Annotated in this window: 55 protein-coding genes and 1 pseudogene (1 of these 56 cut by a window edge); 27 read left to right on the top strand and 29 right to left on the bottom strand. The window is 72.8% G+C overall.

Going from position 1 to position 55228, the window contains the following annotated elements:
- The 3 genes in view from H488_RS30730 to H488_RS30720 are tightly spaced (at most 26 nt apart) and all read right to left on the bottom strand, a layout consistent with a single transcriptional unit that may run on beyond the window.
- Nucleotides 1-246 carry the 5' portion of a cytochrome P450 gene (locus H488_RS30730; protein WP_017834046.1) on the bottom strand. It extends 972 nt beyond the left edge of the window, so 246 of the gene's 1218 nt are visible here — the first part of the coding sequence; it begins with the start codon at nucleotides 244-246; its stop codon lies off the left edge, out of view.
- A 26-nt stretch (nucleotides 247-272) separates the two neighbouring features.
- Complete coding sequence (locus H488_RS30725) at nucleotides 273-1283, bottom strand: PDR/VanB family oxidoreductase (RefSeq protein WP_017834045.1); 1011 nt, start codon at nucleotides 1281-1283, stop codon at nucleotides 273-275.
- A gap of 11 nt (nucleotides 1284-1294) precedes the next feature.
- Entirely contained in the window at nucleotides 1295-2083 is a 789-nt protein-coding gene (locus tag H488_RS30720) for a coniferyl-alcohol dehydrogenase (protein ID WP_017834044.1), read from the bottom strand.
- Between the two features lie 231 nt (nucleotides 2084-2314).
- Here H488_RS30720 and H488_RS30715 point away from each other — a divergent pair, with 231 nt between their 5' ends.
- Entirely contained in the window at nucleotides 2315-3691 is a 1377-nt protein-coding gene (locus H488_RS30715) for an aldehyde dehydrogenase family protein (protein WP_017834043.1), read from the top strand.
- Nucleotides 3692-3766: 75 nt separating this feature from the next.
- Here H488_RS30715 and H488_RS30710 read toward each other — a convergent pair whose 3' ends face one another.
- On the bottom strand, nucleotides 3767-5146 hold the full coding sequence (locus H488_RS30710) for an MFS transporter (RefSeq protein ID WP_043739201.1): 1380 nt from the start codon (nucleotides 5144-5146) through the stop codon (nucleotides 3767-3769).
- Between the two features lie 205 nt (nucleotides 5147-5351).
- On the opposite strand from H488_RS30710, the gene H488_RS30705 reads away from it, so the two are divergent.
- Nucleotides 5352-6338, top strand: coding sequence for an MBL fold metallo-hydrolase (locus H488_RS30705; protein ID WP_017834041.1), 987 nt, complete (start codon nucleotides 5352-5354; stop codon nucleotides 6336-6338).
- 17 nt (nucleotides 6339-6355) lie between these two features.
- Here H488_RS30705 and H488_RS30700 read toward each other — a convergent pair whose 3' ends face one another.
- Complete coding sequence (locus tag H488_RS30700; protein ID WP_031283289.1) at nucleotides 6356-7114, bottom strand: IclR family transcriptional regulator; 759 nt, start codon at nucleotides 7112-7114, stop codon at nucleotides 6356-6358.
- A 67-nt stretch (nucleotides 7115-7181) separates the two neighbouring features.
- On the opposite strand from H488_RS30700, the gene H488_RS30695 reads away from it, so the two are divergent.
- The gene (locus tag H488_RS30695) at nucleotides 7182-8057 is read left to right on the top strand and encodes a bile acid:sodium symporter family protein (RefSeq protein ID WP_017834039.1); all 876 of its coding nucleotides are present in this window, start codon (nucleotides 7182-7184) and stop codon (nucleotides 8055-8057) included.
- 60 nt (nucleotides 8058-8117) lie between these two features.
- Here H488_RS30695 and H488_RS30690 read toward each other — a convergent pair whose 3' ends face one another.
- Together H488_RS30690 and H488_RS30685 are read right to left on the bottom strand one after the other, a co-directional pair.
- Nucleotides 8118-8750, bottom strand: coding sequence for a dihydrofolate reductase family protein (locus H488_RS30690; RefSeq protein ID WP_017834038.1), 633 nt, complete (start codon nucleotides 8748-8750; stop codon nucleotides 8118-8120).
- A gap of 146 nt (nucleotides 8751-8896) precedes the next feature.
- Nucleotides 8897-10156: an MFS transporter gene (locus H488_RS30685; protein WP_017834037.1), complete on the bottom strand. Its 1260-nt coding sequence runs from the start codon at nucleotides 10154-10156 to the stop codon at nucleotides 8897-8899.
- 101 nt (nucleotides 10157-10257) lie between these two features.
- On the opposite strand from H488_RS30685, the pseudogene H488_RS38420 reads away from it, so the two are divergent.
- The 3 genes and pseudogenes from H488_RS38420 to H488_RS30680 all read left to right on the top strand — a co-directional run.
- A pseudogene (locus tag H488_RS38420) lies at nucleotides 10258-10410 on the top strand (hypothetical protein); the annotation flags it as partial.
- A 173-nt stretch (nucleotides 10411-10583) separates the two neighbouring features.
- Nucleotides 10584-10949 carry an Lrp/AsnC family transcriptional regulator gene (locus H488_RS0118630; protein ID WP_017834036.1) on the top strand — a complete coding sequence of 122 codons (366 nt, stop codon included), beginning with the start codon at nucleotides 10584-10586 and terminating at the stop codon, nucleotides 10947-10949.
- A 339-nt stretch (nucleotides 10950-11288) separates the two neighbouring features.
- On the top strand, nucleotides 11289-11591 hold the full coding sequence (locus H488_RS30680) for a hypothetical protein (protein WP_017834035.1): 303 nt from the start codon (nucleotides 11289-11291) through the stop codon (nucleotides 11589-11591).
- 33 nt (nucleotides 11592-11624) lie between these two features.
- On the opposite strand, the gene H488_RS30675 is transcribed toward H488_RS30680, so the two are convergent.
- Entirely contained in the window at nucleotides 11625-12800 is a 1176-nt protein-coding gene (locus tag H488_RS30675; protein WP_017834034.1) for a PP2C family protein-serine/threonine phosphatase, read from the bottom strand.
- Nucleotides 12801-12878: 78 nt separating this feature from the next.
- Here H488_RS30675 and H488_RS30670 point away from each other — a divergent pair, with 78 nt between their 5' ends.
- The 4 genes from H488_RS30670 to H488_RS30655 all read left to right on the top strand — a co-directional run bounded on the left by H488_RS30670 (nucleotide 12879) and on the right by H488_RS30655 (nucleotide 15398).
- On the top strand, nucleotides 12879-13898 hold the full coding sequence (locus H488_RS30670; protein WP_017834033.1) for a hypothetical protein: 1020 nt from the start codon (nucleotides 12879-12881) through the stop codon (nucleotides 13896-13898).
- A complete protein-coding gene (locus H488_RS30665; RefSeq protein WP_017834032.1) occupies nucleotides 13895-14485 on the top strand; it encodes a hypothetical protein in 591 nt (196 codons plus the stop codon). Before H488_RS30670 ends, H488_RS30665 begins: the two co-directional genes overlap by 4 nt.
- A 161-nt stretch (nucleotides 14486-14646) precedes the next feature.
- Nucleotides 14647-15132: a pyridoxamine 5'-phosphate oxidase family protein gene (locus tag H488_RS30660; RefSeq protein ID WP_017834031.1), complete on the top strand. Its 486-nt coding sequence runs from the start codon at nucleotides 14647-14649 to the stop codon at nucleotides 15130-15132.
- Nucleotides 15133-15215: 83 nt separating this feature from the next.
- Nucleotides 15216-15398 (top strand): PspC domain-containing protein, encoded by a 183-nt coding sequence (locus H488_RS30655; protein WP_017834030.1) that lies wholly within the window; start codon nucleotides 15216-15218, stop codon nucleotides 15396-15398.
- Nucleotides 15399-15401: 3 nt separating this feature from the next.
- Here H488_RS30655 and H488_RS30650 read toward each other — a convergent pair whose 3' ends face one another.
- Nucleotides 15402-15854: a MarR family winged helix-turn-helix transcriptional regulator gene (locus H488_RS30650; protein WP_031283282.1), complete on the bottom strand. Its 453-nt coding sequence runs from the start codon at nucleotides 15852-15854 to the stop codon at nucleotides 15402-15404.
- A 102-nt stretch (nucleotides 15855-15956) separates the two neighbouring features.
- On the opposite strand from H488_RS30650, the gene H488_RS30645 reads away from it, so the two are divergent.
- The gene (locus H488_RS30645; RefSeq protein ID WP_017834028.1) at nucleotides 15957-16640 is read left to right on the top strand and encodes a maleylpyruvate isomerase family mycothiol-dependent enzyme; all 684 of its coding nucleotides are present in this window, start codon (nucleotides 15957-15959) and stop codon (nucleotides 16638-16640) included.
- Nucleotides 16641-16689: 49 nt separating this feature from the next.
- On the opposite strand, the gene H488_RS30640 is transcribed toward H488_RS30645, so the two are convergent.
- From H488_RS30640 to H488_RS30630, 3 genes are all read right to left on the bottom strand, one after another.
- Nucleotides 16690-17715, bottom strand: a complete 1026-nt coding sequence (locus tag H488_RS30640) for a LacI family DNA-binding transcriptional regulator (protein WP_043739198.1) — start codon at nucleotides 17713-17715, stop codon at nucleotides 16690-16692.
- Between the two features lie 177 nt (nucleotides 17716-17892).
- Nucleotides 17893-19191, bottom strand: a complete 1299-nt coding sequence (locus H488_RS30635) for an MFS transporter (RefSeq protein ID WP_017834026.1) — start codon at nucleotides 19189-19191, stop codon at nucleotides 17893-17895.
- Nucleotides 19192-19274: 83 nt separating this feature from the next.
- On the bottom strand, nucleotides 19275-19643 hold the full coding sequence (locus H488_RS30630; protein WP_017834025.1) for an L-rhamnose mutarotase: 369 nt from the start codon (nucleotides 19641-19643) through the stop codon (nucleotides 19275-19277).
- Between the two features lie 422 nt (nucleotides 19644-20065).
- On the opposite strand from H488_RS30630, the gene rhaI reads away from it, so the two are divergent.
- From rhaI to H488_RS38355, 4 genes are read left to right on the top strand one after another with little or no spacing between them, the layout of a single operon-like run.
- Nucleotides 20066-21232: an L-rhamnose isomerase gene (gene rhaI, locus H488_RS30625; RefSeq protein WP_017834024.1), complete on the top strand. Its 1167-nt coding sequence runs from the start codon at nucleotides 20066-20068 to the stop codon at nucleotides 21230-21232.
- A 41-nt stretch (nucleotides 21233-21273) separates the two neighbouring features.
- Nucleotides 21274-23319, top strand: a complete 2046-nt coding sequence (locus tag H488_RS30620; RefSeq protein ID WP_017834023.1) for a bifunctional rhamnulose-1-phosphate aldolase/short-chain dehydrogenase — start codon at nucleotides 21274-21276, stop codon at nucleotides 23317-23319.
- A 5-nt stretch (nucleotides 23320-23324) separates the two neighbouring features.
- A complete protein-coding gene (locus H488_RS30615; protein WP_017834022.1) occupies nucleotides 23325-24797 on the top strand; it encodes a rhamnulokinase in 1473 nt (490 codons plus the stop codon).
- 50 nt (nucleotides 24798-24847) lie between these two features.
- Nucleotides 24848-27373, top strand: a complete 2526-nt coding sequence (locus H488_RS38355) for a glycoside hydrolase family 3 protein (protein WP_017834021.1) — start codon at nucleotides 24848-24850, stop codon at nucleotides 27371-27373.
- Between the two features lie 84 nt (nucleotides 27374-27457).
- Here H488_RS38355 and H488_RS30605 read toward each other — a convergent pair whose 3' ends face one another.
- Nucleotides 27458-27667, bottom strand: a complete 210-nt coding sequence (locus H488_RS30605; RefSeq protein ID WP_017834020.1) for a hypothetical protein — start codon at nucleotides 27665-27667, stop codon at nucleotides 27458-27460.
- A 65-nt stretch (nucleotides 27668-27732) separates the two neighbouring features.
- Here H488_RS30605 and H488_RS30600 point away from each other — a divergent pair, with 65 nt between their 5' ends.
- Together H488_RS30600 and H488_RS30595 are read left to right on the top strand one after the other, a co-directional pair.
- Nucleotides 27733-28527 carry a hypothetical protein gene (locus H488_RS30600; RefSeq protein ID WP_017834019.1) on the top strand — a complete coding sequence of 265 codons (795 nt, stop codon included), beginning with the start codon at nucleotides 27733-27735 and terminating at the stop codon, nucleotides 28525-28527.
- Nucleotides 28524-29357, top strand: a complete 834-nt coding sequence (locus H488_RS30595; RefSeq protein ID WP_017834018.1) for a hypothetical protein — start codon at nucleotides 28524-28526, stop codon at nucleotides 29355-29357. Before H488_RS30600 ends, H488_RS30595 begins: the two co-directional genes overlap by 4 nt.
- Nucleotides 29358-29375: 18 nt before the next feature.
- Here the strand turns inward: H488_RS30595 and H488_RS30590 are convergent, their stop codons facing one another.
- The 8 genes from H488_RS30590 to H488_RS30555 form a co-directional block, all read right to left on the bottom strand.
- A complete protein-coding gene (locus H488_RS30590) occupies nucleotides 29376-30161 on the bottom strand; it encodes a VOC family protein (protein WP_017834017.1) in 786 nt (261 codons plus the stop codon).
- A gap of 137 nt (nucleotides 30162-30298) precedes the next feature.
- Nucleotides 30299-31438, bottom strand: coding sequence for an NAD(P)/FAD-dependent oxidoreductase (locus H488_RS30585; RefSeq protein WP_017834016.1), 1140 nt, complete (start codon nucleotides 31436-31438; stop codon nucleotides 30299-30301).
- A 55-nt stretch (nucleotides 31439-31493) separates the two neighbouring features.
- A complete protein-coding gene (locus tag H488_RS30580) occupies nucleotides 31494-31700 on the bottom strand; it encodes a hypothetical protein (RefSeq protein WP_017834015.1) in 207 nt (68 codons plus the stop codon).
- A 45-nt stretch (nucleotides 31701-31745) separates the two neighbouring features.
- Entirely contained in the window at nucleotides 31746-32660 is a 915-nt protein-coding gene (locus H488_RS30575) for an EamA family transporter (protein WP_017834014.1), read from the bottom strand.
- A gap of 34 nt (nucleotides 32661-32694) precedes the next feature.
- A complete protein-coding gene (locus tag H488_RS30570) occupies nucleotides 32695-33567 on the bottom strand; it encodes an N-acetylglucosamine kinase (protein WP_017834013.1) in 873 nt (290 codons plus the stop codon).
- 103 nt (nucleotides 33568-33670) lie between these two features.
- Complete coding sequence (locus H488_RS30565) at nucleotides 33671-33892, bottom strand: hypothetical protein (protein WP_017834012.1); 222 nt, start codon at nucleotides 33890-33892, stop codon at nucleotides 33671-33673.
- Nucleotides 33893-34164: 272 nt separating this feature from the next.
- Nucleotides 34165-34923, bottom strand: a complete 759-nt coding sequence (locus tag H488_RS30560; RefSeq protein ID WP_017834011.1) for a dienelactone hydrolase family protein — start codon at nucleotides 34921-34923, stop codon at nucleotides 34165-34167.
- Between the two features lie 6 nt (nucleotides 34924-34929).
- Entirely contained in the window at nucleotides 34930-36372 is a 1443-nt protein-coding gene (locus H488_RS30555; RefSeq protein ID WP_017834010.1) for a sodium/glutamate symporter, read from the bottom strand.
- 108 nt (nucleotides 36373-36480) lie between these two features.
- Here H488_RS30555 and H488_RS30550 point away from each other — a divergent pair, with 108 nt between their 5' ends.
- Entirely contained in the window at nucleotides 36481-37527 is a 1047-nt protein-coding gene (locus H488_RS30550) for a DUF368 domain-containing protein (RefSeq protein WP_017834009.1), read from the top strand.
- 22 nt (nucleotides 37528-37549) lie between these two features.
- Here H488_RS30550 and H488_RS30545 read toward each other — a convergent pair whose 3' ends face one another.
- The 6 genes from H488_RS30545 to H488_RS30520 form a co-directional block, all read right to left on the bottom strand.
- The gene (locus tag H488_RS30545) at nucleotides 37550-39217 is read right to left on the bottom strand and encodes an NERD domain-containing protein (RefSeq protein ID WP_017834008.1); all 1668 of its coding nucleotides are present in this window, start codon (nucleotides 39215-39217) and stop codon (nucleotides 37550-37552) included.
- A 295-nt stretch (nucleotides 39218-39512) separates the two neighbouring features.
- A complete protein-coding gene (locus H488_RS30540) occupies nucleotides 39513-39701 on the bottom strand; it encodes a CsbD family protein (protein WP_017834007.1) in 189 nt (62 codons plus the stop codon).
- A 115-nt stretch (nucleotides 39702-39816) separates the two neighbouring features.
- Nucleotides 39817-40320 (bottom strand): hypothetical protein, encoded by a 504-nt coding sequence (locus H488_RS30535; RefSeq protein WP_126350465.1) that lies wholly within the window; start codon nucleotides 40318-40320, stop codon nucleotides 39817-39819.
- A 32-nt stretch (nucleotides 40321-40352) separates the two neighbouring features.
- Nucleotides 40353-41405 (bottom strand): zinc-dependent alcohol dehydrogenase family protein, encoded by a 1053-nt coding sequence (locus H488_RS30530; RefSeq protein WP_017834005.1) that lies wholly within the window; start codon nucleotides 41403-41405, stop codon nucleotides 40353-40355.
- 83 nt (nucleotides 41406-41488) lie between these two features.
- A complete protein-coding gene (locus H488_RS30525; protein ID WP_017834004.1) occupies nucleotides 41489-42448 on the bottom strand; it encodes a hypothetical protein in 960 nt (319 codons plus the stop codon).
- Nucleotides 42449-42625: 177 nt separating this feature from the next.
- Nucleotides 42626-43240, bottom strand: coding sequence for a PadR family transcriptional regulator (locus H488_RS30520; RefSeq protein WP_017834003.1), 615 nt, complete (start codon nucleotides 43238-43240; stop codon nucleotides 42626-42628).
- Nucleotides 43241-43414: 174 nt separating this feature from the next.
- On the opposite strand from H488_RS30520, the gene H488_RS30515 reads away from it, so the two are divergent.
- The 3 genes from H488_RS30515 to H488_RS30505 are packed head-to-tail and all read left to right on the top strand — an operon-like array spanning nucleotide 43415 to nucleotide 46949.
- A complete protein-coding gene (locus tag H488_RS30515) occupies nucleotides 43415-44530 on the top strand; it encodes an aromatic ring-hydroxylating dioxygenase subunit alpha (protein ID WP_017834002.1) in 1116 nt (371 codons plus the stop codon).
- A gap of 9 nt (nucleotides 44531-44539) precedes the next feature.
- Nucleotides 44540-45544 carry a PDR/VanB family oxidoreductase gene (locus H488_RS30510; protein WP_017834001.1) on the top strand — a complete coding sequence of 335 codons (1005 nt, stop codon included), beginning with the start codon at nucleotides 44540-44542 and terminating at the stop codon, nucleotides 45542-45544.
- 10 nt (nucleotides 45545-45554) lie between these two features.
- Nucleotides 45555-46949, top strand: coding sequence for an MFS transporter (locus H488_RS30505; RefSeq protein ID WP_051063796.1), 1395 nt, complete (start codon nucleotides 45555-45557; stop codon nucleotides 46947-46949).
- On the opposite strand, the gene H488_RS30500 is transcribed toward H488_RS30505, so the two are convergent.
- Entirely contained in the window at nucleotides 46918-47415 is a 498-nt protein-coding gene (locus H488_RS30500; protein WP_017833999.1) for a DUF427 domain-containing protein, read from the bottom strand. The two genes, H488_RS30505 and H488_RS30500, sit on opposite strands and share 32 nt — an antisense overlap.
- 141 nt (nucleotides 47416-47556) lie before the next feature.
- On the opposite strand from H488_RS30500, the gene H488_RS30495 reads away from it, so the two are divergent.
- The 3 genes from H488_RS30495 (at nucleotide 47557) to H488_RS30485 (ending at nucleotide 50470) form a co-directional block, all read left to right on the top strand.
- Entirely contained in the window at nucleotides 47557-48612 is a 1056-nt protein-coding gene (locus H488_RS30495) for a YeeE/YedE family protein (protein ID WP_017833998.1), read from the top strand.
- Between the two features lie 33 nt (nucleotides 48613-48645).
- Nucleotides 48646-48873: a sulfurtransferase TusA family protein gene (locus H488_RS37990; RefSeq protein ID WP_017833997.1), complete on the top strand. Its 228-nt coding sequence runs from the start codon at nucleotides 48646-48648 to the stop codon at nucleotides 48871-48873.
- 163 nt (nucleotides 48874-49036) lie between these two features.
- On the top strand, nucleotides 49037-50470 hold the full coding sequence (locus H488_RS30485; protein ID WP_017833996.1) for an aminobutyraldehyde dehydrogenase: 1434 nt from the start codon (nucleotides 49037-49039) through the stop codon (nucleotides 50468-50470).
- A 17-nt stretch (nucleotides 50471-50487) separates the two neighbouring features.
- Here the strand turns inward: H488_RS30485 and H488_RS30480 are convergent, their stop codons facing one another.
- The gene (locus H488_RS30480) at nucleotides 50488-51252 is read right to left on the bottom strand and encodes a TetR/AcrR family transcriptional regulator (protein ID WP_237740453.1); all 765 of its coding nucleotides are present in this window, start codon (nucleotides 51250-51252) and stop codon (nucleotides 50488-50490) included.
- Nucleotides 51253-51362: 110 nt separating this feature from the next.
- On the opposite strand from H488_RS30480, the gene H488_RS30475 reads away from it, so the two are divergent.
- Genes H488_RS30475 through H488_RS30465 form a run of 3 tightly spaced genes read left to right on the top strand, consistent with a single transcriptional unit; the run spans nucleotide 51363 to nucleotide 55188 of the window.
- Nucleotides 51363-52799, top strand: a complete 1437-nt coding sequence (locus H488_RS30475) for a flavin monoamine oxidase family protein (RefSeq protein ID WP_017833994.1) — start codon at nucleotides 51363-51365, stop codon at nucleotides 52797-52799.
- The gene (locus H488_RS30470; protein WP_017833993.1) at nucleotides 52796-53665 is read left to right on the top strand and encodes a universal stress protein; all 870 of its coding nucleotides are present in this window, start codon (nucleotides 52796-52798) and stop codon (nucleotides 53663-53665) included. The genes H488_RS30475 and H488_RS30470 overlap by 4 nt, the downstream gene beginning before the upstream one ends.
- A 2-nt stretch (nucleotides 53666-53667) precedes the next feature.
- Complete coding sequence (locus H488_RS30465) at nucleotides 53668-55188, top strand: APC family permease (RefSeq protein ID WP_017833992.1); 1521 nt, start codon at nucleotides 53668-53670, stop codon at nucleotides 55186-55188.
- Nucleotides 55189-55228: the final 40 nt, after the last annotated feature.

Genomic DNA, 55228 nt, shown 5'->3' with positions numbered 1-55228 from the left:
CTCGGGTTCCTTGCGGATGTCCTTGGGGCCGAGGCCACCGCTGGAGCAGTAGGACTCGAAGTCGGTGAGGATCTCGTAGACCCACTCGTAGCGGGTCACGGCGTAGCAGCCGTGCTTCTCCAGCCACACCACGGGTCCGGCTTCCCGGAGCTTCTCGTGCAGCGGGTAGGGATTCGAGATGTTCTCGACGGAGAAGGGATCGTCGGGCAAGGACACGGCCTCAGGCCTCGTGGCGGTGACAGTCATGGTGACTCCTGTGCTGGGTCGGTGGTTCAGAGTTCCAGGGTGAGCTTGCGGCACCCGGCGGCGGCGCGGGAGACGCAGATCATCATGGCGTCGCCCGAGTGCTTCTCCTCCTCGTTGAGGATGGCGTCCCGGTGCTCGACCTCCCCTGCCACCACGCGGGTCTCGCACGTGCCGCACACTCCCGCGCGGCAGGAGGAGAGCACACGCACTCCGTGCTCCTCCACCACGTCCAGGATGGTGCGGTCCGGGGGAACGGTGACGGTGGTGCCCGTATCGGTCAGCTCCACCTCGAAGGGCTCGGCGCTGGCCCCGGCGTCGAGGTTGGCCGCGACGAAGCGCTCCAGGTGCAGCGCACCGGGGGGCCAGCCCATGCAGTAGTCCTCGATCACGCGCAGCAGCGGTTCGGGTCCGCACGCGTAGACCAGCATCTTCGCTCGCGGCAGGGCCAGTAGACCCTCGAGATCGATGCGCCCCACCTCGTCCTCCGGGTAGAGGAGGACGCGGTCCCCGTAGGCGGCCACGAGCTCGTCCGCGAAGGCCATCGAGGCCCGGCTGCGTCCGCCGTAGGCCAGGCGCCACTCGCGGCCGGCGGCTTCCGCGGCCTCGATCATCGGCAGGATCGGAGTGATGCCGATGCCGCCGGCCACGAACAGGTACTTCCGGGAGTCGACGTAGGGGAAGTTGTTGCGGGGCCCGTTGATGTGGACCGTGTCGCCCTCGGCCAGGCTCTCGTGCACGTAGGCGGAACCACCACGGGAATCGCGGGTGCGCAGCACCGACACCTGGATCCGGCTGCGGTCGGCCAGGGGCGAGCACAGGGAGTACTGGCGCATGTGGTGGGGCAGGATCAGATCGATGTGCGAGCCCGGCTCCCACTGCGGGAAGTCGGAACCGTCGGGCATGCGCAGGGTCACCCGGCGAACGCCCTCGGCCACGGTCTCGAGCCGGTCGACGAGGACTTCCTCGACCTCGTGCCGGTAGCCGTTCGTGGTCTGGTTCCCGACGGCGGGGGTGGGAACGGTGTTCACGGTGGTCATGGTTCCTCCACTCAGGCGGTCACGGACAAGGATGCGGCCACAGCGCGGTGAGCGCTCAGGCCGCCGTCGACGCACACGTCGGTGCCGTTGATCCAGGCGGCCTCCGGGCTGACGAGGAAGCCGATGGCCTGTGCGATGTCGTCCGGCTGCCCTGCGCGGCCCAGCAGGGCGACGGCGCCCTCGACCTTGTCGCGGCCGTGGTCCATCTTGAAGTCCTCCAGGATGGGGGTCTGGACGGGGCCGGGGCTGACCGAGACGACGCGCGCCCTCCCCAGGGAGGAGGCGGCGGCCTCCAGGCTCAACCAGCGGACACACTCCTTCGAGAACCGGTAGGAGTTCCCCGTGACCTCAGGGTCCGCACCGGCCAGGTCCAGGGCCGTCTCCCGGTGCTCGACGGACGTGAACGCGACGATCTGCTCGCGGCGCTCGGTCCAGCCACTGGCCACGTTGGAGGCCAGGTTGACGACCACGCCGCCCTGGACGAGCTTGGGCAGCAGAGCCCGGGTCAGATCCCGGACGCCGAAGACGTTGACGGACAGCACCAGACGCCAGGGGGCTGTGCCGGGAACGCCGGCGATGTTGAGCAGCCCGTTGATACCCTCCGGGATCCGTCCGGCGGCCGCGGCCACCCCCTCGGCCGTGGAGAGGTCCGCCTGGACGAAGGCCCCCGGGAACTCCGCGGGCGTGTTGCGGTCCACGCCGATCACCTCCGCGCCGGCATCGCGCAGGAGAGCTGCGGTGGCAGCACCGATGCCGGAGGCGGCGCCGGTGACGACGAATGTCTGTCCGTCGAGGGTCATGGACGTGGTCCTTCCAGAAGAGTGGCCCCTGCACGCTCGAATGGATCCTCCGCGTGCGGTTCGGCTGGTTCGACTCCACTATGTGGCCTGGCGTACTCCCGGTTCATCTCTCCTTTTCACTGGGTGGAAGATGGCGTGTGTCCGGTCACAGGCGAGCTCGAAGCTGGGAACAGGGGAAGTCCGCCCACCGGTCGGTGGGCGCTTCCGGAGCATGAGCGACAAGGAGATCCGGTGCCTGCCACCTACGAAGTCATCGACCCGGCCACGCTGGACACGGTCGGAGAAGTTCCGCTGCACCAGCCTGAGGACGTCGAGCGGGCGATTGCCGCCGCGGCCGCGGTCGCCCGCCACTGGGCCGCGGACCGTGAAGTCCGCCGGACGGCGCTGCGCCGGGCCTCCGAGGCGGTGCTGGCCGAGGCCGAGGGCCTCGGCCGGATCCTCTCGCTGGAGCAGGGCAAGGTCTGGGCCGAGGCCACCCAGGAGTTCAAGGTCGCGGCCGGGCTGCTGCGCCACTACGCCGACCTCGACTGGGACCTGGTCGAGACGCTGCCCGTCCGCGGCGACCGCTCCGTCCAGGTCCAGTACGCCCCCGTGGGACTGGTGGGCGCCATCACGCCCTGGAACTTCCCGATCTCCCTGCTGGCGGTGAAGCTGGCCCCGGCGCTGGTGGCCGGGTGCACCGTGATCGCCAAGCCGTCCCCGTCCACCCCGATGTCCACCCGCGCGCTGGCCGAGGTGCTCAACCGGTTCCTGCCCGAGAACGTGCTGCAGGTCGTCACCGGCCGCGGTGTCCTCTCCAGGGCGCTGTCCGAGATGCCGGGCGTGCGGAAGATCTCGTTCACCGGGTCCACGGAGATCGGGGCCGCCATCATGGCCCAGGCCGCACCGACCGTGAAGAAGGTGACGCTGGAGCTGGGCGGCAACGATCCGGCGATCGTGCTGCCGGATGCGGACCTCGAGTTCACGGCCGCCCGGATCGCCGGCTCCGCCTTCCGCAACGCCGGCCAGGTGTGCATGGCGGTCAAGCGGGTCTACGTCCCGCGGGACCGGTCGGCGGCGCTGACGGAGGCCCTGGTGGAAGCCGTCTCCGCGCTGCGGATCGGCCACGGCGTGGCCGAGGGCACCACCATGGGGCCGATGCACACCAGCGGACAGCAGCAGCTGGTGAAGGACTACGTGGCGCGGGCCGTGGCCGAGGGCGGGCGCATCGCCCACGGCGGGGAGCACGGCACGGACCTGCCGGGGCACTTCCTGGAGCCGACCGTCGTCGCCGACGCCCCGCACCACACGGATCTGGTGGCGTGCGAGCAGTTCGGTGCGGCGCTGCCGGTCGTGGCCTATGACGACCTGGACGCCACCGTGGAGGAGCTCAACGCCCAGGAGTTCGGCCTGGGCGCCTCGGTCTGGTCCCCGGACCTGGAGCGGGCCCACGAGGTGGCTGCCCGGCTGGAGGTCGGCACGGCGTGGATCAACCAGCACACCGTCGTGGAGCTGGACGCCCCGTTCGGAGGGTGGAAGGGCTCCGGGCTGGGGCGTGAGCGCGGCCGGTGGGGGCTGGGGGAGTACCTGGAGCCCCGCACCGTCAACGCCCGTCCGCACACCGGCTGACGCCGGCGGCACGGACGGCGAAGGGGCCCCGCACCGGGAACGGTGCGGGGCCCCTTCGCCGTCCGGACGAGCCGCTCAGGCCTCGATGCCCAGGCGGAGTCGCTGCTTCTGCTGGTTGACGGACGCCAGGGCGAGCACGCCGAAGGCCACCAGCAGGATGGCGGTGACCTGGAAGGCCAGCCGGTACCCGTCGGCCGGTGTGGCGGCTCCGCCGATCAGGAAGCCGCCGACGGCCGGGGCGAACACGCCGCCGGTGGTGAGCACGGCGTTGGCCACGTTGAGGTGCCCACCGCGCTGGGAGATCGTGGTCAGCTCGCCCACGATGAGGTAGGTGATGGCGAACATGGCCGGGGCGGTGCCGAACCCGATGCTCATCAGGGCCACCCCGAGGACCGGCGATGAGACGAACGTGGAGGCCAGCAGGGCGGTGCCGGCACCGGCCCCGGCCAGGCCCAGGGTCCACCCGCGCGAACGCCGGCTGGGCACGCCCCGCTGATCCATCCGCTGGATCAGGATGCTCAGACCGATCGTGGCGATGACGCCCCACGCCGCAGGCAGGGCGATGAGGGAGCCGGCCTGCTGCCCGCTGAAGCCCATGACGTTCTGGAAGTACGCCGGGCCCCAGGACATGGCCAGCGTGAAGGTCCAGTAGGCGAAGAACGATGCCATGACGGCGAAGATCCAGGTCGGGTTCATGATGCTGCGGAAGAAGGGGACCTTCTCCTCGTTGACCCGAGAGGCCCCGGGGGCGGAGACGGCGATCTCGGTGCCCTCGATCTCGCGCTCGGCCGCCAGAGAGGTGTAAGGCCCTTCCTTGCCGAGGACCATCCAGGCCGCGCACCACAGCACCCCGACCACGGCCAGGACGACGAACGCCGTGCGCCATCCGTGCTGGGCGATGACCCAGGCGAGCACCGGGGCGAAGGCCACGATGCCCAGCGTCACTCCGGAGGAAGCCACCGCGGCCGGGGTCGCCCCCTTCTTCGAGGGGAACCACTTGTAGACCGCGTGCATGAGCACCGGGGCGAGCGGGCCCTCACCGGCGCCCAGCGCCAGCCGGGACACCCACAGTGCCGGCAGGGTGGCGAAGACCACGACCGGCATCACCGACAGCGACCAGATCAGGCACAGCACCAGCAGGATGGTCTTCGCCCGGAACTTGTTGGCCAGCGGGGCCGCCACCAGCTGTGCCAGCCCGAAGGTGAGGAACATGGCACTGGCGACCAGCCCGAACTGTTCCGGGGTGATGTCCAGCTCCTCCATCAACGGCACCGCGGCCAGGCCCAGAACGGCCTTGTCGGCCCAGCTGAGCATCATGAGGAACAGCAGCAGGAAGGTCAGCATCCAGGCGTAGCGGGAGCGCTTCCTGCTGCTCCAGTGGTGCGGGTCCTTGGGGTCGATGCCCGATCCCGGCGGAACAGGCTGAGCGGATTGGGGTACGGCTGTGGTGGTCATGGCGGTGGGCTCCCGTCGTGCACCCTCGAAAGAGTGCGGGCCGTGGTGAAGTGTCTCAGCGAATCTAGGAGCCTGTGAACTGGAGCACATAGGACGTTTTCCGGCCAGTGAAAATCACGCGTTCTCCCGACCGGGAGGCGCGGGCAGAGTAGGAGCACTTCACCCGCCTGCCCGTGCAGGCCGCGCCCGATCGGAAGGCCCTCCCATGACTGACCGCGTTGCCCTCGCCGCCCCCCTCGACCAGGCCCGCGGGCTGCACGTGGTCACGCTCGGGACCGCCGCCGGCCCCGCGATCCGCTCCGAGTGTCCTGGGATCGCGACCGCCATCGTCGTCGACGGCCGGTTCTACCTCGTGGACTTCGGTCTCGGAGTCACCCGGGCCGCCCATGCGGCGGGTCTGCGCGGGGAGAACCTGAAGGCCTGCTTCGTGACCCACCTGCACTCGGACCACGTGGCCGAGATCCCCGCCTTCCTGCTGTGGAACTGGGGCCGGCCGGTGCAGGGCTTCACCGAACCGGTGCAGCTCCTGGGTCCCGGCCCGGCCGACCCCCGCGCCGGAGGGGTCGGCGTCGCGGGTCTGGTGGAGCACGTGCTGCGGGCCTACTCCTACGACATCGACGTCCGGATCGTCGACGAGGGGCGTCCGCCTCTGTACGACCTCGTGCAGGTCGAGGAGATCGGGCTGCCGGCCTCCGCGGCGGGGGCCGACGGGGAGCACACCCCCCGGATGGACCCGTTCCTGGTCTACGAGGACGAGGTCGTGCGGGTGAGCGCCATTCTCGTGGAGCACCCGCCGATCTTCCCGGCCTTCGCCTTCCGCTTCGACACCGCCTACGGATCGGTGGTGGTCTCGGGGGACACGACGGAGTGCCTCAACACGTCCACCCTGGCCGGCGGGGCGGACCTGCTGGTGCACGAGGCCGTCAACCTCGACTTCTACCGGGCACGGGATTTTGGATCGGAGTTCCTCAACCACCAGGAGATCTCGCACACCACTCCCGCCGGGGTGGGCCGAGTCGCTGCCCGGGCCGGGGTTGCCAGGGTCGTGCTGTCCCATCTGGCCGGTGTCGCCACCGACGCGGAGTGGACCGCCGGTGTCGCAGCCGAGTACGCCGGACCGGTCAGCGTGGCACGTCCCGGTGAGGTCTACGCCGTCGTTCCCGCGGAAGCCCCCGCAGGCAGTCACGCCTGACCCGGCGAGCGGGAAGGTCAGGCGGGGACTCCTAGTGAACGGGTGATCGCCGCGGAGGCCACCTGCAGCGCCGGAACGATGCGCTGAGAGTCCTTGATCCTCGCCAGGGTGACGATGCCCAGAGCGGCGATCACCTCGCCTTCGACGTCCCGGATCGGCACCGCGAGCCCGTGCGCGCCGAGGGAGTGCTCCCCGTCGGTCGTGGCATACCCGCGTCCCCGCACCGCGGCCATCTCCTGCTCCAGCCGAGGCATGTCCACGATGCTGCGCGAGGTCTCCCGCACGAGCGCCTGGGTGCAGGTCTCCCACAGCTCGGCGGACCCGTAGGCCAGCAGCACTTTCCCGCCGGCGCTGGTGTGCAACGGCAGCTTGTCGCCGGGGCGGGCGATCGGGGAGCCGACATGAGTGCCCGCGATCCGATCCAGCAGCAGCGCCTCCGTCCCGTCCAGCACGAAGAGGTTGACCACCTGGCGCGTGGCGAAGAGGACATCCTGCATGTAGGGAGCCGCCACCTGACGGAGCCCTCGTTGGATCGGGGCGAGCATCCCCAGCTTGGCCAGGCGGGGACCCACCGTGTACGTGCCGTCCGGCTGACGGCTCACCGCCCCCCACCCCGACAGCTCCTTCAGGAGCCGGTGGCAGGTGGCCACCGGAATCCCGCTGCGCCGGGAGATCTGGGACAGGCTCTGTCTGGTGTGTGTGGGATCGAAGGACCCCATGACCTCCAGGACCCGGGAAGCAACGGAACGCCCCGGGGTGGTCGCGTTGCCGGCCATGATCTCCTCTTCCACTGGGTGGAAATCTGAAAATACTCCACTGCGGTTCCTCCGCACAATGAGCGGTATGGACCTGCAGACCGTCACCGACGCCGTGGCCGCCGTGGCGGTCCCGCTCTTCGCGGTCACCAGCATGGTCGCCGTGGGTCTGGGGCACACGGTCCGGCAGTTCCTCACACCCCTCCGAGATGCTCGTCTGGTGCTGGCGGGGCTGGCGGCCAACTTCGTGATCGCTCCGGCCGTGGCCTTCGCCGTCATCACGGTCTTCGGCATCCCGCAGGAGGCCCGCATCGGTCTGATGGTCCTGGCCTGCGCCGCGGGGGCGCCCTTCGTGCTCAAACTGTCGAAGCTCGCGCGTGCGGACATGGCCGTGTCCTCGTCGTTGCTGGCGGTCATGCTGCTGGCCACCATCGGGTACATGCCCGTCGCGCTGCCCGTGCTGCTCCCCGGAGTCGAGGTCGCTCCTGGAGCCATCGCCGCAGTGCTGCTGCTGACCATGTTCCTGCCCCTGGTCGGGGCGGTGCTGCTGCGCCAGTTCACCCCGACGGCTGCGGGCCTGGCCCAGCGACCCGTCGGGCGGTTGAGCCTCGTCGCCATGGTCGTGATGCTGGCCAACCAGTTCCTCGCCGACCACCGCGAGCTGGCCGGGCTGGTCGGCACCGGAACCATCGCGGCGATCCTGGCGTTCATCGCCCTGAACTTCGGCCTCGGATGGATCCTGGGAGCGTGGAGGGCAGGAACCGGGGTCGTACTGGGCATCTCGGCGTCCCAGCGCAACATGGGCGCTGCCACCGTGGTGGTGGTCGCCAACTTCGAGGACTCCCTGGCCGTGCCCACGGTGGTGCTCGCCGGCTTCCTCGCCCTGATCGTGCTCATCCCCGTGGCCCGATGGCTCGGGCGCGGCCCCCGCCCGCAGATCGGCAGGGCACTCCCCGCGCACTGATCCATCGGTCCGCCCCGGTCAACACGCCGGTCATCACCACGCTGGGCCGGCCGAGGCGGTTCAGGCGCTCGTCCGGGTGAAGGTCACGTGGGTGACTCCACGGGGCGAGGAGGTGGCCTCGACCCGGTAGTCCGCCTCCAGGCCCTCGAGTCCCTCCCACAGGCGCACGCCGCGGCCCAGCAGGATCGGGACCACCACCACGTGCAGGTGGTCGACGAGCCCGGCCGCCAGGAAGTCGCGGACCGTGGTGGGGCCCCCACCGATGCGCACGTCCTGGCCGTCGGCGGCCGTGCGCGCCGTGTCGAGCGCCTCTGCGGGCGAGGCGTCGATGAAGTGGAACACGGTGCCGCCCTCCATCTCGATCGAGGGGCGCGGGGAATGGGTGAGGACGAAGACGGGCGTGTGGAACGGCGGGTTGGGGCCCCACCAGCCCTCCCACCCCGGGTCCTCGTGCCACCCGTGAGGACCGAACTTCCCCGCCCCCATGATCTCGGCGCCGATCCCCACACCGTGCAGCTGGGCGAAGGCGTCGTCCACGCCACCGCTGCCGCCGGGATCCCACCACCGGGTGGCGATCATCCATTCGTGCAGCCTCTGTCCGGCGTGCCCGAAGGGGGCGTCCTGGCTCAGACCTTCACCGGTGCCGAAGCCGTCGAGGGAGATGGAGAAGTTGTGGACGCGGGCCCGTGACATGGCTCGTGCTCCTTCGCACTCGGCGACTCCGTCGTCCCACGATGATGACTGCTCGGCGCGCCCGGGGAAAGAGCCGCCTGTGGCCGCCGCCGGTGCTCATCGCCTGACGGCGGACCCTCGCGTGCTGTCCCTCGTGCCCCGACCGGTCAGGCCTGCTGTCCGCGCCGCGGCCCGCGTCCGGCCCGGAGCCGGACGGTTCCCGCCAGCAGCAGGCATGCGCCCGCCAGGGTGCCCGCGAACCAGTGGACGGACGAGGGGACGCCCACCGCGCCGGCCAGGACCCCGAGGCCCAGGACCGGCACGGCACTGCCCAGATAGGTCACGACGTAGACCGCGCTGACCACCCGGGCGTTGTCGGCAGCCGGAACGGCCACGGACAGCTCGTTGAACGCCGTGCGGAACGCGACGCCCTGGGCCGCCCCGGCGAACAGGGCGGCGAGGAGCAGCAGCGGCAGGCTGGCCAGCGCGCCCGCCACCCCGATCAGCGCCGTGCCCAGGGCCATCCCCACCAGCGCCCCGGGCAGGGCCCGGACGCGGGGGCGTCCCACCAGCTGCGCCGCGGCGGACCCGACGAGCACGAGGGCCGCCAGCGCCCCGATCCCGGCCGGGGAGCTCACCCCCAGCGTTCGGGCGAAGTAGCCCGGAGCCAGCGAGAGGCTGAAGCCGAAGAGCGCAAAGCTGAGGAAACCGACCGCGGCCGCCTGCTGGAACCGCGTGCGGACCCCGGGCGGCAGGCAGAGACGGCGCGGCCGCAGAGCCTCGAAGGCCGCCGATCCCGGGGCCGGGGCGATGGCCGGCCTGGCGTGCAGCGTCCACAGCGGCACCAGGACGGCGACCAGCATGGTGCAGTGGACGGCGAAGGGAGTCGTCGTCGGGTGGGGCAGCTGCCCCAGGGCCCCGCCCAGGAGGGGGCCCGCCGCCACTCCGCCCGCCGACGCCAGGAGGGTGAAGCGGCCGGCCCACTCCGGGCGGTGGGGCAGGAGCTCCCGGAGCGCCGCGCTGCTGGCGCCGGTCACCATCGCGACGGCTGCGCCCTGCAGGACCCGGCCGGCCACGAGACCGGCGAGACCCCCGGCGGTCGCGAAGACGATCTCACCAACCAGTCCCACGAGGACCGACAGCACCAGGGCAGTGCGCCGCCCGATGTGGTCCGACCAGTGCCCGTAGAGAACGAGCCCGGCAATGAGGGCCAGGACGTAGGAGGAGAACGCCACCGTCACCTCGAAGGGGCCGAGCCCCAGGCGCTCCTGCAGCGCGGGGTACAGCGGGGTGGCCAGGTTGGCGCCCACCAGCAGCAGTGCCGTCGTGGACATGGTCAGCACCAGGCGGGAGCGCGATCCCGCGTTCCATCCCCGGCCTGCGTCGCCGGCGCCGGAGCGCATGGTCAGCTCGTTGAACACGGTCATCGCGGGCCTTCCGGTGGGATCGGCGATTGCGGGCTGTGCCGTGGGCGGCCGGCGCAGTGTGCTCACGCAGTCTGCCGGAGACTGAGTCCGGCACCACCGAGATGCTTGCGGAACTGATCACGCTGATCAAAAATTCGAGGCGGACCACTGACAGGGAGACCACCGTGACCACACTGGACGCCGTCGACATCGGGCTGCTGCTGCACCTCCTGCGGTACCCCCGGGCGCAGATCGGGGAGGTGGCGGCCGCACTCGGGGTCGCCCGCAACACCGTGGTCTCGCGGATGCGCCGGCTCGAGCGCCGGGAGGTGCTGCGCTCCGGCGGTCGAGACGTCGACCTGGCCTCCGTGGGCTTCGACGTCCTGGCGTTCCTCACCCTCGAGGTCACCCACCGGGAGCTCGACGNCGCAACACCGTGGTCTCGCGGATGCGCCGGCTCGAGCGCCGGGAGGTGCTGCGCTCCGGCGGTCGAGACGTCGACCTGGCCTCCGTGGGCTTCGACGTCCTGGCGTTCCTCACCCTCGAGGTCACCCACCGGGAGCTCGACGCCGTCGTCACCGCCCTGCGCGGCATCGACAACGTCCTGGAGGTGCACGAGATCTCGGGGCGCGGGGACGTCTGGTGCCGGGTGGCGGCGCGGGAGACCCGTGATCTGCACGCCGTCCTGCGTTCGATCCTGCGGATCCGGGGAGTCCTCCGCGCCGAGACGTCCCTGGCCCTCAGCGAGCAGATCCCCTACCGCGTCCAGCCCCTCCTGCGAACGCTGACGAAGGGCGACTCCACGTCAGCGTGAGGGCCGCTCCCCGGCGCGCTCTCGCGCTTCGCGCGCCCTGATGCGTCGACATATTTCGCCGGGCGGTTCCGGTCCGTGGTCCGGGTCGCTAGTCTCAGGTCCACCTGCGGGCAGAGGCGAATCCCCCACCAGCGCGCCGTCTGCGACTCCCGGACTCCTCGGCGTCCACCGGCGCGCCCGGTTCCATCGGGCAGCCGGGATCCGCGGGCCCCGCGACGGTCCTGGGGGTCCGGGAAGCGGGGCACTCCACCGGAAGTGTCACGCCCCGCGGGGACGGACACCGACCGGGCACAGCACGACACCACCGAGCACACCACTACGACGAAGTAGGGAAGCGCGATGACCACCACGACCGGCATCCACTCCGGATCGACACCGCCGGCACCGCAGACGATCGGTACCGGCGTCCGAGGGTTCCAGGTCCTGCCCCGGGAGCAGACCCGGCCCGGCGCCGCACCGGCCGGAAGCGCCGGGCGACCCCCCGGCCGCGGGAGTTCCGAGTGGGAACGCCCCGAGGACGACGAGGAGGTCATCACCGCGGTGCTGGCCGCCGTCAGCCACCGCTCCTCCCGGGAACGCCCCGAGGACGACGAGGTGGTCCTCACCTACACGAGCGAGCCCGCCTGCCGGCACGTGGGGTGAGCCCTCGGACCGGGCGGAGCGACCGGTGGGTGCTCAGGCGGTGCGCCGGAGCGCGAGGACCGTCGTGTCGTCATCGGCGCCGGAGGTGCCGGCGTAGTCGCTGCACAGCATCACGAGCTCTTCGGCGGTGCCGGCCAGCGTGTTGAGGGCTGCGGCGGTCGCGACGGCCGCCTCGAGGTCGTCGAAGAAGTCCAGGTAGCCGTCGGAGACCACCAGCAGGGTCTGTCCGGGCAGCAGCGTGGTGGTGTGCACGTCCCAGATCCACCCGGCCACGACCCCCAGGGGCGGGCCCGAGGAGATCAGCCGACGGTGGGCACCGTCCGGGGACAGGACCAGCGCCAGGCCGTGGCCGGCGTCGATGTAGCTCATCTCCCCTGTCCCGGTGTGCACCCGGGCGATGAAGGCGGTGATGAACGCCCCCGCCTCCTCCAGCAGCGGGGTCAGCGCCCCGGCCGCGCGCTTCATGGCCTCCGCAGGGGGGTTGTACTGGAACGTCCCGCGCAGCACGGCGCGCGCGGAGGCGGACAGCAGGGCCGCGGGGATGCCCTTGCCCATCACGTCGGTGACCATCGCCTGCACCTCGTCGCCCAGGACCATCCAGTCGTAGAAGTCCCCGCCGATGGACCGCGCCGGCAGGCACCGGCCGGCGGCCTCGACCACGGGGGTGACCAGCCCGGTGCGGGGCATGAGCATCTGCTGGATCTGTTCGGCCCGGTCCAGCTCCATCTGGGCCGCGAGCTCGCGCTCCACCCACCCGGCCATCTCCGCGAGGATGCGCCGCTCCCGCTCGTCCAGCTCGCGCGGGACGCTGTCGACCAGGCACAGGGACCCGACCGGCTCACCGCCGGGGGCGTGCAGCGGGTGGCCGGCGTAGAAGCGCACCGGGTCGTCCCCGCTGACGAACGAGCTGCCGGCGAAGCACTGCTCGGTCATCGCGTCGGCGACGATCAGCGGGGCGTCCCGGTCGACCGTGCGCGCGCACAGCGAGTCGGCGCGGGTGGCGTGGACGAGCCCGTCCAGTCCCGCCTCGGCCTTGGTGAACTGCCGGTCGGCGTCGATGAGGTTCACGGCCGCGGCCTTCACCCCGAAGACGTCCTGGGCGATGCGCACCACACGGTCGTAGCGCTCCTCCCGGGGGGTGTCCAGGATCTTCAGGGCGTGCAGGGCATCGACCCGGGCGGCCTCCGTGCGGGCCGTGTGCGTTTGCATGCCACCAGGCTATCGGGGTGGGGACCGGCGACGACCGCCGGCACCCCCCCCCGGAGGGTCTGCCCCTAGGCTGGGCGGGTGAACGCACCGACAGCCGTCGCACGGGCCGAGCGCCACCAGGTGGCGGTGTACCTGGTGACCATCGCGGCCGCGGTCCTCGTGGGCTGGACGGTGCCCGGCGCGCCGGCGCTCGCCCCGGCCATCACCCCGGTCCTGGGGCTGCTGCTGTTCGCCACGTTCCTGGCCGTCCCGTTCGCCGCACTGGGCCGGGCCTTCGCGGATCTCCGCTTCCTCGCGGCGCTGCTGGTGGTGAACTTCCTGGTCGTCCCGGTCGTGGTCCTCGGGCTGTCCCGGCCGGTCGCCGGGCACGAGGCCCTGCTGCTGGGCGTGCTGCTCGTGCTGCTGGCCCCCTGCGTGGACTACGTCATCGTCTTCACCGGCCTCGCCGGGGGCGCCGCCGACCGGCTGTTGGCGGCCGCCCCGCTGCTGATGCTCGCGCAGATGCTGCTCCTGCCTGCCTACCTGCTGCTCCTCGCCGGCCCGGAGGCGGTGGCCCTGGTGGAGCTGGGCCCCTTCGTGGAGGCGTTCGTGCTCCTGATCCTGCTGCCCCTGGCCGCGGCGGCGGCCGTGCAGCGGGCGGCGTCCCGCTCCGCCGCGGCCCGGCGGCTGGAGTCCGCGACGGGCGCGGCGATGGTGCCCCTCATGGCGCTGACCCTGTTCACCGTGATCGCCTCGCAGGTGCGCGGGGTGGGGGAGCAGCTGCCCCACCTCGCGGCGGTCGTGCCGCTCTACGCCGGCTTCCTGGTGCTCATGGTCCCGATCGGGATCCTGGCCGCCCGCCTGGCCCGCCTGGACGTGCCGGTCTCCCGGGCCCTGGTCTTCGGCGGGGTCACCCGCAACTCCCTCGTAGTGCTCCCCCTGGCCCTGGCGCTGCCGGAGCGGCTCGCGCTGACGCCGTTCGTCGTCGTCACCCAGACCCTGGTCGAGCTGGTGGGGATGGTGGTGCTGGTGCGGCTGGTCCCCGCGCTGGTGCGGGACCGCGATCCACGACACAGTGGGGGCACCACCTCGTCCCACCGAAAGGCACCCCGCCCATGACGCAGCGCCTCCGCCCCGCCACCCAGGCCCTCCGACTGTGGGGTCCGCGCCAGTGGGGCGTCGCGGTGCTCGCGGGGCTCGCCACCGCCCTGGTCCTGGGGCTCGCCACCGTGCTCATCCCCAACGGCGTCTTCAGCCGCGAGATCCCGCCCGTGTGGTGGAACTACCCCGTCTGGCTCGCCACCTCGGCGCTCACCGGTGTCCTCGTGGCCTCCTACGTGTCCCCCGTGGCCGGCGGCACCCCGCTTCCAGGGGACGACGACGTCGCCGCGGCCACCGTGGCCCGGGCCGTGGAGTCCGGCGAGCGCCGCAGCGCCCGGCTGGGCGCGGTCGGCACGTTCGCCGCCTGGTTCGCCGTGGGCTGCCCGGTCTGCAACAAGCTCGCGCTGCTGGCCCTCGGCTCCACCGGGGCCCTGACGTGGTTCGCGCCCGTCCAGCCCTGGCTGGGGGTGCTGGCGCTCGCCCTGAGCGCGTTCGCCGTGGTCCACCGCCTCGCCGGGCAGATGGCGTGCCCCGTGAACCTGCCGGTCTCCACCACGCGCAACGCGGTGGTCCCGGCCGCCGCCGAGGCGCCGGAGGGCCGGTAGGAGGGGTCGCAGCGGCGGTCCTCCCCGCGGCTTGACGGGAGCCTTTCCCCGGACCACCCCTCGTGCGACGCGCCCCGGGTTCATAGACTGGCCCTCCGCGCCGCGGACCGCAGTTCAGCAGTCGAACACCGTCAGCAGTCCACCGAAGAAGGGACCTCCCCATGACCGACCAGGACAACGGCACCGCCAAGGTGCGCCAGCTCATCAAGGACACCCGGATCGCCATGCTCACCCACGCGGACGAGCACGGGAACCTGATCTCCAAGCCGATGGCCACGCAGGACGTGGACTTCGACGGCACCGTGTACTTCATCGCCGAGCGCACCTCGGACCAGGTCCAGGACCTGCAGCAGCGGCCGGCCGTGAACGTCGCCTACGCCGGGGACGGCGCCTGGGTCTCGCTGACCGGGACGGCGCTGGTGCTCAACGACGAGGCCAAGCTCAAGGAGCTGTGGGACAGCTTCACCGGCTCCTGGCTCGAGGGCGGGCCGGAGAACCCGAACAACATCCTCATCGAGGTCACCGGCCGCTCCGCCGAGTACTGGGACACCCCCGGCGGCGGCAAGGTCACCCAGGTGGCCAACCTCGTGAAGTCCAAGGTCACCGGCGACACGATCAAGGGCGACAAGGGCGTCGTCGACCTCTGACGCCGGCCGGGGCCGTCCGCTCCGCCCGGACCGGACGGTCCCGCTCCCGGGCGTGTCCCGGGGTGCGTTGGTAGGATCCGGGCATGAACACTTCTCTGGTCCGCCCCCGCAACGGCAAGCTCATCGCCGGCGTCTGCGCGGCCCTGGCGGCCCGCTTCGGACTGCCGAAGTTCCTCCTGCGGCTGGGCTTCATCGTCTTCGGCCTGGTGGGCGTGGGGGAGCTGGTCTACATCGCCCTGTGGATCATCATCCCCAAGGAGGCCTGAGCCTCACCCCTGCTCCTCCGGCCCCGCGTGCGGGTCGGTGATTTCGCGCAGTGCTGTGAGCGCCTCGCGCAACTGGCGCATCCTCCGTTCGCCCAGGTGCGCACTCCACTCCGCCTCGATCCGGGCCTCTTCCGCGCGGGCGATCGGCACGAGCTCCGTCCCCCGGCCCGCGATCCGCACCAGCCGGGCCCGGGCGTCGCGGGGGTCGACCGTGCGCTCCACGTAGCCCGCGCGCTCGAGCCGGTCCACCAGCACCGTGGCCGTCTGCTTGGCCACCTGCGCCTGCTCGGCCAGCTCGGACAGGCGGGTCCCGTCCGGGCCGATCCGCGCCAGGATGCGCGCCTGCGGCACGGTGAGGTCCGTGTAGCCGGCCCGACGCACCGCCTCCACGATCCGGTTCTCCGCCGAGCGGTGCGCGATGAACATGAGCACCCCGATGCTGAGCTGTCCTGTCATGCTCGCCCCTCGAAATAGTCCTATGAACGAACTATAATCGGGTCACCCGGAGGACACGAGGGGCTCGGTGGCGGCCCCGTCCGCGGGCGAGGAGGCAGGACCATGAGCACGGTCCGGAAGAACAGCACGACCGGCCCGATGGGCGACGACGACGTCTGGGCCGTGATCGACCTTCAGCGCCGGCGCACGGCGGACCTGCTCGCCGGGCTCTCCGGGGAGCAGTGGGACCACCCGTCGCTGTGCGAGGGATGGACGGTGCGGGACGTCGCCGCCCACCTGACGCTGCAGCAGCTGGGCCTCGGCGCCGCGCTGCTGTCCGCGCTGCGGCACCCGGGCGGTCTCAACCACGTCATCCTCGAGTCCGCCCGTGACCGCGCCCACCGTCCGGCGGACCGCCTGGTCGCGGGCATCCGCGCCACGGTGGGCTCCCGGCGGCACAACGTGGGTGTGACGAGCCTCGAGACGCTGACCGACATCCTGGTGCACGGCCAGGACATCGCCGTGCCGCTGGGCCTCGAGCTCGAGATGCCCCCGGAGGCCGCGGCCGTCGCCGCGGAGCGCGTGCGGTCCACCGGGAGCACGCGCACGGCGCGGGTGTTCCGGCACCTGCCGCTGGAGGGCTTCCGGTTCTTCGCCACCGACGTCTCCTGGGTCGCGGGCGAGGGCCCCGAGATCCGGGGACCGGCCGCCGCGCTGCTGCTCCTGCTCACGGGCCGCCGCGCCGGGCTGGACCGGCTGGCGGGAGACGGAGCCGAGATGCTGCGGCGCCGGCTCGCGCCCGCGTGACTCCTGGGCCCACGCGGCTCCAGGGCCCCCGGGCGGGGCGCTCGACAGCTCAGGCCGTAGGGCGGGTGGAGTCCCGGACGACGAGCTCGGGCTGGAAGCTCACGTGACGGTGGTGGTGGCCGGGGTCGGTGATCTCGTCCTCCAGCAGCTCCACGGCCGTGCGCCCGATCAGCTGCGCGGGCTGGCGGATCGAGGAGAGCGGGACGATCGCCGAGGTCGCGAAGTCGATGTCGTCGTAGCCGATGAGCGCGATGTCCTCGGGCACCCGGACGCGGTGGGTGAACGCGAAGGCCTGCAGCAGCCCGAGCGCCAGCAGGTCGTTGGCGGCGAACACGGCCTCGGGGCGGCGCCCCGGGGGGAGCTCGAGGATCTGCTCGCCGACCCGGCGTCCCTCCAGCACCGTCAGGGCGGTGGTGCCGAAGGACTCCAGGGACGCACCGGGCACGGCCTCGACCGCCCGCTGCGCCCCCGCCCGGCGGTCGCGGACCTGGTGCAGGGAGTCGGGGCCGCCCACGTAGGCGATCCGCCGGCGGCTCGTCCCCAGGAGGTGCGCCACGGCCGCGCGGCCGCCCTCGACGTCGTCCACGGCCAGCGAGCAGTACTCGCTGGGAGCCGCGTGCTCGTCCACCAGCACCACCGGGGTGCCGCGGGAGCGCAGGACATCGACGCGGGCCCGCTCCGGGGTCTGGGGGGTGACGAGCACGCCCCGGACCCGCTGCTCCTCGAACAGGTCCAGGTACAGGCTCTCCCGCTCGGGGGAGAGCCCCGCGTTGCCGATGATCACGGCCTGGCCCAGCCGCTCGGCGGCCGTCTCCGCGCCCAGGGCGATCTCGTTGTAGAAGGGGTTGGCCGAGTCCTGCACCACGAGGCCCACGGTGCGCGAGCGGCCGGCCTTGAGCTGGCGCGCGACGTCGTTGCGGACGTAGCCCAGGTCCTCGATGACCCGGAGCACGCGGCGGCGGCGGTCCTCGGAGACCACCTCGGGGCGGTTGAGGACGTTGGAGACGGTGCCGATGGACACCCCGGCCTCCCGGGCCACCTCCTTGATGCTCACCGCCGGTCGCGCAGGGGTCACGTCGTCACTTTCCCTCGGAACTGTCCAGGTCCTCGATTCTAACGATCCGGCCGCCGGGGGCGGTCAGCGTGCCCGGCGCGCGGGCGGGCCGCGGTCCCCTCGACGCACCGGGCCGCGGCTCCCCGGCCGGCACGCCGAGGGGCCGCGGCCCGGTGGTGTCGCTGCGGTGCGCCGGGCTCAGCCCACCGGCTGGGCCGGCCGGGAGGCGGGCGTCCCGTAGCGGTCCTCCTCGATCTGCTCCAGGCTCTTGCCGCGGGTGTCCGGGGCGCCGATCACGCCGACGAGCAGCGCGACCAGGAGGGCCCCGATCATGATCATGCCCACGAAGGGCACGCCGTGCTCGGCGAGCAGGGTGGGGAACCAGTAGCTGAGCAGGCCCACGACGATGCGGGCGACGAAGAACAGCACGCCCTGCGCGCTGGCACGGTAGCGGGTCGCGAACATCTCCGCGGCCCACAGGGCGTAGAACGCCTGGGCGCCGATGCCGGCGGACACGCCCCAGAGCACGGCGAAGAGGATCAGCACCGGCATGGTGACGTGGGCGAAGACCAGCAGCACCCAGGCGGCGATCCCCAGGAGCGCCCCGATGCCGTAGAGCAGGCGCCGGTCGACCCGGTCGCCGTAGCGCATGAAGCCGAACCAGGTGGCCAGCACCGTGAAGCTCCACAGCAGCACCTGGAGCAGGTTCTGCTGGGTGGCCGACTCGACACCGGCGGTCTCGTACACCCGCGGCATGAAGATGCCCATCTGCCCCGCGACGAGGTTCCACAGCGCGTACACGCCCACGAGGAAGAGCAGCGCCTTGAGGTTGGTGCGGTTGGTGAGCAGCTCGCGGTAGTTGCGCCGCTTGATCCCGGTGGCCTCCGAGGCGCGCCGCTCCTCGTCGGACTTCTTCCAGGTGTGGGACTCGGAGAGGCCCCGGCGGACCCACCAGGTGACGAAGGCGACCACGAACAGGTGGGCGAAGACGATGCGGGTGCCCAGCAACCCCAGCGGCACCACGAAGGTGGCGAACAGGAACACCAGCGCCGGGGCCAGGGACCACGCGAACTGGGCGGTGCCCACGTGCTTCGCCCGGGCCTCGGACGGCGCCTCCTCGGCGATGTAGGTCCAGGCCACGGGAACGCCGGCGCCCACGGCGATGCCGGTCAGGACCACGCCGAGCACCAGCATCCACGGCGCCACGGCGAAGATCACGAAGGCGGTGCCGATCATGTACAGGATCAGGTCGTAGGTGTAGATGAACTTGCGCCCGTACCGGTCGCCGAGCGGCCCGCCGATCAGCGCGCCGAGGGCCGCGCCGAAGGCGTTGGCGCTGAGCGCGGCCACGAGGCCCACGGCGAGGTTCGTGAAGCCGAAGTACTCCTGCCACAGGCTCAGGCTGGTGGCCAGCGCGATGATGGACCCGGCTTCGATGTAGTTGGACATGGAGACCGCGATGGTGGCCTTCCAGCCCCCGAGCTTCGTGGTGGTCATGGGTGATCCTTCGGTGACGGTGACGGTGACGGTGACGGTGACGGTGACGGTGACGGTGGTGCCGTGCGGGTGGTGGTCCCGGCTCAGGCCAGGTGGAAGTACTGGAGGAGCGGTTCGGGGTGCGACCCCTCGACGAAGTACTGGGCCATCTCGGCCTGCCAGCGCGCGTTGACCGGGTGGTCGTCCATGAGCGCCTGGGTGGCCGCGACGTCGTCGGCCTCGAAGCAGCCCACGACCAGCCCGTCCTCCGGGTGCAGGAACAGGGAGTAGTTTCGCCAGCCGGTCTCCCGGAGGGCGGCGAGCATCGCGGGCCAGACCTGCTGGTGCACCTCGACGTACTCGGCGAGCTTCTCGGGGCGGACGTGGAGGAGGAAGCACCGGCGGGTGCGGGTGATCTCCTCGGGCAGCTCGATCAGCTCCTGCAGCGTCGCGGCGGACGGATGGGCGCCCATGCGGGACTCCTTCGTGGTGGGGCCGTCGGAACGACCGGCCGGGGACGAGAGGCGGTGACGCTCAGCGGGGCGGTCCGGGCGTCCCGCCGAGCGCGGCATGTGAGGTGCCTCTCAGTACCGGGCCATCGTAGTCACATTTTGAGTCGTTTCAATACCCCTGCCACAGTTTCCTCCGGCGGGATCTTCGGTGAGCCCGGAAAGCCTGGTCCTGGGAGCCTGGGCAAGGTCTTGACGTGACTGGAGTCACCGCCTATCGTCATGAAACGATTCAATAACCCATCGCGCCGCCGTCCCGGTCGCGTCCTCGATCCCGCACGGAAGATGTGAAACCCATGACTGCATTCGACGACATNACGATTCAATAACCCATCGCGCCGCCGTCCCGGTCGCGTCCTCGATCCCGCACGGAAGATGTGAAACCCATGACTGCATTCGACGACATCGCGCCCCAGCTGGCCGCCCAGGCCATCGAGCTGCCCTCGTGGGCGTTCGGCAACTCGGGAACCCGGTTCAAGGTCTTCTCCACCCCGGGCACCCCGCGCACGGTCGAGGAGAAGATCGCCGACGCCGCCACGGTGCACCGGTTCACCGGACTGGCCCCGACCGTCGCCCTGCACATCCCGTGGGACCAGGTGGACGACTACGGGGCCCTGGCCCGGTACGCGGCCGACCAGGGGGTGGCGCTGGGCACGATCAACTCCAACACCTTCCAGGACGACGCCTACAAGTTCGGCTCCCTCACCCACTCGGACCCCACGGTGCGCCGGAAGGCCGTCGACCACCACCTGCGGTGCCTGGAGATCATGGCCGAGACCGGGTCGCGGGACCTGAAGATCTGGCTGGCCGACGGCTCGAACTACGCCGGCCAGCAGGACCTGCGCGGTCGCCAGGACCGGCTGGCGGAGTCGCTGGCCGAGATCTACGCCCAGGTCGGGGCGGAGCAGCGGCTGGTGCTGGAGTACAAGTTCTTCGAGCCGGCGTTCTACCACACCGACGTCCCGGACTGGGGGACGGCCTGCGCCCAGGTCACCGCCCTCGGGGAGCGGGCGCTGGTCTGCCTGGACACCGGCCACCACGCCCCCGGGACCAACATCGAGTTCATCGTGATGCAGCTGCTGCGGCTCGGGAAGCTCGGCTCCTTCGACTTCAACTCCCGCAACTACGCCGACGACGACCTCATCGTGGGCGCGGCGGACCCGTTCCAGCTCTTCCGCATCATGGTCGAGGTGATCCGCGGCGGGGCCCTGGACCCGGACTCGGGCGTGGCCTTCATGCTCGACCAGTGCCACAACGTGGAGGAGAAGATCCCCGGCCAGATCCGCTCGGTGCTCAACGTCCAGGAGATGACCGCCCGCGCCCTGCTGCTGGACCGGGTGGCCCTGACCGCCGCCCAGGAGGCCGGCGACGTGCTCGGCGCCCACCAGGTCCTGATGGACGCCTTCTACACCGACGTCCGCCCGGCCCTGGCGGACTGGCGCGAGGCCCGCGGCCTTCCGGCGGACCCGATGGCCGCCTACGCCGCCTCCGGGCACCAGCAGCGCCTGGCCGCCGAGCGCGTCGGCGGCACCCAGGCCTCCTGGGCTTCCTGACCTCACCCCCTGCACACCACCTCGCAGAGAGACACCTGATCATGCAGACCACCACGCACTCCGTCGTCGCCGACCTGATCGTCCGCTCCAACCGGCTCGGCGCGGACCCGAAGAACACCAACTACGCCGGCGGGAACACCTCCGCCAAGGGCACCGCGACCGATCCCGTCACGGGCGAGGGCGTCGAGCTGCTGTGGGTCAAGGGCTCCGGCGGTGACCTCGGCACCCTCACCGAGAGGGGCCTCGCCGCGCTGCGGCTGGACCGGGTCCGCGCGCTGACCGGCGTCTACCGCGGGGTCGAGCACGAGGACGAGATGGTCGCGGCCTTCGACTACTGCCTGCACGGGGCGGGCGGGGCGGCGCCGTCCATCGACACCGCCATGCACGGGCTGGTCGACGCCCCGCACGTGGACCACCTGCACCCCGACTCCGGCATCGCGGTCGCCACCGCCGCCGACGGGGAGCGGCTCACCGCCGAGATCTTCGGCGGGAAGGTCGTGTGGGTGCCCTGGCGCCGCCCCGGCTTCCAGCTGGGCCTGGACATCGCGGCGATCAAGGACGCGAACCCGGAGGCGATCGGGTGCATCCTCGGCGGGCACGGCATCACCGCCTGGGGCGCCACCAGCGAGGAGTCCGAGCAGAACTCGCTGTGGATCATCCGCACCGCCGAGCAGTACATCGACCAGCACGGCCGGCCCGAGCCCTTCGGCCCGGTCCTGGACGGCTACGGGGCGCTGCCCGAGGCGGAGCGTCGGGCCAAGGCGGCGGCCCTGGCCCCGGTGATCCGCGGGCTGGCCTCGCACGACCGTCCGCAGGTGGGCCACTTCACCGACGACGCCCGGGTGCTGGAGTTCCTCGCTGCCGCCGAGCACCCGCGCCTGGCCGCACTGGGCACCTCCTGTCCGGACCACTTCCTGCGCACCAAGGTCAAGCCCCTGGTCCTGGACCTGCCCGCCGGCGCCCCGGTCGAGGACTGCGTCGTACGGCTGAAGGAGCTGCACGAGGCCTACCGCGCGGACTACCAGGACTACTACGACCGTCACGCCGGCCCGGACTCGCCCGCGATCCGCGGGGCGGACCCGGCGATCGTGCTCGTCCCCGGGGTGGGCATGTTCTCCTTCGGCAAGGACAAGCAGACCGCCCGGGTGGCCGGGGAGTTCTACCTCAACGCGATCAACGTCATGCGCGGGGCCGAGGGCATCTCCGCCTACGCCCCGATCGACGAGGCCGAGAAGTTCCGCATCGAGTACTGGGCCCTGGAGGAGGCCAAGCTCCGGCGCATGCCCGCGCCCCAGCCGCTGGCCACCCGGATCGCCCTGGTCACCGGGGCGGCCTCGGGCATAGGCAGGGCCATCGCCACCCGCCTGGCCGCCGAGGGCGCCTGCGTGGTCATCGCCGACCTGGACGCCGAGAAGGCCCGCGCCGCGGCCGCGGAGCTCGGCGGGACCGACGTGGCCGTCGGCGTCGCCGTCGACGTCTCGGACGAGGCCGCCGTGCAGGCCGCGATCGAGGCGGCCGTGCTGGCCTTCGGCGGGCTGGACCTGGTGGTCAACAACGCCGGCCTGTCGCTGTCCAAGCCGCTGCTGGAGACCACCGAGGCCGACTGGGACCTGCAGCACGACGTGATGGCCAAGGGCTCCTTCCTGGTCTCCAAGAACGCCGCCCGCGTGCTCATCGCCCAGGGGCTGGGCGGGGACATCGTCTACATCTCCTCGAAGAACTCGATCTTCGCCGGGCCCAACAACATCGCCTACTCCGCCACCAAGGCCGACCAGGCCCACCAGGTCCGGCTGCTCGCCGCCGAGCTGGGCGAGCACGGGATCAAGGTCAACGGCATCAACCCGGACGGCGTGGTGCGCGGCTCCGGGATCTTCGCCGGCGGCTGGGGCGCCAAGCGCGCCGCGGTCTACGGCGTGCCGGAGGAGGAGCTGGGCGCGTACTACGCCCAGCGCACCCTGCTCAAGCGGGAAGTCCTGCCCGAGAACGTCGCCAACGCGGTGTTCGCCCTGTGCACCGCCGACTTCTCCCACACCACCGGCCTGCACGTGCCCGTCGACGCCGGCGTGGCCGCCGCCTTCCTCCGGTGAGCCCGGTGCGCACCACCGCGGCGGTCGCCGCCGTCGACCTCGGGGCCACCAGCGGGCGCGTGATTCTCGGCGGCCTCGTGGACGGGCGGCTCCGGATGCGCCACGTGGCCCGCTTCCCCAACCAGCCCGTGCGCCTGCACGAGGGGGACCGGGCCGGGCTGCACTGGAACATCACCGAGCTCCACCGGTCCGTGACCGCCGGGCTGGCCCAGGCCCTCCGCCAGGAGGACGACGTCGCCTCCGTCGGCGTCGACTCCTGGGCGGTGGACTACGCGCTGCTGCGCCACGGACGGATGCTCGGGGTGCCCTACCACTACCGGGACGAGCGCACCGCCGCCGGGGTGGCGGCGGTGCACGCCCGGGTGGGGCGGGAGGAGCTGTACCGGCGCAACGGGCTGCAGCACCTGCCGTTCAACACGGTCTTCCAGCTCGCCGCCGACCGGCTCGCCGGGGACCTGGCCGTGGCCGACCGGGCGCTGCTGATCCCCGACCTGATCGGGTACTGGCTGACAGGGGAACAGGTCGCCGAGGCCACCAACGCCTCCACCACCGGTCTGCTCGACGCCCGCACCGGGCAGTGGGACACCGGGCTGCTGGACGAGCTCGGGTTCGCCCGGGAGCTGCTCGCCCCCGTCGTCGCCCCCGGCACCACGATCGGTGCGCTGCTGCCGGCGGTGGCGGCCGAGCTCGGCGCCGGCCCGGGTCTGCCGGTCACCGCCGTCGGCTCCCACGACACCGCCTCCGCCGTGGCCGCCGTGCCGAGCACCGCCGAGGACGCGGCCTTCATCTCCTCCGGGACCTGGTCGCTGGTCGGCATCGAGCTGGACGCCCCGGTGCTCGGCGAGGAGAGCCGGGCGGCGAACTTCACCAACGAGGGCGGGGTGGACGGGCGGGTCCGCTACCTGAAGAACGTCTCGGGGCTGTGGCTGCTCACCGAGTCCATGCGCACCTGGGACGGGCCCGGCGCCACCGACGCCCAGCGCAGCAGCGACCTCGCGGCCCTGCTCGCCGAGGCCGCCGCCGTGACCCGCCCCGTGGCCGTCTTCGACGCCACCGACGACCGCTTCACGCCCCCCGGCGACATGCCCGCACGCATCACCGCCTGGTGCCGGGAGCACGACGTCGAGCCCCCGCGCGGCCGCGCCGAGGTGGTGCGCTCGATCCTGGAGTCCCTGGCCGCGGCCTACGCCACCACGATCGAGCAGGCCGAGCGGCTGTCCGGGCGGAGCATCCGCACCGTGCACGTGGTGGGCGGCGGCTCGCAGAACGCCCTGCTGTGCCAGCTCACCGCCGACCGCACCGGCCGCACCGTGCACGCCGGCCCCGTGGAGGCCACCGCGATCGGCAACGTCCTGGTCCAGCTGCGGGCCGCCGGCGTCCTCTCCGGCACCCTGGAGGCCCTGCGGGAGCTCGTGACCCGGACGTTCGAACCCGTCCGCTACGAGCCGCGGGTGCTCAGCCCCGCCCGCCGGTCGTGAGCGATCTGTGGCACGGTGAGGAGCACGCCCCGGGAGAAAGCGACACCGCCATGACCGACGCCACCCGGACCTCCGGCCGGGCCGCCCGCCTCATGGAGCTCGTCGACCGGCTCTCCCTGGCGGAGAAGGTCCACCTGCTCACCGGCGAGACCGCCTTCACCCTGCCCGGCAACGAGAGGATCGGCCTGGCGGCCCTGGCCTTCTCGGACGGTCCCACCGGCGTCCGAGGGCTGACCTTCGTCGGTGGGGACGCCGTGGCCCTGTTCCCCAGCGCGACCCTGATCGCCGGGGCCTTCGACGACGGGATCGCCGAGGAGGTGGGGCGGATGCTGGCCGAGGAGGCCCAGCGCCAGCACATCCACGTGGTCCTCGGTCCCACGATCAACCTGCACCGGACCCCGCTGGGCGGGCGGCTGTTCGAGGCCTACTCCGAGGACCCGTACCTCACCGGGCGCACGGCGGCCGCCTACGTGCGCGGCATGCAGGAGCGCGGGACCGCCGCCTGCCTGAAGCACCTGGTGGCCAACGAGTCCGAGACGCTGCGCAACTTCATGGACTCCCGGGTCCCGGAGACCGCACTGCGCGAGCTGTACCTGCTGCCCTTCGAGATGGCGGTCCAGGACGCGGGCGCCTGGTCGATGATGGCCGCCTACAACGATGTCAACGGGGTGGCGGCCACGGAGCACGACCACGTCCAGAACGGGATCGTCAAGGGCGAGTGGGCCTGGGACGGGCTGATCATGAGCGACTGGTTCGCCACCAAGCGCACCGCGGCCTCCGCCAGCGGCGGCCTGGACCTCGTCATGCCCGGCCCCGGCGGGCCCTGGGGCGAGCGCCTCGTGACCGCGGTCCGGGCCGGTGAGGTCGCCGAGGAGACGATCGACGACCACGTGCTGCGGCTGCTGCACCTGGCCGAGCGGGTCGGCGGGCTCACCCCGCCGGGGCGGCAGTCCCGCCCGTGGGCCCAGGACCTGCCCGCGGTGGACTCCCCGCAGCGGAAGGAACAGCTGCGCCGGATCGCCGTCCGGGGCATGACGGTCGTGGCGAACGACGGCGTCCTGCCCCTGGCCGTGGAGGGGGATGCCGGCCAGGACGTGGCGCTGATCGGACGGCACGCGATCGACACCGTGGACATGGGCGGGGGCTCGGCGGTCGTGAACCCGCCCTACCTGTCCACGATCGCCGAGGGGCTGGCCGCGCTGCTCGGGGACCGCGTGCGCGTGGCCGACGGACCGGCCGTGCGGACCCGCCCGGTCCCCGCGGACCCCGCCTTCCTCACGGATCCGGCCACCGGAACCCCGGGGATGCAGGTGGTGCTGCTCGGCGCCGACGGCACCGAGCTCACCCGGTACCACTCCGACTCCCCGGCGATCTCGCTCGACGGGCACGACGACCTCGGCGAGGTCCCGGCCACCGCGGTGCTCACCACCATCCTGGCCAACGACGCGGGACCGGTGCGGCTGGGCGCCGTCGGCGCCGGGCGCTGGGACCTGGTGGCGGAGGGGCAGGAGCTGTCGGCCGAGCTGCGCCTCGAGGGGCAGGACCCGGGCGAGGCGATGCTGCGCCCACCGGCCTTCGCCGAGACCGTGGAGCTGCCGGCTGCGGCCACCCTCACGGCCACCGTGGCGCCGGCCCCGGTCGACTGGCGGGAGGTGCTCCTGGGCGATCCGGGTCTGGGACTGGCCGAGGAGAGCCACCTGCTGCAGATGACCACGGCGGGCAAGACGGCCCTGGTGGCCGCCCCGGCCCCGCGCCCCGACGACGACCTGCTCGCCGCCGCCGAGGCCGCGGCGGCCGCCGCCGGCACCGCCGTCGTCGTCGTCGGCCTGACCGAGGAGCAGGAGACCGAGGCCGCCGACAAGACGACCCTCGTCCTGCCCGGGCGCCAGGACGAGCTCGTGCGACGCGTGGCCACCGCCGCCGAGCGGACCGTGGTCGTCGTCAACGCCGCCACCCCCGTGCTCATGCCCTGGCTGGACCAGGTGGACGCGGTGCTGGTGGCCGGGCTGCCGGGTCAGGAGGGAGGACACGCCGTGGCCGCCGCCCTGACCGGCGCACTCGAGCCCACCGGGCGACTGGTCACCTCCTGGCCCGCCGCGGACGGGGCGGCCCCGGCGTGGGACGTGGTCCCGGACGGCGACCGGGCACTGAGCTACGACGACGGCACGTTCATCGGCCACCGCGGCTACCACGCCGGGCACGCCCCCGCCCCGCTGTTCTGGTTCGGGCACGGCCTGGGCTACGGCACCTGGGAGTACGGGACCGTGCGGGCCCGGGCGGGCGAGGGCGGACCGGTGGTGGACGTCGAGCTCACGAACACCTCGTCCCGGGCGTCGCGGGAGACCGTGCAGGTCTACCTGGACCCGGCCGAGGACGACCAGCCGATCCGCTTGATCGGCTACCAGGGGGTGGACGTCCCCAGCGGGGCCACGGCCGCCGTCAGGGTGCGCTGCGACGACCGGCTGCTCCGCCGCTGGGACGACGCCGCCGGCACCTGGGCACCCCTGGCCGGGGGCGGGGAGCTCGTGCTCGCCCGCGGGCTGGGGGACGTCCGGGCACGGGTTCCCCTGGCCTGACGGTGGGGACGTCCCTGCGCGCGGGGCCGCAGGGACGTCGTGCCCGTCCGGACGCCCGGTGACGCGCCGGGACAGGCCCGTGGATCAGACCATGAGGTCGCGCCGCTCGAAGGCAGCGGCGCCCCCTGCCGCCGCCAGGACCGCCGGCGCGGCCAGCAGCCCCAGACCGGACCAGTCGACGCCGGTGGCCAGCGGTTCGGCGCCGATGTACCAGTGGAAGGGGGAGATCCGCTCCATCCAGGGCGCCTCCCCGACCCGGACCTCGAGGTCCACGCCGTGGAGGGACCCACCCATCCGATGCCGCCCCGGCGCCGAACATCCTCACGAGAGCACCCCATCGAGGAGGAGAAAGAGGCGTCATGGCCTTCGACATCGACCGGTTCGCCGAGGAGTCCACCAGTCTGCACTGGGAGGACCTGGGGCTCGAGGCCCTGCGCGAGGACCCCCTGCCCCCGGAGACGCTGCGCACGCTGCGGTACATGTGCGACGTCGAGTTCCACACCGTCTGCTACCTGCGGGACATGCTCGTCAGCCCCTCCCGCAAGGACCCCGAGGTCAGCACCTTCATGACCATGTGGAACCGGGAGGAGTTCTGGCACGGGGAGGCCCTCGCCCACGTGCTGTCCCTGCACGGGATCACCGTGGCCTTCGACGAGCTCAAGGCCAAGCGGGTCAAGCTCGGCTGGCGCGACCGCATCAACCCGGTGAAGCAGTCGCTGCTGTCCAACATCGTGGGCACCGACTTCGTCGCCGTGCACATGCTCTGGGGCGCGGTGAACGAACGCTCCGCGGCCGCCGCCTACCGGCGCCTGGCCGCGCTCGAGGACCACCCCGTGCTCGCCCCGCTGCTGCGGCGCATCGCCGCGCAGGAGACCAAGCACATCGCGTTCTACACCACCCAGGCCCGGGCCCGGCTGCAGGACAGCCCGAAGGCGCAGAAGCTCGCCCGCCTGGCCCTGCGCACCGCCTGGCAGCCGGTCGGCTCCGGGGTCTCGCCCGAGGAGGAGGTCACCCACGTCATGGGCCACCTCTTCGCCGGGGCCGAGGGCCGCCGGGAGGTCGAGGCCATCGACCGCCAGATCGCGAAGCTGCCCGGCATGGAGGGACTGACGGTGGTGGCCGACGCCCTGGACGCCCGGGGCGTGGCCGCGTGAGCGCGAGCAGCACCTCCGCGGTGGGCGGCCCCCGGTCCGACGTGCGCGCACCCGGGTTCGACGTGCGCGCCTACGCGCGCGACCCGCACGCGCTGCGCCCGGCCGACCTCGACCTCCAGGCCCTGAACGACCTCGCCCCCGGGACCCTGGAGGTGCTGGCGCACCTGTGGTGCGTCGAGCGCGGCCTGCTGGACCGGCTGCGGGACCTGCTGGTCACCCCCACCCACGCCGAGGCCCGGGTGACGGCCTTCCTCACCGCGTGGGCCTACGAGCAGCACTGGCTCGCCGAGACCCTGGGAGCTGTCCTGGCCGCCAACGGCCGCACGGCCCGGGAGCCCGCCGACACGCACCTCGGCCGGGCCCGGCGGACCTGGGACGAACGGGCCCGGCCCGCGCTCGGCGCGGTCTCCAGCAATCTGCTGGGCGCCGAGACCACCGGCGCCCAGATGGTCACCGGAGGACTCGACACCGCCGTGCTCGCCGCGGTCTACCGGCGGCTGGGGGCAGTCGAGCCCCGGCTGGCCGGTACGGCCCGGGAGATCGTGGGACTGAAGGAGCGGCACCTGGCGTTCTTCGCCGAGGAGGCCGGAGCGCGACTGGACCGCAGTGCGAGCGCGCGCCGGCTCGCCCGCTCCGGGGCGGCCCGGTGGCGGTGGCCCGGCACCCGCTACGGCGACCCCGGTCCGCACCGGGCGTGGGTCAGCCGGCTGTTCGCGGACCCGGCCGCCCGTGCCGACCTGCTGGCGGTCGACGAGGACCTCGCCGCGCTGCCCGGTCTGGCCGGCGCCCGCCCGGTTGCCGCGGCGCTGGGACGCCTCGACCGGGGCTGAGGCGCCCCGGCAGGGGAGCTACATCTCCTCCTTCGGGGTCATCAGCACGAAGACCTCCTGGTCGGGTCCCGCGACGGCTGCCATCCGCCCGTACTCGAAGTCGGAGGGCTCCTGGACGACCGACCCCCCGGCCTCGCGCACGCGGCGCACGGCGGCGTCGACGTCCTCGACCTGGAACGCGACCGACCAGCCGGGCCGGGCGTCACCGGCCGCGGGGTCGAGACCGCCGATGCCGCCGGCGGGCATCTGCCCGCCGGGAACGGTGAACAGGGCGTAGGGCATCCGGTCGTCGCCGATGTCCTGGTAGGCGTAGCCGAAGACCGCGGCGTAGAAGCCCTGGGCGGCGGCGGGATCCCCGGTCATGAGATCGCACCAGACCACCGCGCCGGGCTCCCCGTACGCCTCGAAGCCGGTGTGCTCGTGGGCCTGCCACATGCCGAAGGCCGCCCCGGTGCGGTCGACCCACATCCCCATGGAGCCGAAGGCCCCGACCTCCATGGGCTCGAACACCGGGGTGGCCCCGGCCTCGACCGCCCGGGCGGCATGGGCGGAGATGTCCTCGGTGGCCAGGTAGACCGACCAGACGTGCGGGGCGTCGGCCATGCCCTCCATGGTGGGGGAGAGCCCGGCGACGGCCCGACCGCCGAGCAGCGCGTTGCAGTAGCCGCCGTACTCGGGCTGGGACTCGGAGTAGGTCCAGCCGAGCACGTCGCGGTAGAAGGCCTGGGTGCGGCCCAGGTCAGAAGCCATCAGGTCCACCCAGCAGGGCGTGCCGGCCGGCCAGGGTTCGGTGTGCGTGGTCATGGCGAAGGTCCTTCCGGGAAGCGGGTGCAGCGGTGCCGCCGGGGGTCCGCCACGGCGTCCGGGACCCGGACACGATGCGGTGTGACCTCCGACACGTTCCAGGCTAGGCGCCCGCTCGGACGCGCTACCGGGTCCGCTCAGCCGGCCGAGCGGCCCAGCTGCTCCCCGTGGTGGAGGTGGCCGGGGACCGTGCCGGTCAGCACGGTCCCGGCGAGCGCCTCGCCGAGCGCGGGGGCCTGCTTGAACAGGTTGTGCCCGGCGAGGGCGGTGAGCCCGTCCTCGGACCAGATCCCCACGCCGTCGTCGCCCCAGGGCAGCCGGGTGACCCAGCAGTGCACGTGGTCCACCGGGCGCGGGTCCAGGCCGGGCAGGGCGCGCCGCACGTAGGCCACGGTCCGGTCGGCCAGGGCGGCGAGCGCCGCGGGATCGGCGAGGCCGCCGTCCGGGTGGGCGGGCGTGTCGGCGCTGAGGCCCACCGAGAAGTGGCGGCCGTCCGGATACGGCGCGGCGTACACGCCGGTCTCGCCGAAGGCCCCGCTGCCGTCCTGGAAGGTCGGCAGGCCCCGGGCGGCACCGGGGGACGCTCCGTCCGGGACCGGACCGTGACGGGCCGGTCCGTCCGGGGCCAGGGCGAACGTGATGCGGACGTGGGCGCCCACCGCCACGGGCAGGTCGAGCCCGGCGCCGCGGGCCAGCGGGGCGGTGCCCCGGCCGGCGCACAGCACCACGTGGTCGTAGGTCTCGCAGGTGGTCCCGGTCCGCACCTCCACCGCTCCCGTGCCCGTGCGCCGGACCGCGAGCACGTGCTCGCGCAGCATCGACCCCTCGAGCCGGCGCGACAGCGCCGCGACGGCGGCGAGGGTGCGGATGGCGCCGCCGCGGAGGTCGAGCATCGCCGGGCCGGTCCAGTCGGCCAGCAGCGGCAGCCGCTCGTGCAGCTCCGCGGGCGACAGGCGCCGCACGGGGACGTCCTCGAACGGCTCCAGGGTGCGGAGCTTGTCCTCCACGCCGTCCCCGATCGCCACGGCGCCGTCGGGGGAGACCAGCTCGACGCCGAACTCCTGCTCCCACTCCCGCCACAGGGCCCGACTGCGGGCGACCAGCGCCACCAGCCGGGGGTCCTCGTGGGCGTGCCGGAAGATCCGGCCCTGCCCGGCGGACTGCCCGCCGCCGGGCGGCCCGGACTCGTACAGGGTCACGTCGGCGCCGCGCGCCCGCAGGGCGTGGGCGGCGGCCAGACCCACGATGCCCGCGCCGACCACGGCCGTGCGGGTCACCGGAGGACTCCGGGGACGCTCGTCACGCCGGTCGGGCGCGCGGCCGTCCGGGCGCTCAGCCGTCCTGCCCGGGGTCGGTGCTCTCGCCGAGGATGTCGTCGAAGGCCTCGCGCACGGCCTGCCGAGTGGCCAGGCGCACGCTCGCCGCGCCCTGCTTGTCCGCGGTGTCGGCGTTCTCGATGTTGCTGCGCTCCTCGCGCTCCTGCTCCAGGGCGTGGTCCCGGGCGGAGCGGATGCGGTCCATGATCTCGTTGGCTTCCATGGTCTCCATCCCATCACGGCCGTCCGACATTGAACAGGGGGCTGATCAGTTTTCGCGGGCCGCCGGGTCGGCCGCGGCGTCCGCGGCGAGCTCGGGGGTGCTCCCGCCCACCATGATCACAGCGCTCGCGGCCACGACCAGACCCATGCCCACGAGCTGCGGGCCCGTGAGCGCCTGCCCGAGCACCAGCAGCCCGGCGAGGGCCGCGACCGCGGGCTCCAGGCTCAGCAGGATCCCGAAGACCTTGGGCGGGATGGCCCGCAGCGCGAGCAGCTCGAGGGAGTAGGGGACCACGGAGGAGAGCATCGCGATCCCCACCCCCGCGCCCAGCACGCCCCACGTCAGGGCGGGGACGTGCGCCGTGAGGACACCCACCGGGGTGACCAGGACCGCCGCCACGACCAGGGCCACGGCGAGACCGTCCAGCTGGTCGAAGTGCCGGCCCGCGGACCGGCTGCCCAGGATGTAGGCGGCCCAGCCCGCCCCGGCCAGCGCGGCCCAAGCGATGCCGGCGAGGTCGAGCTCCGCCCACGGCACGGTGAGGGCCTGGGAGATGAGCACGATCCCGCCCAGGGCCGCCGCCACGGCGAGGACGTCCCGGCCGCGGCGGGAGAGCACGGCGGACAGGGCGAGCGGGCCCAGGAACTCGATGGTCACGGCCACGCCCAGCGGGAGGGTGGCCAGGGACTGGTAGAACGCGAAGTTCATGCCGGCCAGGGCCGCCCCGAAGAACAGGCCGGACCGCCACGCCTCCCGGCTCCGGCCGCGCAGCCGCGGCCGGATGACGGCCAGCATGATCGCGGCGCTGATGAGCAGCCGCATGGTCACCGTGGCGGACGCCCCGATCAGGGGCACCAGGACGGCGGCGAGGGCCCCGCCGAACTGGACGGAGACGACGGCGGCCAGCACGTAGAGGGTCGGGCGCAGCCGGGGGCCGCGGGCGGGAGCGAGGGTGGTCACCCGTTCAGGGTAGGGCTCCCCGGCGGCTCTGCCGTCACCGGCGCTCGCCGAGACGCAGGGCGCCGTGCACGGGATCGCGCTCGAGCACCCGCAGCTCCCCGAGACCGCGGGCCGCGGCGGCCTGCTGCAGCCGGTCCCGCAGCAGCGGCTGGTGCCGTGCCAGGCCACCGCCCACCACCACCGGGCCGGTCAGCTCCAGCCGCCGGGACACGGTGCCGGCGAGGTCGGCCAGCGCCCCGGCCGCGCGCTCCACCAGCTGCAGGGCGTCGTCGTCGTGCGCCGCGGCCTCGAAGGCGACCCGGGAGAGCCCGGCCCAGAACCCGCGGTCCGCGCCGCTGTGGAAGCGCTCGATGAGCTGACCGGGCTCGGGAATCCCGCAGTGCGCCAGCACCGCCCGGTCCAGGGCGTCGGGCCGCAGTCCGTCGTCGAGCCGGGCGAGGGCGCGGCGCACGAGCTCCCGGCCCAGCCAGTAGCCGCTGCCCTCGTCGCCCAGCAGGTGCCCCCAGCCGCCGGCGCGGGCCTCCCGGCCGTCCGGGGCGGCGCCCCAGGCGGCGGAGCCGGTGCCGGCGATGACCGCGATGCCGGTGCTGCACCCGCCGGCGGCCAGGACCAGCCGGGTGTCGTGCACGACGACGATCCGCGCCGCCCCCGTGTGCGGGGCGATGAGCGCGCGCAGCGCCTCGGCGTCCGCGGGCGTGTCGACGCCGCCCGCCCCCGCCACGACCACGTCCGCGGCCGAGGCGCCCAGTTCACCGAGGACGCCGGCCAGGGCCCGGGAGGCCTCGGCGGGGCTGACGTTCTGCACGTTGGCGCTGCCGCCGACGGCCTCCTGCACCGGGCGGCCGTCCTCGGCCCGCAGGCCGTGGGTCGTGGTGCCGCCGATGTCCAGGCCGATGAGGATGCTCATGGGTCCATCCTGCCGTGCGCGGCCGGGCGGGCCCAGGGTACGACGACGCCCGACCGGGCGCCGGTGCGTACCGGCCCGATCGGGCGTCGTGGACCGAGTCCGGTCAGGCCGCGAGGGCCAGGGGCGCGGGGCGCAGGCGGCAGTCCTCGAAGGAGAACAGCCGGCGGACGCCGGTGCCGGCCTCCAGGACCCACAGGACGCCCAGGGGGTGCGAGACCTGCCCCACGGTGCCGATGCAGCTCTCGTAGAACTCGTCCCAGATCTCGAGCCGGTCGCCGGGCTGGATCTGGCTCAGGTCGGTCATCCACTTCTCAGCAGCGGTCATTCCGCCACCTCCCATCAAGTCTTCGTTCGTGTGTGCTTCCATGGTGCACTGTCCGCGGTGACCTGCGCAGCGACCCCGATTTGACAAACGGCCCGCAGGTCTTGAGCTTCGTCACACCCCCGTCCGGTCGGCAACCTGCAACGGTTGCCAGGAGGGTGCCGAGGGCGGCGTTCTGTGACGGCCGTCCCGGCCGGGCGCGTGAACAACAACACGTCACGAATTCGTCGTCGCACACCGTCATCCGTGTCGTGCGCGCCCTCGCCCCCGGGGGCTCAGCCCTCGGAGTCCTGCGCTCCGTCCGGACCGGCCGGCTCCCGCAGGTGCCGGTCGAAGAACGCGACGATCCGGCGCCGGGCGTCCTGGGTGGCCGGGTCGTCGTAGGCCGTGCGGCTGAACCGGCCGAGCACCCGCAGCATCGGGGAGAGGTCCTCGGGGTCGTGGTCGTTCATGAAGCCGTGACCCACCCCGGGGTAGATCCTGATGTCGTGCGCCACCTCGGTCTCGGTGAGGATGCCCTCCAGGCGGCGGCCGGCGTCGGCGCCCAGGGGAGTGGTGTCCGCCCCGCCGTAGCTGCCCACGATGGGGCAGGCGTCCGGGAGCCACTGCTCGGCGCCCTCGGGGCACCCGCCGTAGTTCGTGCTCGCGGCCGAGAACCCGTGCTCCACGGCGAGGGCGAGCGCGTAGCCGCCGCCCATGCAGAAGCCGACGACCCCGATCCGGCCCGTGCAGTCGGGGCGCGCGGCGAGCCAGGACCGCGCCGCCTCGACGTCGTCGAACGTGCGTCCCCGGCGGGCGCCGATGTCCTTCATGATCGTGCGCAGGCAGCGGAGCCGGCCGCCCCAGTGGAAGAGGTCCGGGGCCGCGGCGAGGAACCCCGCGCCCGCCAGCCAGTCCGCCTGGTGGCGCAGGTCCTGGCTCATCCCGGTGAAGTCGTGCACGAGCACCACCCCGGGCCAGGGCCCCGGGCCGTCGGGCACCGCCACGTGGACGGGCATCTGCCCGTGACCGGTGGCCACGAGGACGTCGCTCATGGCCCGTCAGGCCTGCCGGGCATGCACGGCGTCGGCGGAGCCGGCCGCCACGAGCCGCTTGCGGTAGGACATGCCGCCGACCAGCGCCACCACGAACAGCACCGACATGACGACGAGCAGCGGCCACGGGCCGAACTGGTAGATCAGCGGCACCGAGGCGGCGGTGATCAGCCCGCCGCCGAAGAACGGCTCGAAGAACAGCTGCTTGTAGCCGAAGGCCTCCATCGCCGGGCTCTCGTCGTGCGGGTCGGCGATGCGCATCAGGATGAGGCCGGTGGCGGTGACACCCATGGACTGGCCGAAGTCCGCGATGCCGCGCTCGAGCCAGTAGTCGGGGATGACCTTGGGCACGAAGAGGAGCAGGAAACCGGTGCAGAAGACGACGCCGGCGACGGACAGGACCAGGAAGACCTCCCAGTTCGCGGCGATCGCGGTGAGGGACAGGGTCGCGATCGCGGCGAGGATCAGGAAGTCGAGGGCGAGCCCCTGGATGCGCAGCATCATCTGGTGGTCCAGCAGGTGGCCGATGCCCCGCCAGTCCATGACCAGCTGCACCACCACGCCGCCCAGCATGGCGAGCGGGAACAGGGGCACGAACGCGAGCAGCTCCACGGTGTCCGCCCACAGGGCCTGCTCGACCCACTGCAGGGCCGTGAGGATGAGGTAGCCGATGAGGATCGCGATGCCCACCACGGCCACGTGCAGGGTCAGCGGCTCGATCGAGGCCGGCCGGGAGGTCATCATGGCCGCGGGGATGTTCTCGTCCCGGCGGTAGAGGCCCTTCTGCTCCTCGACGGACTGCTCCACGTTGCCCTTGAGCACCTTGGTGCGCCCGGTGCGCACACCCCAGTTAATGACGGCGATCCCGATGACGATGCCGCCCACCAGGCCGATCGTGGCCATGCCCAGGGCCAGGTCCGCGCCCTCCTCGAAGCCGAGCTCCTCCATCACGGGGCGCATCCCGGCCGCGGTGCCGTGGCCGCCCTCGAAGCCGATCTCGATGAGGGCTCCGGCCATGGGGGAGATCCCGAACAGGGGACCGAGGACCGCGATCACCAGCAGCAGGCCGACGACGTACTGGCCGGAGCCGAAGGCGAGCCCCACCGACAGCTGCGGGCCGGCGAGCCGGGCGACGCGCCGCGGACCGGGGATGGACGCCCCGAGGAAGAGCGTCGCGAAGACCACGCTGATGAGCAGGCTGGGCAGGGTGGCCCAGACCTCGAGGATCTCCGGGGTGAACACGCCCCCGTCCGCGAGCCAGCCGACCCCGGCGGCCTCTCCGACCCGGCCCAGGACCTGGGGGCCGGCGAGCAGGGCGAGGAAGCCCGCGATGATGGAGCTGGGCAGGAAGATCTTCTGGATCCACCGCACCCGGACCCGCAACCACTTCCCCACGAGGAACAGCGCTGCCAGCAGGATCAGGGCGAAACCGACGTGGTTGGGGCTCATGGCGGGCTCCTTTTTCGAAGATGTTTTCCCGGTGCGGTCNCGAAGCGCTCCCAAAAGGCGTTCGAAAACCCTGGCAGGCGTCCCCTCTTCCCCTGCCCAGGAGCACCTGTGACGCCCTCGTCGCCCCCGGACCGTCCCTCGACACCGCCGGCCACCACGACCACCGCCACGACCACCGCCACGACCACTCCCGGCGGGGAGGTCCGCCGCAGCATCCCGGGCAACGTGGTGCGCGGCGCACTCATCGGCGTGGTCGAGACCGTCCCCGGGGTCAGCGGCGGCACCGTGGCCCTCGTGGTCGGCATCTACGACGAGCTCATCAACTCCGCCGGGCACGTGGTCTCCGCCGGCAGGCGGGCGCTGCTCGGGCCCGACCGCGCCGCCGGGGTGCGGCATCACCTGGCCCGGGTGCACTGGCGGATCGTGGTGCCCGTGGTGATCGGCATGGTCGCGGCCCTGCTCACCGTGGCCGGGCCCATGAGCCACCTCGTCGAGGAGTACCCCGTCACCATGCGGGCGCTGTTCTTCGGCATGGTCCTGGCCTCCATCGGGGTGCCCCTCCGTCTGGCGGGCGGGGCCCTGCGGGCCCGGGACGCGGCCGTCGTGGCGCTCGCGGCCGTGCTCGCGTTCGTGCTCGTGTCCGTGCCGCCCACCACGGTGGCCCCCGCGCCGCTGCTCATCGTGCTCGCGGCCATGGTCGCGGTGTCCGCGCTGCTGCTCCCCGGGCTCTCCGGCTCCTTCCTGCTCCTGACCATCGGGCTCTACCAGCCGACGCTGCGGGCCGTCGACGAGCTCGACCTCGGCTACCTGTCCCTGTTCTTCCTCGGGGCGGCCCTGGGCATGGTGGTCATCGTCAAGGGCCTGCAGTGGCTCCTCGACCACCACCACCGCGTCACCATGCTGGCGCTCACCGGGCTCATGCTCGGCGCCCTGCGCACGCTGTGGCCCTGGCAGCTCGAGGACCGCACGCTGCTCTCCCCCGAGGGGGACTGGTGGGTGCAGCTGCTCGCGGCGGCGGCCGGCTGCGTCGTCGTCCTCGCCCTGCTGGCCGTCGACGCCCGCACCCGGGCGCGCACCGGGCACGGCTCCCAGGAGGAGCTCGCCGGCGTCGAGTCCGGCGACGACGCCGACGAGGCCACCGACAGCACCCGGTAGACGGCCGCGGGCCGCCCCCGGCTCAGCCCGCGGGCGGGCGCCACGCCTTGCCCGCGTCGAGCGCGGCCATCAAATGCGGGCCGGCAGCCTCCTCCACGACCTCCCGGGGGCCGACGACGACGAGCAGGGACCTCGCGCGGGACATGCCCACGTAGACCATGTGCTGGGCCCGGACCATGTCCTGGAAGCCGTTGACCGCCAGGACCACGGCCGAGCGCTCGAGGCCCTTGAAGCCCAGGACGTGCCCGTAGAAGACGTCCTCCTCCGCGAAGTGCCCGTCCCAGTAGGCTCCGAAGCCCTCCGTGTCCACGATCTCCCGCTGCACCGGGTGGCGCCTGCCGGTGGTCAGCAGCGCGATGCGGCCCGGGTCCCACCCCTCGTCCTGGAGGGCGACCACGGCGTCGTCGGCAAGCTCCAGGACGGCCCCCGGCTCGACGTCGACGAACCGCACCGCCGGGCCCTCCCCGTTCCGGCACCGCTGCGGCTCCCGGGCCAGGGGGGCGAAGGCCCGGGCAATGGTGGCCGTGTTGCGCAGGTTGTCGTCCAGCGGGAACGGGTTGAGGTCGATGGGGGCGTGCCCGTCCCGGTCGAAGATGCGCTGGTGCTCGTCGGTGAACACGAACAGCACGCCCCGGTCCGGGTCCTCGAGGCACTGGACCAGCGCCTCCCACCACAGCTCCCCGAAGTCCTGTCCCTCGTCCACGACGATCGCGTCGAACCGGTCCCCGTCCGGACGGGCGGCGGCCAGGTCCCGCAGCCGCTGGGGGAGCCGGTGCTCCCAGTAGTCGGGGTCGTCGTCCTCGCCGGGCTCCGCGCCCCATTCGACGGGCAGCCGGTGGAACAGGCCGATGTACGCCGGGCGCTCCTCCTCCGGCCACGCCCGGGACATCAGCTCGAAGTACCGTGCGAGTCCCCGGGAGTAGCACACGAGCGCCGTGCGGTGCCCGTCGCGGGTCAGCCGGCGGGCCTTGAGCATGGCCAGGTGGGTCTTGCCGGAACCGGCGCCTCCGGTGATCTGCGCGCGGTGCTGCCACCGCAGCAGGGACAGGGTGCGCTCCTGCTCCCGGGTGAGCTGGTTGCCGGAGTCCTCGAGCTCCCGGGCGAGGTCCTGCACGTTGCACAGGGACAGGTGGGTGCGGCGCAGGTTCTTGACGATCAGCTCCACGGTGGACGCGTCCGGTGGGCGGTAGGCCTGTGTGCTGCGGCGCAGCACCTGGTTCAGCCGTCCGGCGATGCCGTCCAGGTCGGTGCGGTCGAACAGCCGGTCCCGCGGGGCGTCGGGGACGTCCCAGTCCCCGGGCAGGCGCGTGTAGGGCAGGGCCGCGAAGAACGTGGTCCGCCCGCCCCCGCGGGACAGCCGCGGCGCCAGGTAGTCCAGGAGGGCGTGCATCCCGGACCGGGCCTGCTCCAGCGGCGACCGCTTCAGCCGGTGCGCCCCACCCCGGCCGGACTGGTGCCACTGCCCGTTCCGGACCGAGATGTCCCCGCCCTTCACCTCGATCACCGCGTTGCCCACACCCGGCCACAGCACCAGGAGATCCAGTTCCGCCTCGACCTCGTCCCCGGTGATGCGCTGCCCCGAGATCAGCACCGCGTCCTCGGGGAGCTGGGCCCGCAGCGCCTCCCAGACGCACTGCTCCGCCTCGAAGCCGGGCGGGAACTCCGGGGACTCCGGGAAGGTCTGCGGCATGGCCCCAGGCTACCCAGGATGTGCCATCGCAACCGGGAGGCAGTGCGCCGTCGCGTGATGAGGCGCGATCCGCGACCCCCTCGTGCCGGCGGGTCGGCATCTGTCGGTACGAGCGGCGCAATCCGACGGAACGCGACCCCTCGCGGTGGCAGGAGGCGGAACGCGACCCCTCGCGGCGGGGGGAGACGGAACGCGGCCCCCTCGCGGCGGCGGGGGAGGCGGAGCACGGCGAAGGGCCCCGGTGTCGACTGCGACACCGGGGCCCTCCGGGTGGTTCGACGGCTGAACCGTGCTGCTACATTCCGTCCTTGAAGTTCTTGCCCGCGTCCTTGACGTTCTCGCCGGCCTGCTTGGCGCTGCCGGACAGCTTGTCCGCCTGGCCCTCGGCCTGGAGGTCGCGGTTGTCGGTGGCGTCGCCGACCTTTTCCTTCGCGGTGCCGCCCGCCTTCTCCGCGGCGTTGCTGATCTTGTCTCCGAGTCCCATGGGCTCTCCCTCCGGTCGGTGAACAGGTGCTACCAGCGTAGACCCCTCAGCATGCTGAGGGAACAGGCGGGGCGCCCCGGAAGGGGTCATTCCCCCCAGGGCGAACAGCGCCCGCTCAGCGCTCCGGGACGTCGAGACCGGCCGCGGTCAGGCGCTCGCGCAGCCAGGCCGGGATCCTGCGGTCCATCCTCCGGTAGCGCCCGAGGTGCCGGCGCCAGTCCTCCGCGGCGACCGGGTGCGGGGCGTGCGCCGGGAGGGCGGGGTCGTCGTCGTAGTTGAGCACGAGCTCCACCCCGGGGCGCTGCCAGCGCCGACCGGCCACGGTGACGATCAGCGTGGCGGACAGCCACGACCCGTCCACGAGGTCGGCGTAGTCCTCCTGGAGGGCCCGGGCCAGCCGGCGCGGGGTGCTGCGCAGGCCCTCGGCGTCCACGGGCCGGCGGGTCGTGCGGTCGCCGCGGACCTCCCGCACCTGCAGGCGCAGGTCCCGGCCCACGCTCAGGACGTCCAGCACGAGCGCGTCCCATCCGGGCTCGGTCCCGTGGGCGCGGACGAGCCACCGGGCCAGCCGGTCGATGGTCCTGCGCTGCCGGGGGCTCTGGAGTCTGTCGGTCCGCACGGGCACACGCTAGCAAGCGCCGGGCCGGCGGCTCAGTCCGCCGTGATGACCACCTTCACCGCCCGGTGCTGCGCGGCGTTGCCGAACAGCTCGTAGGCCTCCTCCATCTGGGACATGGTGAAGCGGTGGGTGGCCATCGCCTTCGCGTCCAGCCGGCCGGAGCGGACCATGTTGAGCAGGCTGCCCACGGTGCGGCAGTCCACGAGCCCCATGTTGATGCGGACGTTGGAGATCCACATCCGGTCCAGGGGCAGCTCCACCGGCTTGCCGTGCACGCCGGCGTTGGCCACCGTGCCGTAGGGCCGGACCACGTCCAGGCAGGTCCGGAAGGTCTGGGGCACGCCCACGGCCTCGATGGCCACGTCCACGCCGAGACCGTCCGGGGACAGCGCCCTGATCCGCTCGACGGCGTCCGGGTCCCCGGCGTTGACCTTGTCCGTGGCCCCGAGCTCGAGGGCCTTGTCCATCCGGTTCTCGTCGAGGTCCACGGTGACGACGCGCCCGGCGCCGCAGAGGTTCGCCGTCATGACCGCGCCCAGGCCCACCGGCCCCGCGCCCACGATCGCGACCGTGTCGCCGGGCTTCGTGTTGCCGTTGAGGATGCCGATCTCGAAGCCCGTGGGCAGGGCGTCGGTCAGGAACAGGACGTCCTCGTCGTCGAGACCCTCCGGGACCTTGTGCACGGAGGTCTCCGCGAACGGCACGCGCACGTACTCGGCCTGCGTGCCGTCGATGAGGTGCCCGAACACCCATCCCACGCCGCCCAGGGTCTGGCAGTGGGAGGGCTGGTTGTTCCTGCAGTAGGAGCACTTCCCGCAGTTGGTGACCGCGGGGATGATGATCCGGTCGCCGGGCTCCAGCCCGGTCACGGCGTCCCCGACCTCGGTGATCGTGCCGACCGCCTCGTGGCCGAGGACCCGGCCGTCGACGACGGCGGGGACGTCGCCCTTGAGGATGTGCAGGTCGGTGCCGCAGATGGTGGTCGTGTCGACCTTCGCGATGACGTCGGTGGGGTCCTGGAGGGTCGGGTCCGGGACCTCCTCCCAGGCCTTGCGGCCCGGTCCGTGGTAGACGAGTGCCTTCATGGGGTCCTCCTCGGTCGCCGGTCCGGCGGGCTGCCGGGCCGCCCGTCCTCATCGTAGGCGCGAGGATCCCGGGCCGGCAGGGCTCACTGGTAGGAGACGAACCATGGCTGCGGCTCGATCGCGGACGTCTCCTCCGGTGTGAAGGTTGGTGTGTCCTCGTCGTAGAAGTTCTTCCACGCCATCCGGATCCCCTCCGGCAGGCCCTGCTGCAGCCGCTCCCACGTGCCCGTCTTCAGCTCGGGGGTGCCGTGGCCGTCGGCGTGCAGGACCAGCGCGAGCTCCGGGCGGGAGGCGTCCACGAGGTGGCGGTTCGTGATCATCGACTCCGCGAACTGGTGCAGGACCACCACCTTCTGCGGCAGGTCGTGGTCCCGGGTCAGGCCGGCGAGCCACGCCGTGGTCGCGTTGATCTCCGCGGCGTCCACCGAGCCGATCTGCACCATGTGCACCTGGTCCGGCCCCAGCCGCCACTCCGGGTCCAGGGCCAGGCCCACGTTGGGGAGCTCGAGCAGCTCCTGGTACTGCTGCGCCTGGCTCAGGAAGTCCTGCCGGCCGGGCTGGAGGTCCAGCACCACGTAGACGCCGTGCTCCGCCGCGGCCTCCACGTACGGGCGCAGCTCCTCGACCGGGAGCTCCTCGGAGTAGTCCCCGTCCTCGCCGGGGCCCGCGGAGGCCGTGGTCGCGATGATCTCGAAGGCGGGGACCACGGGCACGTCGCTGAAGGGCTCGTACTGGGCGGCGAGCTCCTTCGCCCGGACGGCCGACTCCTCGGGGCCCTGCTCCCCGAGCACGCCCAGCGCCGGCGTCCCGGGGCGGCCGTAGAGGGCGACCATCCGCCGGTCGGGGAACACCTCGGTGCCCCCGCCGATCAGCTCCGCGGGCTCCGCGGGCACGGGGGTCGGGGAGGGGGCGGCCGACGACGGCGACGCGTCCGCCGCCGGTGTCGCCGCCGAGCCGCTGCCGGCGCCCTGGGCGCAGCCGGTCAGGAGGAGCGCGGCGCACAGGGCCAGGGCGAGGGGGCGGGGCAGCGGCGAGCGGGTCATGGTCTGTCCTGGGGCCGAGGGGCAGGGGGGTCCGTCCAGCCTACGCACCGGCCGGTGCGCCGGGCGGGAACAGGACCCGGAACGGTGCCGGCCGCGGCGCGAGTGCGTCACGCGGCGACCCGGGCGGTCCGGGACCCCGCGACCGGGGCGGCCCGGGACCCGGCGGCCCGCCGGACCTCAGGCGGTGCCGGGCTCCCCGGACCCGCCCAGCTCGCCCAGCTCCTCGAGCAGCCGCAGGCCGCGCTCGGCCCAGGCGATCTCCTGGTCGGCGCGGGCCACCTGCCCCTCGTAGGCGAAGACCTTGAACCGGGTGATCCGCTCCCACTGCTCCTCGGGGTTGGCCGCCAGCCGGCGCGCCAGCGTGGGGCTCGTGCGGTCCTGGAGCGCCCTGATCTGCTGGAGGGCCTGCGCGCGCTGGTCCCGGTAGTGCTCGATGTGGGCGTGCAGCTGCGCGGCCGCGGCGCCGGGGGAGGCCCACTCGAAGTAGGCGGCCCGCAGGTGGGCGGGGTCCCGCTCCCGGACGTAGCCGAGCGGCTGGTCCTGCCACTGCCGCAGGGCGCGCTCGCCCTCGGGTGTGATCGAGTACTCCGTCTTGGTGGCCCCGCGCGATCCCCAGGGGACGGGCCGGCTCGTGAGCAGCCCCTCCGCGTGCATCTTGCGCAGCTCCGGGTAGATCTGCGAGTCGGGGGCGTGCCACACGTGGCCCACGGAGGAGCTGAACTGCTTGACCACGTCGTAGCCGGTCAGCGGCCCCGAGGAGAGCAGTGCCAGCAGGGCCGAGCGGAGGCTCACGGGCGGTTCCTTCCGTCGCAGCAGGGGTCGTCCTGCTGAGCCTAGCCGGGAGCCGGCCCCGTGACCCTTGTCACTCACTATGGACATAGATATTGTGTGTCCTGCGCCACGACTATCTATCGAGATAGTGAGTGGATCGTGCTCGCCCCGGACCGCCCAGCAGAGGACCGCACCATGACCGTCGCCGCCACGAGGACCACCTCCACCGCCAAGCTCCTGTCCCACCCGCTCGACGCCTGGTACGTGGCCGGGTGGGACCACGAGATCACCGCCAAGGGCATCCTCTCCCGCACCGTGGCGGGACGCCCGCTGGCCCTGTACCGCACCGAGGACGGCCGTCCCGTGGCCCTGGCGGACGCCTGCTGGCACCGGCTCGCCCCGCTCTCCCAGGGCCGGCTCGTGGGCCGCGACGAGATCCAGTGCCCGTACCACGGGCTGCGCTACAACGCCGCGGGGCGGTGCACCTCGATGCCCGCCCAGGAGACGCTGAACCCCTCCGCCACCGTGCCGTCCTACCCGGTGCTCGAGCGCCACCGCTACGTGTGGGTGTGGCTGGGCGACCCCACGCGGGCGGACCCCGCCCTGTTGCCCGACATGCACCAGATGGACAGCCCCGAGTGGGCCGGCGACGGCGAGACCATCCACGCCCCCTGCAACTACCAGCTGGTCCTCGACAACCTCATGGACCTCACGCACGAGGAGTTCGTGCACTCCTCCAGCATCGGCCAGGAGGAGCTGTCCGAGTCGGAGTTCGAGACCACCCACGACGAGCGCTCCGTGACCGTGACCCGCTGGATGCGCAACATCGACCCCCCGCCCTTCTGGCTCAAGAACATGCGGGACCGGTTCCCGGGCTTTGAGGGCAAGGTGGACCGCTGGCAGATCATCCATTACACCTTTCCCTCCACCATCTGCATCGACGTCGGCGTCGCCGAGGCCGGCACCGGGGCGCCCGAGGGGGACCGCTCCCGCGGGGTCAACGGCTACGTGATGAACACGATCACCCCGGAGACGGACCGCTCCTGCCACTACTTCTGGGCCTTCATGCGCAACTACCGCCTGGAGAGCCAGCTCATCACCACCCAGCTGCGCAACGGCGTGCACGGGGTGTTCGGGGAGGACGAGGCCATGCTGCAGGCCCAGCAGGCGGCCATCGACGCCAACCCCGAGCACGAGTTCTACAACCTCAACATCGACATGGGCGGGATGTGGGTGCGCCGGCTCCTCGAGCGCGCGCTCGAGGCCGAGGGCCGCCCCGCCGCCGCCCCGGCCGCTCCCGCCGGGGCCTGAGGAGGGGTCGTGGCCGATTCCCAGCACGAGGTCTGGCAGCGCGCCGCCGTCGTCGCCGTCGAGGACGTCGCCGCCGGCATCCGGCGCGTCGTCCTGCGTCCCGACCGGCCCTGCCCGGTGCGGCCGGGCGAGCACGTGGACGTCCGCGTCCTCGTCCACGGCGAGCAGCAGGTGCGCTCCTACTCCGTGGTCGACGCCGACGCTGACGGCGCGCAGCTCGCCGTCAGCGTCTTCCGCACCCCCACCTCCCGCGGCGGCTCGATCTTCATGCACGGTCTCGAGCCCGGGCAGGTCCTCGAGATCACCCAGCCGCTGCAGAACTTCCCGCTGCGCGTGGGGGCCCCGTCCTACGTCCTGCTGGCCGGCGGCATCGGCATCACCGCGATCGCCGGGATGGCGGCGCTGCTGCGCCGGCTCGGCGCGGACTACCGCCTCGTCTACGTTGCCCGCTCCCGGCCCGCCATGGCCTACCTCGACGACCTGGCCGCCCTGCACGGGGACCGGCTCGAGGCGCACATCGACGACGAGGGCGGCTCGCTCGACGTCCCGGCCCTCGTGGCCGGCGTGCCTGCGGGCGCCGAGCTCTACATGTGCGGCCCCATCCGGCTCATGGACGCGGTGCGCCGCGCCTGGGCCGAGCGCGGGCTGGACCCGACCGGCCTGCGCTACGAGACCTTCGGCAACAGCGGCTGGTTCGAGGCCGAGCCGTTCGTGGTCCGCGTCCCCCGGCTGGGCGCCGAGACCGTCGTCGGCCCCGACGAGTCCCTGCTCGAGGCCCTCGAGCGGGAGGGACTCGACATGATGTCCGACTGCCGCAAGGGCGAGTGCGGGCTCTGCCAGGTCAAGGTCCTCGGCCTGGCCGGGCGGATCGACCACCGCGACGTGTTCTACTCGGACCGGCAGAAGCAGACCGGCACGTCCATGTGCTGCTGCGTCTCGCGGGTGGTCTCCCCCGCACCGGCGGCCGATCCCGGCGAGCGCCCGGCCGCCGTCCTCACCATCGACGTCCCCTGAGAGGCTCCCCATGGACATCCGACACCAGATCGACGCATCCAGGATGTCGTCGTACCAGTGGCTCATCATCGCGGTGACCACGTTCCTCAACGCCCTCGACGGCTACGACGTGCTCGCCATGGCGTTCACGGCCACCTCCGTGACCGAGGAGTTCGGGCTCTCCGGCTCCCAGCTGGGCTGGCTGCTCAGCGCCGGGCTCATCGGCATGGCCGTGGGCTCCCTCGTCCTCGGGCCCTTCGCGGACTGGTACGGCCGGCGGAGGATCCTCGTGCTGGCGCTCGCCGTCAACGCCCTCGGCCTGTTCCTGTCCACCACGGCCGGGTCCGTGCTCGAGCTCGGGCTGTGGCGCGTCGTCACCGGCCTGGGCGTGGGCGGCATCCTCGCCTCCGCCACGGTGATCACCAGTGAGTACGCCAGCGCCCGCCACCGCGGCATGGCCGTGAGCATCTTCACCGCGGGCTACGGCGTGGGCGCCACCCTCGGCGGCATGGGCGCGACCCAGCTGATCCCCGCCTTCGGCTGGCGCTCCGTGTTCCTCACCGGCGGCCTGCTCACCCTCGTGGCGATCGCGCTCGTGCTGGCAGTGCTGCCCGAGTCCGTGGACTACCTCCGCACCCGGCGGCCCGCGGGCGCCGTGCAGAAGCTCGACCGCATCGCCCGTCGCCTGCGCCTCGAGGGGGAGGTCGAGCTCGGCCCCGTCCCGGCGGGCGCCGGCGAGCGGCGGAGCAGCGTGGGCCTGCTGCTCAGCGGCCGCTACCGCACCGCGACCCTCCTGCTGTGGGCGGCCTTCTTCGTCATCATGTTCGGCTTCTACTTCGCCAACTCCTGGACGCCCCGGCTCCTCGTGGAGACCGGGATGACCGAGCAGCAGGGCATCGTCGGCGGGCTCATGCTCACGATGGGCGGCACCTTCGGGTCCCTGCTCTACGGCGCGCTGACCACCAGGTGGGACGAACGGCTGACCCTGATGGCCTTCACGGTGCTCTCCGCGGTGACCCTCGTGCTGTTCATCACCACCACGTCCGTGCCCCTGCTGGCGTTCTCCTCCGGCGTGGTGGTCGGCATGCTCATCAACGGCTGCATCGCCGGGCTCTACACCGTGGCGCCCATGACCTACGAGCCCGGCATCCGGACCACCGGCGTGGGCTGGGGCATCGGGGTCGGCCGGGCCGGGGCGATCCTCGCCCCCATCGCGGTCGGCGCGCTGCTGGACACCGGCTGGACCCCCACGCAGCTCTACGTCGGCGTGGCGGTCGTCGTCGCCCTCGCGGCCCTGGCCCTCGTCCGGCTGCGCCCCTACGAGGAGACCGCCGAGGAGGCCGCCGACGCGTCCGCCGCGGGCGCGGCCGGACCGACCGGTGAGCGACCGGGGCTCACCAGCCCCGGGTCCCCGGAGCGCCCTTGAACGGACCGACCACCCGCGAGGTGATCCAGCCCCCGTAGAAACCGCCCTCCTGCGGGAGCACCTGCTCCCCGGCGACGAGGCACCGGTCCATCATCCCGGGCATCAGCGCCACGTGCCCGCGCAGGGACTCGAAGCCCGGCGCGGGGGAGGGGTAGGTCCAGGCCGCCCGCGGCGCGGTGCGGGCCCCGCCCCGGACGTCGAAGTACGCCGCCGCGCCCTTCCACTCGCACCACGAGCTCCCCTCGCACGGGACCAGGGCGCCCTCGGCGAAGGCCTCGCGGGGCAGGTAGTAGGTGGGCGGGTGGCTGGTCTCGAGCACCCGCAGCGCGGCCGTGGTGGAGGCGATGCGCGCACCGCCCAGCCACACCTCCACGTGCTCCCGGGTGGGCTCGGTCCGGGGCGGTCTCGGGTAGTCCCACACGGACTCCTGGCCGGGGCCGGGGGTCTCGGGCCGGGGTCGTCTCATCTGCGCTCCGTCCGGACGCCCGCCCGTCCGCGCCGGCCGGCGCGGTCTTCGGGCGTCACACAGTGGTGAGTGCTGCATCACTATGCTACGGCGCATGACGACACCCTGGAGTGCTTGCCGTGGAATGGATAACGTGCGGGGATGCTCATCTCAGGCCTTCTCATCGGCGCCGCCCTCGGGTTCGTCCTCCAGCGCGGCCGCTTCTGCGTCACCGGCGCGTTCCGCGACGTCTGGATCGCGAAGAACACGTGGTGGCTGTCCGCCTTCTTCGTGGCCATCGCCGTCCAGGCGGTCGGCATCTGGGTGCTGAACGCCCTCGGCGTCATCACCCTCGAGGCCTCGGCCTTCCCGTGGCTGGCCACGATCGTGGGCGGCTTCGTCTTCGGCTTCGGCATCGTCCTCGCCGGCGGCTGCGCCACCGGCACCTACTACCGCGCCTCCGAGGGACTCGTCGGCTCCTGGTTCGCGCTCATCTTCTACGCGCTGTTCGCGACCATCTCCAAGTACGGCCCGCTGGCCGGGACCACCGAGGCCATGCGCGGCGTGACGGTCGGCACCCAGGGCTCGATCCACGAGACCCTCGGCGTCTCCCCGTGGGTGCTCGTGCTGGCCCTCGTCGCCGTCACCGGCCTGTGGGCCCGCCACCACCTCACCAAGCCGCGGATGAAGATGGCCACGCTCCCGCCGGAGCGGACCGGCCTGAACCACCTGCTGTTCGAGAAGGCCTGGAACCCGTTCGCCACCGCCGTGGTCATCGGCATCATCGCGATCATCGCCTGGCCCGCCAGCTGGGCCACCGGCCGCGAGTCGGGCCTCGGCATCACCACCCCATCCGCGAACATCGCCGGCTACCTGACCACGGGCGACGTCGAGCTCGTCGACTGGGGCGTGTTCCTGGTCCTGGGCATCCTGATCGGCTCGTTCATCGCGGCCAAGGGCTCGGGCGAGTTCAAGCTCCGCGTCCCCGACGCGCAGACCATCGTCCGCTCCATCGGCGGCGGCGCCCTCATGGGCGTCGGCGCGGCGTGGGCCGGGGGCTGCACCATCGGCAACGCCCTGGTCGCCACCGCCGCCTTCGAGTGGCAGGGCTGGGTCAGCTTCGCCGTCATGATCCTCGGCACCGGCGCGGCCGCCAAGCTCTTCATCGCCCCCCGCAAGACGTCCGCCGCCCCGGGCCGCGTCCCGGCCGGCGTCTGACCCACCGACCCCCAGTCCCAGGAGGCACCACCCATGGCACAGCACATCCTCGAGACCGACGGTCTCGTCTGCCCGTTCCCCGTGGTCGAGGCGAAGGCCGCGATGGCCGAGATGCCCGCCGGCGACGAGCTCGTCATCAACTTCGACTGCACCCAGGGCACCGAGGCCATCCCGCGCTGGGCGGCCGAGAACGGCTACCCCGTCACGCAGTTCAGCAAGCGCGGTGCGGCCGAGTGGTCGATCACCGTGCAGAAGGCCTGATCCCCCGGGACCCCCACGCAGCGGCGGACCCCTGCGACCGAGCATCCTCGGGCGCGGGGGTCCGTCGTCGTCGGTGGGCCCGGTCACACCGGACCCTACTAAAATGAACGCTGATCATTTAGAGTGGCAGGCACCGCGTTCTTGCCCGCAGAGAGGAACCACCATGAGCGACGTCCTGCAGAACTACGTCGACGGCGTCTTCGTCGACGCCCACGGCACCGGCCGGATCGACGTGGTCGACCCCACCACCGGCACCACGGTCGCCGTCTCCCCGGTCTCCGACGCCACGGACGTGGACCGGGCCTTCGCCGCCGCCCGCGCGGCGTTCCGGAGCTGGAAGCGCACCACGCCGAGCGAGCGGCAGCTCCTGCTGCTCCGGCTCGCGGACGCGCTCGAGACGCACAGCGACGAGCTCGTCGAGGCCCAGCACCGCAACACCGGCCAGCCGCGGCAGATGATCGCCGACGAGGAGGTCGCCGCCGGCGCCGACAACCTGCGCTTCTTCGCCGGCGCCGCCCGGACCCTCGAGGGCAAGGCCGCGGCGGAGTACCTGGGCGGGCACACCTCCTACGTGCGGCGCGAGCCGGTCGGCGTCGTGGCGCAGGTGACGCCGTGGAACTACCCGCTGCTGATGGCGATCTGGAAGCTCGGCCCCGCGCTGGCCGCCGGCAACACGGTGGTCCTCAAGCCCTCCGACACCACTCCTGAGTCCACCCTCGTCCTGGCCCGGCTCATCGACGGGATCTTCCCGGCCGGCGTGGTCAACGTGCTGCTCGGGGACGGCTCCACGGGAGCGCTCATGACCGGGCACCGGACCCCGGCCATGGTCTCGATCACCGGGTCCGTCCGTGCCGGCCGCGCCGTGGCCCTCGCCGCAGCGCAGAACCTGACGCGCGGGCACCTGGAGCTCGGCGGCAAGGCGCCCGCGGTCGTCTTCGCGGACGCCGACCTGCCCGCCGCGGCCAAGGCGCTCGTGGAGTTCGGCACCTTCAACGCCGGCCAGGACTGCACCGCGGTGACGCGCGTCCTGGTCCAGGACAGCGCCCACGACGAGTTCGTGCGCCTGCTCGCCGCGGCCGCCCGGGACATCGTGACGGGCGACCCGGACGAGTCCAAGAACTTCTACGGCCCGCTCAACAACGCCCGCCACTTCGAGGACGTGTGCCGCAAGCTCGCCGAGCTGCCCGAGCACGCGAGCGTGGTCACCGGCGGGAAGCCGGTGCCGGGCTCCCCCGGCTACTTCTTCGAGCCCACCGTGGTGTCCGGGGTGCGCCAGGACGACGCCCTCGTCCAGGAGGAGACCTTCGGCCCGGTGCTCACCGTGCAGCCCTTCGCCACGGAGGAGGAGGCGCTCGAGCTGGCCAACGACGTCGACTACGCCCTCGCCTCGAGCGTGTGGACCACCGACCACGGCACGGCCATGCGGGTCTCCCGCGAGCTCGAGTTCGGGTGCGTCTGGGTCAACACCCACGTCATGCTGGTCTCCGAGATGCCGCACGGCGGGTTCAAGGACTCCGGCTACGGCAAGGACCTCTCGCTCTACTCGGTCGAGGAGTACACCCAGGTCAAGCACGTGATGCACGCCCTGGACGCCTGAGCCGGCGCGGCCGGGGCTCAGTCCTGGCCGGCGGATCCGTCCTGACCGGCGGATCCGTTCTGACCGGCGGATCCGGCCTGCCGGCCGGCCCGGTCCCGGGCGGCCGCCAGGCGCAGCCGGAAGCCCTCCAGCATGGCGGTGAGGGCCGCGTCGAAGGCCGCGTCCGCCGCGGCGGTGGCGTCCGCCGGCCGTGCCTGCACGGCGGCGGCGAACACCGGGGCGAGGTCCGCGCGCTCCCCGGGGTCGAAGATGTCGGCGGGCGCCGTCGCGTCGTACGCGGCGCCGAAGACGAGCGACTCGATCGAGACGATCACGTCCACGATGCTGGCGCGCTCCCAGCCCGCGTCCGCGAGCCCGGAGGCCACGGTCTCGTACATCTGCAGGGTGTGCGGGGAGTCGGCGACCGGCTGGACGGCCATGATCGGGATCATGGCCGTGTGCTGGGCGTAGCAGTCCCGGTAGGACCGCGCCCAGCTCTCGAGGGCCCGGTCCCACGGGACGGTGCCGAAGGCGGAGCAGTCGATGCCCTGGTTGATCGCGTCCTGGACCCGGATCAGCACCTCGCGCTTCGACGGCGTGTGGTTGTACAGGGCCGAGGTGGAGACCTTCAGCTCCCGCGCGAGCTCGGTCATCGTCAGGTGCCGGTAGCCCCGGGTGGCCACGATCTTGATCGCGGCCTTCGTGATCCGCTCCTCGGAGAGCACCGGATGGCGCGGGCGACCGCGACGCCGAGGGGCGGGGCCGGCGGGAGCCATGAGCAGATCCTCCTGCGGTCGGGGCATGTGGCGCTTCCTCCTGAGTCTAGGTGCAACGAGTTGGTGACGGCTCTTGACGAGCACGGGCCGGAGCCCATTTAATGAACCTAATTCATTTTAGTGTGAAGGAGAGCACAGTGACCGATCAACGCACCCTGGGCAGCGAGACCGCGATCGAGCGCGACGTCGTCGTCGTGGGGGCCGGCCCCGCCGGGCTCATGGCCGCCCGCACGCTCGTGGCCGCCGGGCGGACCGTGGCGGTCCTCGAGGCCCGCGACCGCGTGGGCGGGCGCACCTGGTCGAAGACCGTGGACGGCGCGTTCCTGGAGATCGGCGGGCAGTGGATCTCCCCCGACCAGACCGAGCTGCTGGCGCTGGTCGACGAGCTCGGCCTGGAGACCTACCAGCGCTACCGCGAGGGCGAGTCCGTCTACCTGGCGCCGGACGGGACCCGCCACACCTACACCGGCTCGATGTTCCCGGCGGGGGAATCCACGATCGCCGAGATGGAGAAGCTCGTCGCGCTCCTGGACGGGCTCGTGGCCGAGATCGGCGCCACCGAGCCGTGGGCGCACCCGGCGGCCCGGGAGCTGGACACCATCTCCTTCCACCACTGGCTGCGGCAGCACTCCGACGACGAGGCCGCCTGCAGCAACATCGGGATCTTCGTGGCCGGCGGGATGCTCACCAAGCCCGCGCACGCGTTCTCCGTGCTGCAGGCCGTGCTCATGGCCGCCTCCGCCGGGTCCTTCTCGAACCTCGTGGACGAGGACTTCATCCTCGACCGGCGCGTGGTCGGCGGCATGCAGTCCGTCTCGGAGACCATGGCGGCGGAGCTGGGCGAGGACGTCGTCTTCCTGGACACCCCGGTGCGCACGATCCGCTGGGCCGGTGACGGCGGCACCTACGCCGAGCACGTCCCGGGCACCCCGGTGACCGTGTGGTCCGACCGGCTCACGGTGCGGGCGAAGGACGTGGTCGTGGCCGTCCCGCCCAACCTCTACTCCCGGATCTCCTTCGAGCCGCCCCTGCCGCGGCTGCAGCACCAGATGCACCAGCACCAGTCGCTGGGCCTCGTGATCAAGGTGCACGCCGTCTACGAGACGCCCTTCTGGCGGGACAAGGGCCTCTCCGGCACCGGCTTCGGCGCCCACGAGCTCTCCCAGGAGGTCTACGACAACACCAACCACGGGGACCCGCGCGGCACCCTGGTCGGCTTCGTCTCGGACGAGCGGGCCGACGAGCTCTTCGGCCTGCCCGCCGAGGAGCGCCGCCGGCTGATCCTCGAGTCCCTCTCCCACTACCTGGGGGAGGAGGCCCTGCACCCGGTGGTCTACTACGAGTCCGACTTCGGCTCCGAGGAGTGGACCCGCGGCGCCTACGCCGCCAGCTACGACCTCGGCGGCCTGCACCGCTACGGCGCCCACCAGCGCACCCCGGTGGGCCCGATCCGCTGGGCCTGCTCCGACCTCGCGGCCGAGGGCTACCAGCACGTCGACGGCGCCCTGCGGCAGGGCCGGCTCGCCGCGGCCGAGGTCCTCGGCGCCGGCTCGCTGACGGGCGCGGAGCGATGACCACCGCCGGGGTGCCGCGCTACGTGGTCGGCTACAGCGGCGACCGGCGCAGCCGGGACGCCGTGCGGCTGGGCGTCGCGCTCGCGCGCGACGTGGGCGCCGAGCTCGAGGTCGTCCTCGTGCTGCGCGCGGACGACCCGTACCAGCAGGTCTACCCGCCGGTGGGGGACATCTCGCCCGTGCTCCGCCGGCAGGCCCACCAGTGGCTGCGCGAGGCCGCCGCCCTGGTGCCCGAGGGGATCACGGCCCGCACCCACGTGCGGGAGGCGCGATCCGTGCCCACCGGCCTGGTCGAGGCCGCCACCGAGCTGGGGGCCGCGATGATCGTGGTCGGCGCCGGGACGGGCGGCGGCCGCTTCACCCTGGGTTCCGTGGTGAACGCGCTGCTGCACAGCTCGCCGGTCCCCGTGGCGCTCGCCCCGCGCCGTTACCCCGGGGACGAGCCGCTGACCCGGGTCTACGCCGCCGTGGGCACCCGCCCCGGGGCGCACCAGGTCATCCGGGAGGCCGCCGAGGCGGTCGAGCGCTCCGGCCTGGAGCTGGAGCTCCTCTCGTTCCTCGAGGGCGAGGCCGCGGACCCGGGCGCCACCGAGCAGGCCCGCCGGCGCGTCGAGGAGCACCTGGAGGCCGCAGCGGCCGAGGCCCGCCGGACCGGGCCCGTGACCGTGCGGGTCGCCTCCGGGCGGACCCTCAAGAAGGCCGCGCAGGACGTCGACTGGGCTCCCGGCGGCCTCCTGCTCATCGGCTCGTCCCGCCTCGCCCAGGGGCGGCAGACCTTCCTGGGCACCACCGCAGCACGGCTGCTCAAGCACGTCCCGGTCCCGATGGTCGTGGTCCCACGACCGGCCCGCACGGAGGAGAACTGATCATGAGCGCTTCCGACATCGAGGCGCCGGCACGCTCCGGCACCGACAAGGGCCTGAGCAAGGGCGCCGTGGGGCTGCTCGGCTCCGTGGTCATCGGCGTCTCCTGCATCGCCCCGGCCTACACCCTCTCCGCCGCCCTGGGCCCCACCGCCGCGGAGGTCGGCACCTCCCTGCCGGCGATCTTCCTGGTGGGCTTCATCCCCATGCTGCTCGTGGCCTTCGGCTACCAGCAGCTCAACCGGGCCATGCCGGACTCTGGCACCACCTTCACCTGGGGCTCCAAGGCCTTCGGGCCGTGGCTGGGCTGGATGGGCGGCTGGGGGCTGCTGGCCGCCACCATCCTGGTGCTCTCCAACCTCGCCGGTGTGGCCGTGGACTTCCTCTACCTCGCCCTCGCCCAGATCACCGGCAACGACGCCATCGCCGAGCTGACGCGCAACGTGCCCGTCAACGTGGCCACGTGCCTCGTGTTCGTGGCCCTGGCCGCCTGGATCTCGTACCGCGGGATGGAGACCACCAAGGCGTTCCAGTACGTGCTCGTGGCGTTCCAGGCGATCGTGCTCCTGTGGTTCTCGATCGCGGCCTTCGGCCACGTGGCCGCCGGCACCGCCTACGAGGGGCTGACCGTGCGCGCCGAGTGGTTCAACCCGTTCGGCGTCGAGTCCTTCTCCGCGTTCGCGGCGGGCGTGTCCCTGTCCGTGTTCATCTACTGGGGCTGGGACGTGGTGCTCACCATCAACGAGGAGACCAAGGGCTCGGCGACCACCCCGGGCAGGGCCGCCCTGACCACCATCTTCGTGATCGTGGCCCTCTACATGACCATCGCCCTCGCGGTGCTCACGTTCTCCGGGGTCTCCGACCAGGGGCTGGGGATGGGCAACGAAGAGATCCAGGAGAACATCTTCGCGGCCCTCGCGGGGCCCGTGATGGGCCCCTTCGCGATCCTGATGTCCCTCGCGGTGCTGTCCTCCTCGGCGGCCTCCCTGCAGTCCACGTTCGTCTCCCCGGCCCGCACGATGCTGGCCATGGGCTACTACGGCGCGCTGCCGGGGAAGTTCGCCCGGGTCACCCCGCGGTTCCAGACCCCGGGCTACGCGACGGTCGCGGCGGCCGTGATCTCCGCCGGCTTCTACGCCGTGATGCGCGTGGTCTCCGAGAACGTCCTCTGGGACACCATCACCACCCTCGGCATGATGGTCTGCTTCTACTACGGGGTCACCGCCCTGGCCTGCGTCTGGTACTTCCGCCGCGAGGCGTTCCGGGGGCCGAAGAACGCGTTCACCAAGTTCCTCGCGCCGCTGCTCGGGGGGATCCTGCTGCTCGTCTTCTTCGGGCAGACGGCCTACGACTCGATGGACCCGGACTACGGCTCCGGCTCGCAGATCGGCGGCGTGGGCCTCGTGTTCCTCCTGGGCGTGGGCATCCTGCTGCTCGGCGTCGCGATGATGCTCGTCCAGTACCGGCGCAACCCGGCCTTCTTCCTGGAGCGCTTCGAGACCACCGAGCTGCCGGTCCTGGACTAGCTCCTCCCTCCTTTTTCGAAGGAATTTTCGGACACCGGCG

It is taken from the genome of Kocuria sp. UCD-OTCP, from assembly GCF_000349605.1.
Lineage (GTDB): Bacteria > Actinomycetota > Actinomycetes > Actinomycetales > Micrococcaceae > Kocuria > Kocuria rosea.
This window is presented reverse-complemented; position numbering and strand designations above follow the sequence as displayed.

Excerpts from the sequence above, each read along its gene's own strand:
- H488_RS30725 (WP_017834045.1), bottom strand. The coding sequence starts at position 1,283 with ATGACCACCGTGAACACCGTTCCCACCCCCGCCGTCGGGAACCAGACC.
- H488_RS30720 (WP_017834044.1), bottom strand. The coding sequence starts at position 2,083 with ATGACCCTCGACGGACAGACATTCGTCGTCACCGGCGCCGCCTCCGGC.
- H488_RS30710 (WP_043739201.1), bottom strand. The coding sequence starts at position 5,146 with ATGACCACCACAGCCGTACCCCAATCCGCTCAGCCTGTTCCGCCGGGA.
- H488_RS30705 (WP_017834041.1), top strand. The coding sequence starts at position 5,352 with ATGACTGACCGCGTTGCCCTCGCCGCCCCCCTCGACCAGGCCCGCGGG.
- H488_RS30700 (WP_031283289.1), bottom strand. The coding sequence starts at position 7,114 with ATGGCCGGCAACGCGACCACCCCGGGGCGTTCCGTTGCTTCCCGGGTC.
- H488_RS30695 (WP_017834039.1), top strand. The coding sequence starts at position 7,182 with ATGGACCTGCAGACCGTCACCGACGCCGTGGCCGCCGTGGCGGTCCCG.
- H488_RS30690 (WP_017834038.1), bottom strand. The coding sequence starts at position 8,750 with ATGTCACGGGCCCGCGTCCACAACTTCTCCATCTCCCTCGACGGCTTC.
- H488_RS30685 (WP_017834037.1), bottom strand. The coding sequence starts at position 10,156 with ATGACCGTGTTCAACGAGCTGACCATGCGCTCCGGCGCCGGCGACGCA.
- H488_RS0118630 (WP_017834036.1), top strand. The coding sequence starts at position 10,584 with ATGCGCCGGCTCGAGCGCCGGGAGGTGCTGCGCTCCGGCGGTCGAGAC.
- H488_RS30680 (WP_017834035.1), top strand. The coding sequence starts at position 11,289 with ATGACCACCACGACCGGCATCCACTCCGGATCGACACCGCCGGCACCG.
- H488_RS30675 (WP_017834034.1), bottom strand. The coding sequence starts at position 12,800 with ATGCAAACGCACACGGCCCGCACGGAGGCCGCCCGGGTCGATGCCCTG.
- H488_RS30665 (WP_017834032.1), top strand. The coding sequence starts at position 13,895 with ATGACGCAGCGCCTCCGCCCCGCCACCCAGGCCCTCCGACTGTGGGGT.
- H488_RS30660 (WP_017834031.1), top strand. The coding sequence starts at position 14,647 with ATGACCGACCAGGACAACGGCACCGCCAAGGTGCGCCAGCTCATCAAG.
- H488_RS30655 (WP_017834030.1), top strand. The coding sequence starts at position 15,216 with ATGAACACTTCTCTGGTCCGCCCCCGCAACGGCAAGCTCATCGCCGGC.
- H488_RS30650 (WP_031283282.1), bottom strand. The coding sequence starts at position 15,854 with ATGACAGGACAGCTCAGCATCGGGGTGCTCATGTTCATCGCGCACCGC.
- H488_RS30645 (WP_017834028.1), top strand. The coding sequence starts at position 15,957 with ATGAGCACGGTCCGGAAGAACAGCACGACCGGCCCGATGGGCGACGAC.
- H488_RS30635 (WP_017834026.1), bottom strand. The coding sequence starts at position 19,191 with ATGACCACCACGAAGCTCGGGGGCTGGAAGGCCACCATCGCGGTCTCC.
- H488_RS30630 (WP_017834025.1), bottom strand. The coding sequence starts at position 19,643 with ATGGGCGCCCATCCGTCCGCCGCGACGCTGCAGGAGCTGATCGAGCTG.
- rhaI (WP_017834024.1), top strand. The coding sequence starts at position 20,066 with ATGACTGCATTCGACGACATCGCGCCCCAGCTGGCCGCCCAGGCCATC.
- H488_RS30620 (WP_017834023.1), top strand. The coding sequence starts at position 21,274 with ATGCAGACCACCACGCACTCCGTCGTCGCCGACCTGATCGTCCGCTCC.
- H488_RS38355 (WP_017834021.1), top strand. The coding sequence starts at position 24,848 with ATGACCGACGCCACCCGGACCTCCGGCCGGGCCGCCCGCCTCATGGAG.
- H488_RS30605 (WP_017834020.1), bottom strand. The coding sequence starts at position 27,667 with ATGGGTGGGTCCCTCCACGGCGTGGACCTCGAGGTCCGGGTCGGGGAG.
- H488_RS30600 (WP_017834019.1), top strand. The coding sequence starts at position 27,733 with ATGGCCTTCGACATCGACCGGTTCGCCGAGGAGTCCACCAGTCTGCAC.
- H488_RS30590 (WP_017834017.1), bottom strand. The coding sequence starts at position 30,161 with ATGACCACGCACACCGAACCCTGGCCGGCCGGCACGCCCTGCTGGGTG.
- H488_RS30580 (WP_017834015.1), bottom strand. The coding sequence starts at position 31,700 with ATGGAAGCCAACGAGATCATGGACCGCATCCGCTCCGCCCGGGACCAC.
- H488_RS30570 (WP_017834013.1), bottom strand. The coding sequence starts at position 33,567 with ATGAGCATCCTCATCGGCCTGGACATCGGCGGCACCACGACCCACGGC.
- H488_RS30565 (WP_017834012.1), bottom strand. The coding sequence starts at position 33,892 with ATGACCGCTGCTGAGAAGTGGATGACCGACCTGAGCCAGATCCAGCCC.
- H488_RS30560 (WP_017834011.1), bottom strand. The coding sequence starts at position 34,923 with ATGAGCGACGTCCTCGTGGCCACCGGTCACGGGCAGATGCCCGTCCAC.
- H488_RS30555 (WP_017834010.1), bottom strand. The coding sequence starts at position 36,372 with ATGAGCCCCAACCACGTCGGTTTCGCCCTGATCCTGCTGGCAGCGCTG.
- H488_RS30545 (WP_017834008.1), bottom strand. The coding sequence starts at position 39,217 with ATGCCGCAGACCTTCCCGGAGTCCCCGGAGTTCCCGCCCGGCTTCGAG.
- H488_RS30540 (WP_017834007.1), bottom strand. The coding sequence starts at position 39,701 with ATGGGACTCGGAGACAAGATCAGCAACGCCGCGGAGAAGGCGGGCGGC.
- H488_RS30530 (WP_017834005.1), bottom strand. The coding sequence starts at position 41,405 with ATGAAGGCACTCGTCTACCACGGACCGGGCCGCAAGGCCTGGGAGGAG.
- H488_RS30525 (WP_017834004.1), bottom strand. The coding sequence starts at position 42,448 with ATGACCCGCTCGCCGCTGCCCCGCCCCCTCGCCCTGGCCCTGTGCGCC.
- H488_RS30515 (WP_017834002.1), top strand. The coding sequence starts at position 43,415 with ATGACCGTCGCCGCCACGAGGACCACCTCCACCGCCAAGCTCCTGTCC.
- H488_RS30505 (WP_051063796.1), top strand. The coding sequence starts at position 45,555 with ATGGACATCCGACACCAGATCGACGCATCCAGGATGTCGTCGTACCAG.
- H488_RS30500 (WP_017833999.1), bottom strand. The coding sequence starts at position 47,415 with ATGAGACGACCCCGGCCCGAGACCCCCGGCCCCGGCCAGGAGTCCGTG.
- H488_RS30495 (WP_017833998.1), top strand. The coding sequence starts at position 47,557 with ATGCTCATCTCAGGCCTTCTCATCGGCGCCGCCCTCGGGTTCGTCCTC.
- H488_RS37990 (WP_017833997.1), top strand. The coding sequence starts at position 48,646 with ATGGCACAGCACATCCTCGAGACCGACGGTCTCGTCTGCCCGTTCCCC.
- H488_RS30485 (WP_017833996.1), top strand. The coding sequence starts at position 49,037 with ATGAGCGACGTCCTGCAGAACTACGTCGACGGCGTCTTCGTCGACGCC.
- H488_RS30480 (WP_237740453.1), bottom strand. The coding sequence starts at position 51,252 with ATGCCCCGACCGCAGGAGGATCTGCTCATGGCTCCCGCCGGCCCCGCC.
- H488_RS30470 (WP_017833993.1), top strand. The coding sequence starts at position 52,796 with ATGACCACCGCCGGGGTGCCGCGCTACGTGGTCGGCTACAGCGGCGAC.
- H488_RS30465 (WP_017833992.1), top strand. The coding sequence starts at position 53,668 with ATGAGCGCTTCCGACATCGAGGCGCCGGCACGCTCCGGCACCGACAAG.